Origin of the sequence: Aurantimonas sp. 22II-16-19i (genome assembly GCF_002088275.1) — a bacterium.
Lineage (GTDB): Bacteria > Pseudomonadota > Alphaproteobacteria > Rhizobiales > Rhizobiaceae > Jiella.
In genome coordinates this window covers 112,046-168,855 of sequence record NZ_AQQS01000004.1, presented here as the reverse complement: position 1 = coordinate 168,855, position 56,810 = coordinate 112,046, and the positions used below count along the sequence as shown (strand labels likewise).

Sequence of the window (56,810 nt, the reverse complement as noted above, 5' to 3'; positions counted from 1 at the left end):
CGCCTATTTTGTGGGCGCAGTGCCAACATCGCATGCGATCCTGCCACATGAGGATCGGCGCGGCCTGCGCCTGCAACCCGCTGCAGCCCGCCGCCGCAACCCAACGGGGGATCTACCCGCGGATGAGACGGGGGTCGCGATCATCATAGAGGGCGGCCACCAGCTCCGGCCGGTTGGCGAGAACGGCCCGCTGGTTGAGCGACCCCTTGTCGGTGATCTCGCCGCGGTCGATCGAAACGGGCGTGTCGATGAGGACGAGGCGGTCGACGCGGGTCGCAGACCCGGTGGCGCGAGCAGCAAAGGCAGCCAGCAGCGCCGCCAGATGGTCGCGCAGGCCCGGATGGCGGAGCAGGTCCTCGTCGCCGAGCCCGCTCGCCCCGTCCCCGAGGAGGCGGCGGCATTCGGCGATGTCGGCCAGCCCGAGGGCGCCGATCTCGTCCTGCCCCTCGCCGGCGATCACCGCGTCGCGGATCGCCGCGCCGAAATGATCGACGAGGGCGGCCCGCAGGGGGCCGACGGCCACCCAGGTTCCGGTGCCGAGCTTGAAGTTCTCGGCCACCCGGCCGTCGAAGAGGAATCCCTTCTCGGCGCTTCCCGCCTCGGCAAAGCGCAGCGCGTCGCCGAGCCGGTAGAAGCCCTCCTCGTCGAAGGCCTCGGCGGTGAGTTCCGGCCTGCGCCAATAGCCCGGCGTGATGCTCGGGCTCTTCAGCCGCGCCTCGAGCCGGCCGCCGCTCGGCACCAGCTTCAGCGTCACTTCCCTCGCAGGAATCCCGATGTTACCGGCCTGCGGCTGCGGATCGGTGCCGGCGAGGGCGAAGGGGCCGGTCTCGGTGGAGCCGAGCCCGGAGACGAGGCGGACCTGGTGTCCGAGGGTCTCGAACGCATGCGCCTCCAGCGCGTCCCAGGTGTGCTGGGCCATGCCGGCGCCGGCATACATCATCATCTTCAGGTCGCGGAAGAACGAGCGGCGCAGCGCGTCGTCCGCTTCGAAGCGGCGGCAGAGTTCCTCGTAGCCCTTGGGCACGTTGAAATACCAGGTCGGCGAGACCTCCTTCAGATTGCGGCAGGTCTCCTCCATGCCGCCGGGCGTCGGCTTGCCCTCATCGATATAGTAGCTGCCGCCGTGCCAGAAGGTGAGGTTGAAAACCTTGTTGCCGGCCGCCGTGTGGTTCCAGGGCGCCCAGTCGACCAGGACGGGCGGCCCGTCCTCGAGGAAGCGATAGCAGTCGGCGACCATCGCCTGGTTGGCGGCCAGCATGCCGTGGGTCTGGATCACCCCCTTGGGGCTGCCGGTGGAGCCGGAGGTGAACAGGATCTTGGCGGCCGTCTCGGCCCCGACCGCCGCATGCGCTTCCTCGACCGCGGCGGTCGCAGCCGTCTCGAGCAGCGAGCCGAACAAGACCGCGGCCGTCCCTTCGACCTCGCCGGAGCCGAGAACGAGCAGCGCATCCTCGGGAAGGATCGCCGCGATCGCCGCGCCGAATGCCTTGCCGTCGCCGGCATAGACGACGCCGGGCGTCAGGTCCGCGGCGATCCCCTGCAGCTTGGCGAAATCCCGCGAGACCAGGGAATAGGCCGGCGAGATCGGCGCATAGGGGATGCCGACATGCATCGCCGCGAGAGCAAGGGTGGCGTGATCGAGGGAATTGCCCGAGAGGATCATCACCGGCCGGTCGGGCGATGCCGGGCTGTCGAGGAGCGCCTGGCCGACGGCGGCGATGCGGCTTGCCATCTCGCCGTAGCTGATGGTGTCCCAGCCCTTCGCACCGGGCGCGGGCCGCTGGGCGAAGAGGATGCGATCCGGCGCCCGCTCCGCCCAATGCAGCAGCCTCTCGGTCAGCCGCTTCGGATAGTCCGGCAGGGCGCCGTCCTGGGTGACGAGGAGGCTGCCGTCCGGCCGCGTCTTAGTCCGCACCACCGGCTCCCAGACCCGCGAAGGCCGCAGCGGCGGGGCCGCATCACCCTCATCCGCCGCGCTCGATGCCGTCCCCTGTCCGTCGACCATGTGATCCTCCCGTCGCATCGCTCCCGAACCCTTCGATGCCGGTGGAAGGTGACCCAGGCCGGCGATTTTGTCCACTCGAAAACAATCCACGAAGAAACAAAATTGACTTCTCCCGGCAGCCGGTGTTGTGATGGCGGCGAAGCAGAGGACAGCGCGGCGGGAACGGCAGGATGGACCAGGCGACGAGTGAATTCGTGACCATCGAGGAGGATGGCCCCATCGCGCTTCTCGGGCTCAACCGCCCGGCCAAGCGCAACGCCATCTCCGACCGCTTCGTCGAGGCGATCGCCGATGCCGTCGCCAGCATCGAGAAGACCGCCAAGGCCGCCGTCATCTTCGGCCACGGCCCGCATTTCTGCGCTGGGCTGGATCTCGCCGAACACTCCGAGAAGTCGCCGATCGAGGGAATCTACGGCTCGCGTCGCTGGCATCAGGTGTTTGCGACCATCGAGCGCGGCCGCATCCCGTGGGTCTCGGCGCTGCATGGCGCGGTCGTCGGCGGCGGGCTGGAACTCGCCGCATCGACCCATATCCGCGTCGCCGACGCCTCCGCCTTCTTCGCCCTGCCCGAGGGCCAGCGCGGCATCTTCGTCGGCGGCGGCGGTGCGGTGCGCGTCGCAAGGCTGATGGGCGCCGCCCGGATGAGCGATCTCATGCTCTCCGGCCGGGTGATCGATGCTGCGACCGCCGAGCGCTGGAACGTCGTGCAATATGTCGTCGGCGAGGGCGAGGCGCTGGACAAGGCCAAAACCATTGCGAAAGCCGCCGCCGGCAACGCGCCGCTGTCGAACTACGCGGTCATCCACGCTCTGCCCCGCATCCAGGACATGAGCTCGGAGGACGGCCTCTTCGTCGAGAGCCTGATGGCCTCCTTCACCCAGACCAGCCCCGAGGCCAAGGAGCGGCTGCAAGCCTTCCTGGAAAAGCGCGCCGGCAAGGTGGCGCTGGAGAAGCGGGACGGCGACAGGTGAGCGCCATTTCCCGCCACGCGGCCGCGACGAGCGTCCCGGACGATGCGGGGAGCGATGCCGGGGACGACGGGCGCCTCTCCGCCATCCCGCAGATCGCCCTCGGGCCGCTGGCGACGAGCCTCGGCTTCCATCTCCGGCTCGCCCAGATCCGCGCCTTCGACGCCTTCTTCGCGGCCTTCGCCGAGGAGGGTCTGCAGCCCGGCGGCTTCTCGGTGCTGATCACGATCGGCGAGAATCCCGGCATCCGCCAGGGCGTTCTCGCCGCGGCGCTGATGATCAAGCGCTCGCACATGGCGAAGATCGTCCAGGGCTTCGGCGAGGCCGGCCTGATCGAGCGGCGGGTGCCGCCGGACGATCGGCGCGCGGTGGAGCTGACGCTGACCGGGGACGGCCACCGCCTGGTCGAGGCCAAGAGGGCGAAGTTCCGGCAGCACGAGCAGGCGAGCGCGGCCTGTCTCACCCCGGACGAGCGGCAGACGCTGTTCGCGCTGCTGCGCAAGTTGAACGGGCTTTGAGCCGCACGGGTCTCGGCCGGCCATCGCGCGGCGAGACCGAAACAGGGAGGACACCCCGATGAATGTCGACGACCTGATCGCCATCGACATCCACACCCATGCCGAGGAGCCTTGCGGCTGCCATCCGGACGACGGCTACGACGACTTCCAGGCGGCGATGGCGACCTATTTCAAGGCGCCCTACGAGCACCCGCCGACGATGGTGGAAACGGCCGCCTACTATCGTGAAAAGAAGATCGGCTGCGTCATCTTCCCGGTCGACGCCGAGCGCGAGACCGGCTTTCGCCGCTATGCCAACGAGGAGGTGGCTCAGATCGCGGCGGAAAACTCCGACATCATGATCCCCTTCGCCTCGATCGATCCCGCCAAGGGCAAGGCGGGCGCGCGGGAGGCCCGCCGGCTGATCGCGGAATTCGGCATCAAGGGCTTCAAGTTCCATCCGACGATGCAAGGCTTCTATCCCAACGACCGTTCGGCCTACGTGCTTTACGAGGCCATCGCGGAGGCCGGCGCCATCGCCCTCTTCCACACCGGCCAGACCGGCGTCGGTTCGGGCATGCGCGGGGGCATGGGCATGCGGATGAAATATTCCAATCCCATCCATCTCGACGACGTCGCGGTCGACTTCCCCGACATGCCGATCATCATGGCCCACCCCTCCTTCCCCTGGCAGGAAGAGGCGCTGGCCATCGCCCAGCACAAGCCGAACGTCTATATCGACATGTCCGGCTGGTCGCCGAAATACTTCCCGCCGATCCTCGTCAAATACGCCAATTCCATCCTCCGGCACAAAATGCTGTTCGGCTCCGACTGGCCGGTGATCAAGCCCGACCGCTGGCTCGCCGATTTCGAGAAGCTGGAGATGAAGGACGAGGTGCGGCCGCTGATATTGAAGGAAAATGCGCGGCGGCTGTTGAAGATCTGAGGGGGCGGAGGCGCACCGAAGCGCGTGCAAAAAGCGGGCGCTCGGCTTATCTTCGCTCCGAGGACAAAGAGGAGCATGCCATGGCAGTCGCAGAAAAGCTCAGCGTCGAGTTGCCGGCAGACATGCTGCGGACCATCCGCGAACGTGTCGAGGCGGGAGAGTTCGGCTCGGAGAGCGAGGCGCTGCAGGAGGCCGTGCGGGCCTGGCAGCGGGAGCGAGAGGATCACGAGAAGCAACTCGAAGAAATACGAGCGAAGATCGATCGATCGCTGAACGATCCGCGACCGAGCCTGACGAGTGAAGAAATGCGAGCACGCATGGAGCGTTTCATGAGCGAAAGGCGGGCCGGACAGGGTGATGCGACGCGTTGAAGTCACCTACCGCGACGAAGCCAGGCTCGATCTCGAACAGATTTACGACGCCATTTTTGATATAAGCCAGAGCCACGACGTGGCCGAAGGCTTCGTGGAACGCATCAGGGCAAGATGTGAAAAGATCGGCGACGCCCCCTTGGGCGGCCGGCGACGCGACGATTTGAGGCCCGGCCTCAGATCTGTTCCGTTCGAGAAAAGTGCCCTGATCCTCTACCGGGTCGCCGAGGTAGTCGAAATCGTCAACATCTTCCCACGCGGCAGAGACTACGAAGCGCTGTTTCACGATCCGGGTTATCCTGCTTCCAGATAGGCCCTATGTCCAGCGACAGACCATGACCCTTGCACCTGCCACGTGATGCCTGCAGAACGGTTCTGGAGCATAGAAGCAGGATCGGCTGAAGCGGCATCATGAGCGAAACCGAGGGCACCGACAAAGCCACGACAGCAGCGGCCGACAAACCCGAGCCCTACCGCGTCCTCGCGCGAAAATATCGGCCGCGCTCCTTCGACGATCTCATCGGCCAGGAGCCGATGGTGCGCACCCTCACCAACGCCTTCGAGACCGGCCGCATCGCCCAGGCCTGGATGCTGACGGGAGTGCGCGGTGTCGGCAAGACGACGACGGCGCGCATCCTCGCCCGGGCGCTGAACTACGAGACCGACGCGATCCACGAGCCGACGATCCACATGACCGGCCCCGGCGTCCATTGCCAGGCGATCATGGAGGGCCGGCATGTCGACGTCGTCGAGATGGACGCCGCCTCCCACACCGGCATCGACGACGTGCGCGAGATCATCGCCCAGGTGCGCTACCGGCCGGTCTCGGCGCGCTACAAGGTCTACATCATCGACGAAGTCCACATGCTGTCGAACCAGGCCTTCAACGGCCTTTTGAAGACGCTGGAGGAGCCGCCGGAGCATGTGAAGTTCGTCTTCGCGACGACCGAGATCCGCAAGGTGCCGATCACCGTCCTGTCGCGCTGCCAGCGCTTCGACCTGCGCCGGGTCGAATCGGCGACGCTGATCGCCCATCTGAAGAAGATCGCCGAGGCCGAGAAGGTCGGCGTCGAGGACGACGCGCTGCGCCTCATCGCGAGGGCCGCCGAGGGCTCGGTGCGCGATTCCCTGTCGATCACCGACCAGGCGATCGCCCACGGCGCCGGCACCGTCACCGCGCTGGCCGTCCGGGACATGCTGGGGCTCGCCGACCGGGTGCGGATCATCGACCTGTTCGAGACGCTGATGGCGGGCAATGCCGCCGCCGCGCTGAAAGAGCTGCGCGAGCAATATGCCGCCGGCGCCGACCCGGCGGTGGTGATCTCCGAACTCGCCGACTTCACCCATCTCGTCACCACCCTGCGCTACGTGCCGGAATCGACCGAGGACGCGGCGATCTCGCCGATGGAGGCCGAGCGCGGGCTGGAACTGTCGAAGAAGCTGTCGATCCGCACCCTCGGCCAGGTCTGGCAGATGCTCCTGAAGGCCGGCGAGGAGCTGCGCACCACCACGACGCCGCGCCAGGCCGCCGAGATGGCGCTGATCCGCATCGCCCACGCGGCGGACCTGCCCTCGCCCGACGATCTCTTGCGCCTCATCCGCGAGGGCGGCGACGCGGCGCTGCCGGCCGGCGCAGCGCTCCCCGCCTCGCCGGGTGGCGGCGGAAACGGCCAAGGCGGCGGAAACGGCTCGGCGTCGATCGCCGCCTCCCCGAACGCGGCCGGCGCCGGCTCGCCCGACCCCTCTGCCGGCGCCGATCTGCCGCAACCGCGCCTCGTCGCATCGTCGGGTTCCGGCGCCGCCCGGATGGACGCCCGGCCGCGCCTCCAGACGAGCCCCGCCCCCGAACCGGACATGCCGGCGATCGGCAGCATCGAGGCGCTGGCAAGGCTCGCCGAGGAACGTCGCGATTCGCTGATGCGGGTGTCGATCCGGCGCTACCTGCGCCCGGTGCGCTTCCAGCCGGGGCGGATCGAGGTGGCGCTGACCGACGAAGCGCCGCAGACGCTGATCGGCGACCTGATGAAGCGGCTGCATCTGTGGACCGGGCAGCGCTGGGTCGTCACCGTCACCTCCGGCGGCGAGCCGACCCTCGACGAGCGCGACGCGCAACGCCGCGCCTCGCTGATCGACGACGCCGCCAGCGACCCGGAAGTCGCGGCGGTGCTTGCCGCCTTCCCCGGCGCGAAGATCACCAACGTCACCGTCCGCTCCGCCACCGACGAGGACGAGGTTGCGGCGCCGGCGATCGAGGCCGGCGACGACGACTTCCTCGGCGATCCGGACGAGTTTCTCGACGACGACTGACGGGGGCCGGCCGCCCTTTGCGACCTTCGTCGGGCAAAGAGCGGTGGAAAGCCGCCTTGCGAGGCCTCAAAGCGCACCGGGAGAGCCCCTATATCGAGCGGATACGCACCGCCCGGCAGATCCGCCAATGTCCGATCCCGAACGAGGAGCCCCGCGATGAAAGACCTGATGAACATGATGAAGCAGGCGAAAGCCATGCAGGAGAAGATGGCCGAGCTGCAGGAGGACGTGAAGGCCGTCGAGGTCTCCGGCCAGTCCGGCGGCGGCCTCGTCACGGTCACCCTGCGCGGCACCGGCGAGATGGCCGGCCTCGTCGTCGATCCCTCGCTGATGAAGGAGGACGAGAAGGACATCCTGGAAGACCTGATCGTCGCCGCCCATGCCGATGCCCACGCCAAGCTGCAGCTCGCGATTCAGGAGAAGACCCAGCAGATGACCTCCGGGCTGAACCTGCCGGCGGGGATGAAGTTTCCGTTCTGACGCGGCGGGCGGGAGGCTGAGACGGGCTGGCGGGTCGATCGTTGGCCTGCGCCAGGATGATCCGCCTCAGACGTCGCGCCCTTCACCGCTTAACCCGGATACCGCCTGACCTGGATGCCGCACCGTTTAGATCCGAAAGCGGGGCCACCACGCGCACCCAACTTGCGATTGACACCGACATGGCAAAATCCGTCGCCGGCCCGGAAATCGAGAAGCTGATCCAGCTGCTCGCCAAACTCCCGGGGCTCGGCCCCCGCTCCGCCCGCCGTGCGGCGTTGCACCTCGTCAAGCGCCGCGAGCAGCTTTTGTCGCCGCTGACCGCCGCCATGGCGGAGGCGCGCGACAAGATCGGCGTCTGCTCGACCTGCGGCAACATCGATTCGCGCGATCCCTGCACGATCTGCACCGACCATTCCCGCGACCAGGCGACGGTCATCGTCGTCGAGGACGTCGCCGATCTCTGGGCGCTGGAGCGGGCGAAGGCGCTGAACGCCGCCTATCACGTCCTCGGCGGCGTGCTCTCGCCGCTGGAGGGCGTCGGGCCGGAGGATCTGACCATCCGCCAGCTGATCGATCGCGTCGAGGCGGGCGGCGTCAAGGAACTGGTCATCGCCGTCAACGCCACGGTCGAGGGCCAGACCACCGCTCACTACATCATGGACCGGCTCGAGGGCCTCGAAGTGAAGGTGACCCGCCTCGCCCACGGCGTGCCGGTCGGCGGCGAACTCGACTATCTGGACGAGGGCACGCTCGCCGCCGCCATGCGCTCGCGCACGGCGCTCTGAGGCCTGCGGCAGGCCCGCCGACGCGGCGGAGCGGCGAGCCGGATCGCGACAGGCCTTGCCCGTGACGTGGACGGGCCCCACCAGGAGGCGAACTTCGGATCGGGCTGATCGCCCGTCGGATCGAAGGCAACCGAACCCGGATCGGAACGGCTTCGCCACCACCACGCACATCTGGACAAAGTCCTGCCGGCACGGGCGTCGAGGGGTGAGGGTGCAGGGCCTTGCTCGCTTCAAGACCGGACGACCCGTTTCCCGCTCACTCGCCCGCCAGCAGGAGCGGCGCCACGCCCTTCCCGGCTTCCGCCAGCACCTCCCGGACGATGTCGCTCGAGCGCATCGCCCCCCCGGAGGGGGCACAGGCGAGGAACAGGAAGAAGCCGTCGTGCTCCAGCATCAGGCGATCCTCCACCAGCCGGGCGAGGAGTTCGTCGAGGCCGTCGTCGCCGATGGCATGGCCGGCCTGCCGGACCGCCGCCGCGATCTGGTGGCGCTTCATGACACCGTCGCAGGCGAGGCAGATCGCCCGCTCGACGGGGCCGAGGCGGTGGATCCGCCGGATCGCCGCCGGGCGGGTGTCGCCGACGACGAGGCCGTCCGGGGTTTCGGCATGGACGAGGAGCGAGGTCTTCGACTGCGTCGCCGACATCCAGCGAAGGACTTCGGCGCGCAGCGGCTCGATGTAGCGCGATTGATCCTCTGGCGGATCCCAGTCGAAATTGTAGGCCAGCTCGGCGACGATCGCCGGGTCGACGGCGTGGATCAGCGCGTAGACCGGCCGCGGCCGCAGGTTCTTCACGCCGAAATGCTCGGCCTGGGTGAAGAGCGGGCTGTAGCGCTGGATGCGCACGTCGGTCAGCCCGCGCGGCGCCGGCAGATGGGTGAGGCTCGGCAGCCAGGCCTGCATGCGCTCGTAATACTCGGCCTTGTCGAAGGGAAAGCCATAGAGGATCGACCAGCTGACCCTGATGTCGAATTCCTGCGACCATTTCAGGAGCTGGAGATTGCGCAGGCCGGTGACGCCCTTGCGCATCAGCGTCAGCACCTCGTCGGCAAGGCTCTCCACCCCCGGCTGGATGGCGTTGACGCCGGCCCCGGCCAGCGCGGCGACCTGGTCCTTCCTGAGGTTCGACTTCACCGAGTAGTAGAGCTTCGGGCGCACCGGCAGGGCGGCGAGCCGGTCGGTGATGGTGCCGATCACCCGCTGGTCCAGAATGTCGTCGACGGCGAAGAGCTGGCGGCCCGGATAGCGCTCGCTGAGGTGGACGATCTCGCGGCAGAGCCGCTCCGGCGTCTTGGCCCGGTAGGTGATCGAATGGTTGAGCGAGCAGAAGACGCAGTGCTGCTTCTGCCCCCACCAGCAGCCGCGCGATCCCTCAAAGGGGATCATCGGCGGCTGCGCGGCGTTGGGCGGCCAGAACGCGAAGAAATCGTCGTAATGGGCGTAGGGAAGGTCGTCCATCTTCGGCTCGGGCGCGACGCCCGGATCCTGCGGCGGGGTTGTCGCCGTCTTCCGCCAGTAGAGGCCGGGAATGGCGATGTCCGCCTCGCCGCCGAGGACGGCACGCACGAGGCGCGGGAACGACACCTCGCCCGGGCCGACGAGGACGCCGTCGAGCACCGGATAGCCCTTGAACATGGCCTCCCCCATCGGCGCGCTGCAATTGGCGCCGCCGAGGACGATCGTGACGTCCGGCATCAGCTCGCGCAGGCGCTTGGCGAGCGCGATCGACGACATCTGCTGCTGGAAGGACGAACTGAGGCCGACGATGCGCGGCGCGAGGCGGGCGATGCGCCGGGCCGTCTCCTCGACGAGGCGGGCGGCGATCGGCAGGGTCTTTTCCACCAGCCGGGCAAGCTCGACGGCCTGCTGCGGACGGATGCTCTTCTCGCAAAGCGCCAGGAAATCCTCCACCGAGCCGACCGGATCGACGAGGCGGGAGAACAGCCATTCGCCGAGGGACAGCTTGCCGAAGGCATAGACGATCAGCTCGAAATCGCGCTCGCCCATCGCCTCGACGAAGCCGACCAGCGGGTAGTCCACGCGAACGGATATGTTCGCGTCGCGCAGCACCTCGGCCAGCATGGACAGGCCCAGCGACGGCATCCGATGCGGCCCGAACGGCATCATCACGAGGACGACGTCGGTCGCGGCCTCGCCGTCCGTGCGGCCGTGGAGCAACTGAGAGGGATGGATCGTCATGATGCTCCGTCCTCGCCGGGAAGCGAACCGAAAGATCCCGCAGGTCTGCACGCATCGACGGAACATCGGCGCCGCCTCGCCCCGGTGATGTCCAGGCTGCGAGATCGGGCACCGGTGCCGGCGAGGCTTCATCGACGAGGAGAATGTCCGCTTCCGCAACCATGCGCAATTTCGATGATCCCCAGGCGACGCGCAAGCGCTTCGCTGATTCGAGAATCGAGCTTCGGAGCGTCGAGCGGTCCGCCTCGCGACGAGCCTCGCCGAATCGCCAGCAGCCGCGCGGTCGGACATCCGCCCGGAAGCGCCGCGGCGCGCGCTGCCTCGGACGCCTTGCCAGCCGTCATCAAAGCGTCAAACGCCGCTTTGCGGGGCGAAACCGCGCGTCGCCACGCCGCCTCGGCAAGAGCTTCGGGCCAAGCCGCGAAAACCGCTTGATCTTCGATCCGCTCTCTAATAAGTACCCGCCACACGCCACGGATCACCCAGGTCCGTCGCAGCCGCCAGCCGGCAAAGTGGGGCCATAGCTCAGCTGGGAGAGCGCTACAATGGCATTGTAGAGGTCAGCGGTTCGATCCCGCTTGGCTCCACCAACTCCCCCGCAAGGCCATGAGATCTCTCACAGGCCGTGCAAATCAGCACCGTTTCAGAGCTCAGTGGCACACACCCGTGGTACACAGGGAGCATGAAAGCGGCGCCCGAGATTCATCGCCTGCAGAAGCGGAAAGCTGACCGGTCCTATACGCCTCGCGTGCCGCAGCACCGCGTCGGAGCGGCGTCTGTCTCGGCGGGACAGGATGCCCCCCGATCTTGATCCCCTTCGCTGCACTGTCAAAGCCTTGTCAGCGTGAGCCATGCCGATCGGCGTCGGGACCCCGTGCCGATTCGCATCCGCAGCCTGTCATACCGCCGGCCCCGGTCTTTGACCGGCGCCAAGGGGTTTACGCTCGATCGCCGCGCGGGCTTCATGCCGACAGCCCGGGAGAACTTCTCCCGGGCTGTCGGTGTTAGACGAGGACGGCCGGCAGGCTGATCGTCAGATCATGGTCGGCATCGTCGATCGGGACGTAAAGCCCCGTGTCTCCGGCGGCCAGATCCCTGCCGTCGAGCATGGCACGGATGACCTTCGATCCGGTCTTGTCCCGATTGTCGACCGTCACGCGATAACAGGTGCTGCCGATCCGGATCGTCGCGGTGAAGCCCGGCCATGTCTCCGGAATGCTGGGGGCGATGGCGAGGAAGTCTCCCTCCTTGCGGATGCCGAGAATGCCTTCCACGCCGGCGCGATACATCCAGCCGGCGGCGCCGGTGTACCAGGTCCAGCCGCCGCGGCCCTCATGCGGCGGCACCGAATAGATGTCGGCGGCCACCGCATAGGGTTCGACCTTGTAGCGCCCGGCGGCATCGCGGCTCGCCGCATGGTTGATCGGGTTCAGCATGGCGAAGAGTTCGCACGCCCTGTCCGTGGCCCCGATCTTGGCAAAGGCGAGGATCGCCCACATTGCCGCATGGCTGTACTGGCCGCCATTCTCGCGCAGCCCGGGGGGATAGCCCTTGATGTAGCCGGGCTCCGTGGGGCCCTGGTCGAAGGGCGGCACGAACAGCAGCGCCAGACCCGCCTCGCGGCGGATGAGGTGCCTGTCGAGCGAGGCCATCGCCGTGGCCGCCCGCTCCCCGTCGGCGCGGCCCGAAAGGACCGCCCAGGTCTGGGCGATGGAATCGATCTGGCAGGCCTCGTTGCCGCGCGCGCCGAGCCAGCTGCCGTCGTCGAAGGTGGCGCGCCGGTACCATTCGCCGTCCCACGCGGTAGCCTCGATCGCCGCGAGAACGCGGGATCCATGGGCCCGCCAGCGGGCGGCCCGTTCTGGGTCCCGGGTGTCGGCGAGCGGGGCGAACAGGTCGATGGTGCGCACGAGCAGCCAGCCGAGCCAGACGCTTTCGCCGCGGCCGGCCTCGCCGACCCGGTTCATGCCGTCGTTCCAGTCGCCGGTTCCCATCAGCGGCAGGCCGTTCGCGCCGGTCAGTTCCAGGCACTGGTCGAGGCCGCGGGCGCAGTGCTCGAACAGCGAGGCGGAGGTTGCCGCGACGTTAGGCAGATAGAAGGCGTCGTGCTCGCCCTCGCGCAGCTCCGGCCCCTCCAGGAACGGGACGTCCTCGTCGAGAACCCCAAGGTCGCCGGACGTGGTGACATAGGTCGCCGCGGCGAAGGCGAGCCAGACCCGGTCGTCGGAAATCCGCGTGCGCACGCCCTGGCCGGAATGCGGCAGCCACCAATGCTGGACGTCGCCGGCCTCGAACTGCCGTCCGGCGGCCCGCAGAAGATGCCGCCGCGTCTCGTCCGGCTGGACGAAGGTCAGCGCCATCCCATCCTGCAGCTGGTCGCGGAAGCCATAGGCGCCGCTCGCCTGATAGAAGGCCGAGCGGGCGGTGATCCGGCAGGCGATCGTCTGGTAGAGCAGCCAGCCGTTCAGCATGATGTCCATGGACCGGTCTGGCGTTGCCACCTCGACCGCACCGAGCATCCTGCGCCAATGGCCGTGGACCTCGTCGAGCACCGCGTCGAGATCGGCCTCGCGGTACCGCGACACCAGCGAGCGGACGGCCTCGACGGTGTCGCATTGCCCGAGGAACCAGACGACCTCCACCGTTTCGCCGGGTGCGATCGTCAGCGACCGTTGCAGCGCGGCGCAGGGATCGAGGCCCGAGCCGCTGGCGCGCGACAGGCTCGCCCCCGGCATCAGGGCCGCCGGCGCGGCCGGTGTTCCGCCGTCGCCGAGGAAGGCGCGGCGATCCGCCGTCCATGCGGTCTGCCGCCCGGCGAGATCGGCGAAGGCGACGCGGCCGGGAAAGGCCATGTTCCAGGGGTTGCGGACCAGCAGAACCCCCTTCGCCGCGTCGAGTTCGCTCGACAGGAAGGGGCCCGAGGCGCCCCGCGCCGTGCCGAGCACCCATTCGGCATAGGCGGTCACCGTCAGCCGGCGCGAAACACCCGAGCGATTGCGCAGCGTCAGGCGGGAGATCTTCACCGGGTCGGCCAGCGGCACGAACTGGGTGAGTTCGCTGGCGATGCCCTGCGCCTCGTGGGTGAAGCGGCTGTAGCCGAAGCCGTGGCGGGCGACATAGACGCCGTCGTCGCGGATCGGCTGTGCGGTGGGGCTCCACAGGGCCCCGCTCGCGTCGTCGCGGATGTAGAGCGCCTCGCCCGAGGGATCGACGACCGGATCGTTCGACCATTGGGTCAGCTGGTTCTCGCGGCTGTTCCCGCACCACGTATAGCCGCTGCCCTTGGCCGAGACCTGAAAGCCGAAGCCGGCATTGGCGATCACGTTGATCCAGGGAGCGGGGGTGGCGTCCCCGGCCTTCAGGATCGTCACATATTCGCGGCCGTTCGCGGCAAAGCCGCCCAGGCCGTTGAAGAATTCGAGATCCTCGCCCGGCTCGTCGGCGGCAGGGACGTCGACGTCGCTGCGCGTCGGCCGTGCCGGTGATGGATGGACGGCTTCTCCGATCGGCATCGGTTCGAGCAGTCGTGCGAGCTGCTGGTCGATCGCGCCCTGGCGGGCCGTCAGCATCACCCGGGCGCAGGATCGGATGAGGGCCCGGCTCTGCGGGGTCATCCTGTCGGAGCGCAGCGAGAAGACCGAGCCCCTGGCCGGCGAGCCGCCCAGCCTCGGGCGGGACTGGCTGCTCCTGACCGCCGTTTCGATCGCGACCTGGAGATCGTCCTGATAGGAGGAGGCATGGTCGTTGAGGATGACCAGATCGACGGCGAGCTGCTTGGACCGCCAGTATTCATGGGCCCTGAGCAGTTGGCGGATCTGGGCGATGTCCTCGACGTCGTCGATCGAGACGACGACGAGCGGCAGGTCGCCGGAGATGCCGAGCGGCCAGAGGTCCGACTGCGGGCCGGCGCCGACCGTGATCGCCTCCGACGGCGGACGGAACCGGTTGTCGGCATAAAGGATCGGGCCGGCCAGGCGCTGGAAATCGGCGGCTTCGTTCGCGCCGACGCCGAGATGGCGAAGCTGCACCTGCGCCTGTGTCCAGGCCAGCGTCTTGGCGCGCTCGAAGGCGCTGCGCTCGTGATGGGTGTCGACGAGATCCATCAATTCGTCGCGGCTCGATGCCACGACGGTCCAGAACGCCACCCGGACGGTCTTGCCCGCCAGGACGGCCACCCGCTGGCGCAGCGAGAAGATCGGGTCGAGGACGGTCCCCACGCTGTTCGACAAGGGCTGACCCTCGGCGATCGCCGCCGCGGCCGCGAGCGTCGTCGCCGATCCGAAAAAGCGCGCCCGGTCGGTCTCGAACTGGGGCTCGGCGACGATCTCCCCCTCGACGACGGCGAAATGCGCCGCAAAGACACGGGGCTCGTCCGTCGACCGGGGCCGGCGCGTGGCCAGCACGGCGCCGAATTCCGGCAGGTGCTCGGTCTCGACGAACATCTTGGCGAAGGCCGGATGCGCGGCGTCGGTCGCCGCCGTGGTCAGGACCAGCTCGGCATAGCTCGTAAGCTCGATCTCGCGGGCCCGCCTGCCGGTGTTGACCAGCGAGACGCGGCGGACTTCACCCTCATGCTCGCCGGAGACCAGCACGTCCATCAAGGTGGACAGCGTCTCGTTGCGATGGTGGAACTCGGCATGATCCTCGCCGAAGGTCACGCTGGACGTCGCCGAGCCCTTGCGGCCGGGGTGCTGCGCGGCCGTCCAGGTCAGGCCGCTCTGCGTGTCCCGCAGAAAGATCCTGGCGCCCCCGTCGTCGCGGGTCGCGTCTTCCTTCCAGCGGGTCACGGCGATCTCGCCCCAGCGACTGTAGCCACCGCCGGTCGCCGTCAGCATTACCGAATACTGGCCGTTGGACAGCAGGTGGGTCACCGGTGGCCCGGCCGGGGTGGCGACGAGGCGCCGGACGGCGGGAGCGCCCTCGTCCGAGATGGAGGCCGGCGAGCGCACCTCTTCGGCCCGCACGCGCAGCACCGCGACATCGCGCGGGATGCGCTCCTGCAGCAGGAGTTCGCTGGCCTTGATCATCGGCTCGCGGTGGAAGCGGTTCCGCATCAGGCCGTTCTTGAGGGTGTTGACGATCGCGACGATCGTCATGCCCTGATGGTGGGCCATGACGTTGCGGACGATGGCGAAGGTCTCGCCCTTGGCGAGGCGCGAGCGGGTGAAGTCCAGCGCCTCGAAGTAGCCGAAGCGTCCGAGCGCGCCCATGGCGGCGAGGCGGCCGTAATTTTCCAGCGCCGCGACCGGGTCGATCATCGCCGCGAGGCCGGTGGCATAGGGGGCGATGACGGTATTGTCGGCAAGGCCGCGCTTCAGGCCGAGGCCGGGAACGCCGAAATTCGAATACTGATAGGTGAACTCGAAATCCCGGGCGTTGAAGGCGGATTCCGAGATGCCCCACGGGATGCCGAGTCCGCGGCCGTAGGACCGCTGACGCCGGACGGCGAGGCGGCAGGTCTGTTCCAGCAGGCTGCCGGTCGGCGCCCGCATCACCAGCGGCGGCATCAGATACTCGAACATCGATCCCGACCAGGAGACCAGAGCCGAGCCGTTGCCGACCGGCGTCGCGGCGCGGCCGAGCCTGAACCAGTGGCGCGTCTCGACGTCGCCCTTGGCGATCGCAAAGAGGCTGGCAAGCCGGGCCTCCGAGGCGAGGAGATCGTAGCAGCTGCGGTCGAGCGCATTGTCGTTCACGGCGTAGCCGATCGACAGGAGGCTGCGTTCGCGGTCGACGAGGAAGGTGAAATCCATCGCCATGGCGAAGGTCCGAGCCTCGTCGGCGATCGCCCGGAGTCGGTCGGAAAGAGATGCCGCGCCGACGCTCGGCGTCTGCCTGTCGCGCGCATCCTCGGCCGCGAGCCGGGCGATAGCGGTGGTCCAGAAGACGATGTCCGGCGGCAGCTGACCCGGATCGGCGCGCGCGAGCAGTCTCGCCGCGTCGGCGGCCTTGCCGGCCAGGCGCGCGATGACCGGCAGGACGGCCTCGATCGCGACGGGGTCGTCCAGCCTCGCCCTGATCTCCTCCAGCGTGACCGCGATCTGCCGCTTGGCGGGGCCGCCACCGGCGGCGGTCTCGAGGGCCTCGCATGCCAGGGACAGGGCATCCGTCATGCCGTCACGCGCGCCCTGCCCGACGGGAGCCGCGCTCCATTCCTCGCAGGCGTTGGCAAGGGCGACGAGATGGCCGGCGAGGTTGCCGCTGTCGACCGAGGAGACATAGGCCGGTTCGAGCACGGCAAGACTGGTGGTCTCGTACCAGTTGAGGAAATGCCCGTTGACACGACGCATGCGCCGCATCGACGCGAAGGTCGCCTCGATGCGGTCCGCCGTCTCGCTCGCACCGGCCCAGCCGAAATCGCGGGCGCTGGCCGCAGCCAGGAGATAGAGCCCGATATTGGTCGGCGACGTCCGGTGGGCGACGGCCGGGTGCGGATCTTCCTGGAAGTTGTCCGGCGGCAGCATGTTTTCCTGCGCCGTCACGAAGGTCTCGAAGTACCGCCAGGTCCGGCGGGCGACCAGCCGCAGGGCGACGGCAACCTCGGAACCGGGCGCTGTCGCGACATCTTCCTTGGGGGCCTGGCTGGCCCGCCAGGCGATCAACGGAGCGGCAAGCCAGAGGAGGGCGAAGGACAGCGCCAGCGGCCAGGAAGCCGGAGCGAGGACGACGGCGCTCGCCGTGACCAGGGCGGCGAGCATGGTTCCGCCCGCCATGCTCCGGGCAAAGCCGCGAAGGCCGGATCGCGCCGCCGCCGACGAGCGCTCGGACGTCGTCCATTCCAACAAAAGCCGGCGCGTCACCACGAGACGGTGGAGCGTGCGGGCGATCGCGTCGCCCATGAGCCAGGCATGATCGGGCAGGAAGGCGACCAGCAGCGCGGCCTGCAGGACCGCCATCCTGATCTCGCCGGCGATGCGCACGAGATGGCCGCGCAGCATGACGCCGGAGCGGTGCGGGACGATCGACAGGGCGATCGGCAGCAGCGTCGGCGTGCCGATCGCCGCCAGCACGGCGAGCGTGCCGATCAGGGCCGCGGTCGGCGGCATCAGCCAGCACAGCCAAAGTGCCGCCAGCGCCAGCGGCGAGATCAGCGACCGCCTCAGATTGTCGATCATCTTCCAGCGACCGACGGCCGGCAGATGCTCCGGGCCTCGGCCAAGGCTCAGGATCCAGGGCAGAAGCTGCCAGTCGCCGCGCACCCAGCGGTGCTGGCGCCGCGTCGAGACGTCGTAGCGGGACGGAAACTCCTCGACGACCTCGATGTCGGAGACGAGGCCGGATCGTGCCAGCGCGCCCTCGAACAGGTCGTGGCTGAGCATGGTGTTGTCGGGGACGCGCCCGGCGAGCGCCGCCTCGAAGGCGTCGACGTCGTAGATGCCCTTGCCGGTGAACGAGCCTTCGTCGAAGAGATCCTGGTAGACGTCCGACGCGGCGGCGGAATAGGCGTCGATCCCGCCGGGAGCCGAGAAGACCCGCTGATAGAGCGAGCCTTCCGTCCCGATCGGCAGCGACGCGGTGACGCGCGGCTGCAGGATCGCGTGGCCGCCGACGACGCGCCGTGCCGATGGCGACCACCGCGGCCGGTTCAGGGGATGTGCCATCTTGGCGATCAGGCGGTTGGCGGTGTCGCGTGGCAGCCTGGTATCGGCATCGAGCGTGATCACGTAGCGCACGCCGGCGGGCACGCTCGGCACGGAGCCGTCGGCGCCCGCATAGGACGTGTCGGTGGCGCCCCGCAGCAGACGGTTCAACTCGTGCAGCTTGCCGCGCTTGCGCTCCCATCCCATCCAGACGCCTTCCGAGGCGTTGAAGAGGCGGCGCCGGTGAAGAAACAGGAACCTTGGACCGGACGGGCCAGCGCCATGGCGCGCATTGAGGCGCTTGATCTCGGCGGCGGCGATGCCGATAAGGCCGGCGTCTCCGTCCACGATCTCGGATGCCGCGTCGACGCCGTCGGCCAGAAGCGCGAAGGCGATGTCCCCGCCGGTGCCGGACAGGAAATGCACCTCGAGCCGCTCGATCTGCTCGCGCAGATCGTCGGCGCCGGTCAGAAGCGTCGGGACGACCACGAGTGTGCGCAGGGACGACGGCACACCTTCCTTGAGATCGAGGGACGGGAGAGCATTGGCGCCGAAACCGAAGGTCAGCGCCCGGTTGACGACGACGGTTGCGACTTCGCTGGCCGGAACGATCGCGGTGAGGGCGAAGAGCGCGACGAGGACGATGCCGCCCCCCGCGCTCGCCATTGCGAAGGCGGCCAGGAGCGAGAGCAACGTGGCGAGGAGAAGGATCGCGCCGACATAGCCGGCAATGCCGAGACGCATGCCGAAGCGGCTCCAGGAGAGCCGCATGGGCGGGCGAAAGTCGATCGCCCGTTCGAGCGCTGGGCGCCCCCCGGCGATCAGATGATAGCCGGGGTCGGCGACCCGCTCGCCGTCGGCATCGTCCGTCGTCGCGGCATTTTCGGCCGCATCGAGGGCCCGCTCGGCGATTTCCAGCTCGCTCGCGCCGGAGCCGCGCGACAATTGCTCGATCGCGCTGCGGTAGAGGTTGCGGGTGGCGAAGTCCATGCGGGCAAAGCCGCTCCTGGCCCGAAGCCGCGCGTCGACGAGGCTGACGCTTTCGAACAGATCGGCCCACTCGATATCGGAGGCCAGCCGCATGCTGGTGACGATGTTGCGGACCGTGACGTTCGAGGCGCCCTGGCGCAGCTGGACATGGTGCACGACCTCTTCGCTCGAGGTCGACTGCTGGCGCAGCCGCTCCTCCAGCCAGGCGAGCGCCGGGGTGGTCGAGGGGTCGAGATCCCGCAGCCGCTTGGCGAGTTGCGCGGCGAAGCGTTCCGACAGCGGCTCGCTGGAAAGGGTCGAGACCAGCGCGCCGAGTTCGCTCGGGGGTCCGCCGACGGCGCGCAGCCGGTCGGCCCAACGGTCGGCCTCCTGCCGCGCCAGCCGCCCGGCCGTGATCTGGTCCGCCAGGCGGCGCAGGTTTTCGACGAGCACGATGCGCAGCGTGATCGGGACGGCCCACAGTTCCCCGATCGTCAGCGGCTGGACCCGCTGATAGGCCGCCACGAACCGACGCAGCGACTCCGCTTCCATGTTGCTGTCGGTGTGGGCGACATAGGCCCAGGCGAGGCCGAGGATGCGCGGATAGCCGGCGAAGGGGCCGGCGGCGAGCTTGGGCAGCTTGCGATAGTAGCCGCTGGGCAGATCGTCCCTGATGTCGCGGATCTGCGCCTCGGCGATGTGATAGTTGTCGAGCAGCCATTCGGCGGCGGGAACGATGCTCCGGCCTTGCTCGAGTTCCGCCGCGCTTTCCCGGTAGGCGGCGAGCAGCACGGCCGCGTTCCGCCCGAGCCTGACATGCAGCGACAGGACGGCGCGCGGATGGTCGGTGACGGTCTGGGCCCGCGCGAGGCTTTCGGCATGCTGTTCGAGGCGTTCGACGCCGAACAGCTCCTGGCGAACCGGCGCCTTGTCGGACCAGAGGGTGGAACTCTCGGCGCGGTTCAGCAACTGGCCGAGCCAGTGCCGGGAGGAACGCTCCCGCGTCTCGACGGGATCTGCTTCTGCATAGGCCTCGGGGATCATCAGGGCCGGTCCTTCCTACGATGCGTGGAGGCCGGAGTTCGGTCGAAGGCGCCTTGCGGTTCGTTGCGGACGAACGAAGACAAAAACGGGGCGGCCGCCGGCGTGCACGGCTGCCCGAACGATTCCCTCATGCGAGAGCGATCAGGCGCCCTGCTTGGTGCGCCGGCTCTTGCCGGGCTTGACCGGCGCGACGACAATGGTCGCGTCCCGCGCCAGGCGGAGCTCTTTGAGTTTTGCGGACTTGGCTTGGACGAGAAGCCGGCTGGCCTCGATCGTGCGCACCGCCGAGACCTTGTCGCTGCGCTCGCTCTTCGGCTGGAAGCTGATTTCGGCGCGCTCGCGCGTCATTCGGGAGTTGATCATGGGGTTGCCTCTCGCATCGCTGAACGGTTTCAGGGGGTCGATGTCGACGGCCGGCGTCGGCGCGGTCGTGGGGGCCTGGCCGGCTGACGGCGAAGCCCGGGGCTGCGTGGCGCCCGGCCGCCGTCTCAGAGACTTGTCGAGACCGGATCGGGGTTCGTCGGCGAGGTGCCGGTCGATCCCGTCGTTCGATGTCGAAGTCTGCGGTCCAGATCGCGCGAACGAAGCCCGGACCCGGTCGCTGCGCTAAGCCTTCTTCTTCTTCATCGGCTTGAGCGGCTCGGGGGAGCCCTTGCTCAAGCCCGCGAACGTCGCTTCGGCGGCGGCAGCTTTGGGCTTTTCGGCCTTCGGCTTGCGGACTTCGCGATTGCCTTGTCGCTTGGACATGTTCGTCTCCGTGCGCCGGCCCGGCGCCATGTCGGTCACGGCGCGGCGCGGGCATCTGCTTACGACAAAGGTGCGACATGGCGAGCGGGTTCGACGCGCTGCGTCCGTCGGATCGAGAGTGAGATTTGCCGGGACATCCGTCTCCGACCCCTTCCCGCTCCATCTTATTGTTGCTGCATGATCTTTCCCGAAAACCGGTTCCCACTTTTCGGGATCATGCTCCAGAGGGAACTCGCGGCGCTGGCGCGCCGCGAGAAAGATCGTCAGGCGATGGTGGTGAGGTTCTCGGCCGACATCTTGCCGCTCTTGCGATCGGCAACGAGTTCGTAGGAGACCTTCTGGCCATCCTGCAGGCTGCTCAGCCCCGAGCGCTCGACGGCGCTGATGTGGACGAAGGCATCGCCGCCGCCATTGTCAGGCGCGATGAAGCCGAAGCCCTTGTCGGAGCTAAACCATTTGACGGTTCCCGTGGTCATGGGACACCCTTTCGTTAGAAAAAGTCGCAGTAAGCCTAGAAGTATTTCTTGGCGGGGATGATCGATTTTCAGCAGGAAACGCCGGAATTGAATTTCGAGACTGCTCTCGAATCAATTCGTTTATCGGCCTACTTTCAGTAAATTGGGGATTTTATTTCGACTTACAAGTGCCGCCGAAATCAACGGGCGCGCCGACAGGGCGCCGGATTCGGTACCATCGCCGCTGGCGAGGGGGCGGACGTCGGATCAGGCAAAATCCTTGTCGGTGAGAACGTACATCTTCTTGCGGCTGCGGGCATAGGCTTTTGCGGCGACCCTCAGAACGATGTCGCGCGCCGCGTCGAACGCCTTGAGCAAGCCGGTTTCCGAGCCGGTCTGCGTCGTTCCGCTGGAAGAAAGCGCGGTCTCCTCGACGAAGAAGGGCACCTCCATCATCCCGTCATAACCGACGAAGCGGACCCGGTGGCCCTGCGCGTCGTAACTGCGCGATCGATTGGGGAAGGTGAGTGCCATGATGATGAACTTCTCGTATTGGAGGAGAGCCGTGCGGTGGAAAATCCAAGGGCGAGGATGCGGAGCATGGACCGGGAACCGGTCCGACTACCACCCCGACCGCGCGGCCGGGAGCCTCGCCGAAAGAAAAACGCCCACTCATACATGGCTTGTTTCTGGTCGCGTTCAATCAAGCCGACCAATCGAAAATAAAACGCGCCGGCTTTAAAGTTCTGGCACTCCTATCAATCGAGTGCCAGTCGGCCTATGTAGCCTCTGCGGCCTGCTCTCAACGCCCGCCGCAGAAAGAACGCTCCGATGAAATTCCGACCGCTCCACGATCGCGTCGTCCTGCGCCGCATCGACGCCGAGGCCAAATCCTCGGGCGGGATCATCATTCCCGACACCGCCCAGAAGAAGCCCCAACAGGGCGAAGTCCTGGCGGTGGGGCCGGGCGCGCGCAACGAGGCCGGCGCGCTGGTTCCGGTCGACGCCAAGGCCGGCGACATCGTGCTTTTCGGCCAATGGTCGGGCACGGAGGTCAAGATCGAGGGCGAGGACCTGATCATCATGAAGGAATCCGACCTCATGGGGATCGTCGACAAGCCCGCAGCCGCCGCCCGCGCCTGACGGCCGAACGCCGTCCCTCGATCGACCTCCTCCCATCCGCACTGGAACATCCGATGTCCGCCAAGGAAATCCGCTTCAATGCCCATGCCCGCGACAGTCTTCTGCGCGGCGTGGAACTGCTCAACAATGCCGTCAAGGTGACGTTGGGTCCCAAGGGCCGCAACGTCGTCATCGACAGGTCCTTCGGCTCGCCGCGCATCACCAAGGACGGCGTCACCGTCGCCAAGGAGATGGAGCTCGAGGACAAGTTCGAGAACATGGGCGCCCAGATGGTGCGCGAAGTGGCCTCGAAGACCAACGACAAGGCCGGTGACGGCACCACCACCGCGACCGTCCTCGCTTCCTCCATCCTGCGCGAGGGGATCAAGCTCGTCGCCGCCGGCATGAATCCGATGGATCTGAAGCGCGGCATCGACTTGGCCGTCGCCGCCGTCGTCAAGGATATCGGCGAGCGCGCCGCGAAGGTGAATTCCTCCGCCGAGATCGCCCAGGTCGGCACCATCGCCGCCAATGGCGACGCTTCCATCGGCGAGATGATCGCCAAGGCGATGGACAAGGTCGGCAAGGAGGGTGTCATCACCGTCGAGGAAGCCAAGTCCGCCGAGACAGAGCTCGAAGTCGTCGAAGGCATGCAGTTCGACCGCGGCTATCTCAGCCCGTATTTCGTCACCAATGCCGAGAAGATGCGCGCCGAGCTGGAAGAGCCCTACATTCTCCTGCACGAGAAGAAGCTCTCCAACCTCCAGGCGCTGCTGCCGATCCTGGAGGCCGTCGTCCAGTCCGGACGGCCGCTCCTGATCGTGTCGGAAGACGTCGAGGGCGAGGCGCTCGCAACGCTCGTCGTCAACAAGCTGCGCGGCGGCCTGAAGGTCGCTGCCGTCAAGGCACCGGGCTTCGGCGATCGCCGCAAGGCGATGCTCGAGGATCTTGCGATCCTCACCGGCGGCACGGTCATTTCCGAAGATGTCGGCATCAAGCTCGAGAACGTCACGATCGAGATGCTGGGTCGCACCAAGCGTGTCATCATCGACAAGGATACCACCACCGTCGTCGATGGCGCCGGCGACGCCGAGGCGATCAAGGGGCGTATCGCCCAGCTGAAGGCGCAGGTCGAGGAGACCACCTCGGACTACGACAAGGAGAAGCTGCAGGAGCGGCTTGCCAAGCTGGCCGGCGGCGTCGCGGTGATCCGCGTCGGCGGCATGACGGAGACGGAGGTCAAGGAGCGCAAGGACCGGATCGATGACGCGCTCAACGCCACCCGCGCGGCCGTCGAGGAAGGCATCGTGCCCGGCGGCGGCATGGCCCTGCTGCGCGCCAGGGCGTCGCTGAAGGGCCTTGCCGGCGCCAATGCGGACATCGTGGCCGGCATCTCGGTCGTGGCCAGAGCCCTCGAGGCGCCGATCCGGCAGATCGCCGAGAATGCCGGCGTCGAAGGGTCGATCGTGATCGGCAAGCTGGAGGACGCCGCCGCCAGTTTCGGCTTCGACGCCCAGAGCGAGACCTATGTCGACATGATCGCGGCCGGCATCGTCGACCCGGCGAAGGTGGTGCGCACCGCGCTGCAGGACGCCGGCTCCATCGCCGCGATGCTGATCACCGCCGAGGCGATGATCGCCAACGTTCCCGAGGGCCGTGCGCCGGCGACGAGCGGTGCGGGCGGCATGGGCTACTGAGACTTCAAGAGGAAACGCCCGCCGGAACGGCCCGCGGTCGTTTCGGGCGGCTCCCGATGGTCGCGCGCCGGCTCGGCGCGCGACTGGAGCGGGATGCGATCAGCTTCGATCGACATCGAAGCTCCATCTTGTCGTTGCCGCGCGATGTTTCCCGAAACCGATGACGGCGTCGACGATCAGCATGTCGGCGGGTTCGTCGAATGTCGTCGTTGCCACGGCGGCCGGTGTCGACGCTCCGGCGCAAGGACCGGCGACTGGCGGCCGGCGGGCGCCTTGCCTCAGCCGGCCTCGCCCGCTCGCATGTTGGCGATGAGCCGGTCGAGGACGTGCAGCGTCGTCTCGATTTCCCGGGGCGACAGGCCGGCCGTCAGCGCCGCGTCGTGGCGCCGGCTCTCCCGCAGAAGCTCGGCGACGACCCGCTCGCCCTCGGCCGTGAGCCAGATGCCGTTGCTGCGCCGGTCCTGACGCGAGGAGCGCCGCTCGATCAGCCCCTCTTCCGCCAGGATGTCGAGGATCGTCACCAGGCTGGAGCGGCGCAGCGCCACCGCTTCGGCGAGCCGGCTCTGGGGCTGGCCCGGGTGGCTGCGGATGATCGCCAGGAGGCCGAGATAGCGCGGCGCCCGGCCGTGCTCGGCGAGCTTTTCCTCGAAGGCGCGAAACGCCAGGATCTGGGCGAGCCGCAGCTTGTAGGCGATCGTCGCCTCCGCCTCGCCCGCATCGAGATGGCGGCCCGCCTCGTCGTCGCCCTGCCCTTCCGGTCCGGTCATTCTCTCCCGCTCCTCCGCTCGCCTTTGCCTCGTCATCCCTTCGTCGACCTCAAGCGCCCGCCCGTCCCCCTGCACCGACACAGCAGCGAAGCCGGCGGCTTGACGGCCCCGCCGAAAATCGTATTGTTCGACATCGAACAGTTCAAGGGCGTCACTGCAATCTTGGACTGTCCTGTCGGCCGCGTCCAGCAAGCTGGAGCGGGGCGAAGACGATGCGAACGGCTTTGGGAGGAGCGGGCGCGTGGGAGTTGCGGGAAACCTGTCCCATTGGCTGCCGGAAGGCGGAAGCGCCCCGCTGCGCGAGATCACCCTCGGCGATTTGCTGCGGGAACGCGCCCTTCTCCATGGCGAGCGGCCGGCGCTTGTCTTCGACGAGCCGCAGGCAAGCTGCCGATACACATATGGCGAGCTGGACGAAGGCGTCGACCGGTTGGCGCGGGGCCTGATCGCCATCGGCGTCGCCCCGCGGGACCGGGTCGCGGTGATGGCTGCGAACTCTCCCGAATGGGTGCTGCTGGAATATGCGCTGGCCCGCATCGGCGCCGTCCTCGTCACCGTCAATCCGGCGTTCCGACAGGGCGAACTCGCCTATCTCCTCACCCAGAGCGGCGCCTCAGTGCTGTGCTGCGCCGGCGCGTTCCGCGGCTTCTCGCTGGCCGCCATGCTGGCCGAGATGATCCCCGGCCTGGATGCCCTTGCCGGCGGCGAGCGGCCAAGTGGCGGCCCCTTCCCAGCCCTCAGACGGGTCGTAGCGATCGGCGATGCGCCGATCCCCGGCGCGCTCAGCTTCGACGATCTCCTCCGCCGTGCCGATGAGGTGCCCGAGCCGGCGCTCGCCGCGCGTGCGGCCGGCGTCTCGCCCGCCGACATCGTGCAGATCCAGTACACCTCGGGGACGACCGGCAAGCCGAAGGGGGCGATGCTCACCCATCGCGGCACCGTCAACAACGCGCTCCTCGCCGGCATGCGCGCCGGATACGGCGACAGCGACGTCATGGTCTCGGCGATGCCGTTCTTCCACACCGCCGGCTGCGTCTGCAACGTCATCGGCATGGCCGCTGCCGGCGGCTGCCTGGTCGCCATGGAGAGCTTCGAGGCGGGCCGGATGCTGGACCTGATCGAGCGCCATCGCGGCACCATCGTCAACGCCGTGCCGACCATGTATGTGCGGATCCTTCAGGACGAGAGGCTCGCCGCCGGCGGCCGCGATCTGTCGGCCTGGCGAATCGCTTATGTCGGCGGCACCTCGATCCCGCCGAGCCTGATGCTGGAGCTGAAGGCGACGATCGGCTGCGATCCGGCGATCATCATGGGCATGACCGAGTGCTCGCCGATCATCACCCAGACCCTGCCGGACGAACCGCTCGAGGACAAGGTCCGCACCGCCGGCGTGCCGCTGCCGCATGTGGAGATCCGCATCGTCGACCCGGCGACGGGCGCGGTCCTTCCCATCGGCGCGGAGGGGGAGCTGCAGGTGCGCGGCTTCCTCGTCACCGCCGGTTATTTCGACATGCCGGAGGCGAGCGCCGCGGCGATCGATGCCGAGGGATGGCTGAAGAGCGGCGACCTCGCCGTCATGGACGCCGCAGGCCATCTCCGGATTGTCGGCCGCATCAAGGACATGCTGATCCGTGGCGGCGAAAACGTCTATCCGGTCGAGATCGAGGACCGGCTGCTCGACCATCCGGACATCGCCGAGGCGCAGGTGGTGGGCGTTCCCGATGCCGAGTTCGGCGAGGAGATCTTCGCCTTCGTCGTGGCGAGAAGCGGGCGGACGATCGACCCGGACGAGCTGAAGGCCTGGTGCAAGGCGACCATGGCCCGCCACAAGATGCCGCGCCATGTCGCGGTGATCGAGGCAACGCCGAAAACGGCCAACGGCAAGGTGCGCAAGGTGGAGTTACGGGATCTGGCGAAGGCGATGATCGCGGAGAAGCGGGCGTGACAGCAGACCGAAACGAGCCGCATCTTCTGGAAGAGGTCCGTGGCGACATCCTTCTCCTCACCCTCAACCGGCCAGAGGCGCGCAATGCCATCAGCCCGCAGATGGCCTGCCGGCTGTCCGATGCCTATGCCCGCTATGCCGAGGACGACCGGCTGCGCGTCCTCGTCCTCACCGGCGCCGGCGACAGGGCATTCTGTTCCGGCGGCGACCTCGCCCTGACGATGCCGCTCCTCACCGGCGCCCGCGAACCCCAGGACGACTGGGACCTGCGGGTGCTCGAGGATCCGGCGATGATGGACCGCTCGGCGCTCCGCCACACGGCGATCGACAAGCCGATCGTCGCGGCGATCAACGGCGCCTGCGTCGCCGGCGGCATGGAGACGATGCTGGCGACCGACATCCGCATCGCCGCCGAGACCGCCCGCTTCGGCCTGCCGGAGGCGAGGCGCGGGCTCATCCCCTTCGCCGGGTCGCTCGCCCGGCTGCCGCGCCAGATCCCCCACGCTTTGGCCATGGAGATGCTGCTCACCGGCGACCTGATCGACGCGGAACGAGCTCTTTCGATCGGTCTCGTCAACAGGGTCGTGCCGCAGGCGGAGGTCTTGGCCCGCGCCCTGTGCGTCGCCGAGACCATCGCCGACAACGGTCCGCTGGCGATCCGGCAGATCAAACGCACCGTAAGGCTTGCAACCGGCGTCCCGCTCGAACAAGGTTTCGCCCTGGAGGACGAGGCGAAGCGGGTCGTCATGGCGTCGGAGGATGCGCGGGAAGGGCCGCGCGCCTTCATGGAAAAACGCCCGGCGCGTTTTACCGGGCGCTGAAGGGGCGGGGGAGGACAATCGGGATGAGCGGACAGGCAGGGATGAGCGAAGACGCCATCAGGCTCGACGGCCGCGCGGTCGTGATCACCGGCGCCGGTCAGGGAATCGGCCGCTGCGCCGCCCTTGCCTTGGCGAAGGCGGGCGGATCGGTGGTCGTCAACGACATCGATGCCGCGGCCGCCGAAGCCGTCGTCGCCGAGATCGCGGCGTCCGGCGGGCGGGCGGTGGCGGCCGTCGCCGCGATCGGCACCGCCGAGGCTGCCGATCTCTGCGTCAGGACCGCCCTCGACGCCTTCGGCCGGCTCGACGTGATGGCCTGCAACGCCGGCATCCTGCGCGACCGGGTGCTGTGGAACACCACCGACGAGGATTTCGACGCCGTCGTCGCCACCCATCTGCGCGGCACCTTCACCTGCGCGCGGGCCGCCGCCCGGCATTTCCGCGAACAGGGCGAAGGCGGCCGGCTGATCCTCGTCTCGTCCATGGCCGGGCAGCGCGGCAATTTCGGCCAGACCGCCTATGCCGCCGCCAAGGCCGGCATCGCCGCCTTCGCCCGCACCTGGTCGATGGAGCTGGCGCGGGCGAACGTCACCGTCAACGCCATCGTCCCCAACGCCATGACCGCGATGACCGCGACCGTGCCGATGCTTGCGCCCTTTGCGGAGATGATGGAGCGCGGCGAGACGCTGCCGGACAAGGTGCGCCGGGACTTCGGCCTCGGCGGGCCGGAGGACGTCGCGGCGCTGTTCGTCTATCTCGCTTCCGCGAACTCGGCCGGCGTCACCGGCCAGGCGATCGGCCTCGGCGGCGACCGGCTGTCGGTCTGGGCGCATCCGGTCGAGGCGGCGCATGCCTTCAGGCCGGGCGGCTGGAGCCCGGAGGCGATCGCCGCGGCCATCGAGACCGAACTTGCCGGCGCCAGGCAGGGCGTCGGCATCGATTTCATGTGATACCAGCGGCAGGGGAGATCTGCTCCCGGGCCGCTGGTACGAAGGCCGCGCGGCGCGTGCCCGCAAATCCCCTGACGCCGGTCGAAGACCGGGCCGGCGGTATCGATCGACAGAGACACCGCCCTTCGGGAGGAAGGGCGACAACGGGAGGAACCACCATGAAGAGACTGCTCGTCCTCGCTGCGGCGCTCGCCGCCACGACCTGCGCGGCCAGCGCCCAGACGACGCTCAGGCTGTCGCACTGGCTGCCGGCCACCCATCCGGTCCACATCACCGGCATCGTGCCCTGGGCCGAATCGATCGAAGCGGCGTCGGGCGGGGAGCTGACGATCGAGATCTACCCGGCCCAGCAGCTGGGCGCCGCGCCCGACCACTACGACATGACGCGGGACGGCATCGTCGACATCGGCTACGTCAATCCCGGCTACACGGCGGGGCGGTTTCCGATCTACGAGCTGACCGGCGTTCCCTTCGAGGCCAATGACGGTCCGAAGGCGGCCAAGGCGATCCACGAATTCTACAAGGGCGACGGCTACGCGGACAAGGAGATGGCGGACGTCTATTTCTGCCTCGTCAATCCGCACAATCCCGGCCGCTTCCACGCCAACGCGCCGATCAAGGTGCCGGCCGACGTCAAGGGCAAGACCGTCCGCCCCGCCCATTCCACCATGGCGCGCTACATCAACTCCCTCGGCGGCACCTCGGTGCAGGTGCCGGCGCCGGAAGCCCGCGACGCCATCTCCAAGGGTACGGCCGATGCCGTCACCTTCCCCTATGAGGCGATGAAGAGCTTCAAGATGGCCGACGTGGTGAAGTTCCACAACGACCTGCCGCTGTATCTCTCCTCCCAGGTCATGCTGTTCAACAAGGCCAGCTATGACGGCCTCGCCGCAGATCTGAGGAAGGTCGTCGACGACCACTGCACGCCGGAATGGTCGCAGAAGATCTCCGTCGGCTGGTCGGACTACGACAACGAGGTGCGCCAGTCGATCCTCGACGACGCGTCCCACGAGGTCTACACGCCGAACGCCGACGAGGTGGCGCTGTGGCGCGAATCCGTCGGGCCGGTCATGGACGCCTGGAAGGCCGACGCCGAGAAGGCCGGCTACGAGCCGGACAAGGTCCTCGCCGACTACGACAAGGCGCTCGAGGCGAACGACGCGAAATACTGATCGCGCGCCGGGGGTGCTGCGCACGCCTCGGCTTCTCCATCTTGCGGGGCGAAGACGATCCTTCCGCCTTCGCCTCGTCAACGTCCCCCTGCCCTGCGGTCATCCACGCCAAAATGCCAGCCATCGTGCCCCTGTACCCCCCTCTGTCCTGCCGGACATCTCCCCCACAAGGGGGGAGATCGGCAGCTTCGGCCATCGCGGCCCATCTCTTGAGCGTGGGTGCAGGGCGCGTGCGCAGGGGAGTGGGTGCAAGCACCGATGCGACCTCGATCTCCCCCCTTGTGGGGGAGATGTCCCGCAGGACAGAGGGGGGTGGCCGCAAGGGCGCGGCCGTTCAGAAGCCCAGGGCCGGTGCGGATGACCACCGCGAGGCACGCCCATGATCTCCTCCCGCCTTACCGAGCGCGTCGTCACCGCCATCGAGCGGATCGCCGCGGTCATGCTCGGCCTCGTCACGATCCTGGTCTTCGTCTCGGCGCTCGGGCGCTATCTCTTCGCCGCGCCGGTACCCGACGCCTTCGACGTGTCGCGGCTGACGCTGGCCATCGCCATCATGTGGGGCTTTGCCTCGCTGGGCTTTCGCGGCAGCCACATCAAGGTCGACATCCTCGCCCAGGCACTCGGGCCAACGGCGCGGCGGGTGCTCGATCTCCTGGCCTGGCTCGGCCTCCTCCTCTTCACCCTCCTCCTGACGTGGAAGCTCGGCGGCCGCGTCCTGTCGCAGATGCCGGGCGGCGAGACGACGATGGATCTGCGGCTGCCGCAATGGCCGTTCCTCGCCTTCGTCGTCGCCGGCCTCGGCATGGCCGTCGTCACGACGCTGATCCGCCTGTGGCTGGTGCTGCGCCATGGCGAGAGTCTCGAGCCCCACGAGACGCTGAAGGACGACGAAGCCCACGGAGCCGGCCATGAGTGAACGCGAACTCGTTGCCGCCGGCGGTTTCGTCGTGCTCTTCGCGCTGATGCTGATCCGCGTGCCGATCGGCGTCGCCATGGGCCTCGTCGGCATCGGCGGCTTCGGCCTCACCGTCGGCTGGAGCCCGGCGCTGAACCTCCTCGCCACCTCGCCGCTCAGGACCGTCACCGACTTCAACCTCACCCTCATCCCGTTCTTCATCCTGATGGGGGTGCTGGCGACGCGCTCGGGCATGAGCCGCGAATTGTTCCGGGCGGCGAATGCGACCCTGGGCTCCCTGCGCGGCGGGCTGGGCCTCGCCACGGTCGGCGCCTGCGCCGGCTTCGCGGCCATCTGCGGCTCGTCCGTCGCCACCGCCGCAACGATGACCAACATCGCCCATCCGGAAATGAAGAAGGCCGGCTATCCCGACGACGTCTCGACCGGGGTGATCGCCGCGGGCGGCACGCTCGGCATCCTCATTCCGCCCTCGGTGGTGCTGGCGGTCTATGCCTACATCACCGAGCAGGACGTCGGGAAACTCTTCATCGCCGGCATCGTGCCGGGGATCCTCGCGATCCTGATGTACATGGCGACGGTGCGGCTGTGGTACGGGCGCAAGCTTCCGGCCGGCACCCCCTTCAGCCTTCCCGAGGCACTGCGGGCGATGTCCGGCGTCTGGGCGGTGACCCTGCTCTTCGCGGCGGTGATCCTGGCGATCTATTTCGGCGTCGCCACGGCCACCGAGGCCTCCGCCGTCGGCGCCGTCCTCACCGCGCTGATCGGCATCGCCAGGGGCCGGCTCGGCGTCCGCAGCCTGCTCGACAGCCTGGTCGAGGCGCTGCGCACATCGGTCGCCATCTACACCATCCTGATCGGCGCGATCCTGTTCGGCTATTTCCTCGCGGTGACCCAGGTTCCGCAGAACCTGACCGCCTTCCTGATCGGCCTCGACCTCGGCAGCTACGGCACGCTGGCGCTGATCATGCTGCTGTTCCTCGTCATGGGCTGCTTCCTCGACGCCATGGCGATGATCATCCTGATGGTGCCGATCGTCTTCCCGGTGATCCTCGAGATGGGCTTCGACCCGATCTGGTTCGGCGTCATCGTCGTCATGACGGTGGAACTCGGCCTGATCACGCCGCCGGTCGGAATGAACGTCTTCGTCATCAACACGATCGCCAAGGACGTCAGCCTCGTGACGATCTTCCGGGGCGTCCTGCCCTTCGTCGTCACCGACGTCATCCGGCTGATCATCCTGATCGCGCTGCCGTGGATCGTGCTGTTCCTGCCGCAGACGATGGGGTGAGGGGTACCGAACGAGGCGCCCTCTCTCCCCTTGCGGGAGAGAAAGTCATTCCAAGGAATTGGGCCTCGGCTCGCCGAGGTCCAAACCTTGAGAATGACAAGAGAGGGGTTTCACCGCTTCAACCCGCCGCCGTCGTTACAGACTGAACCGCTCCAACCCCTCTCTTGCGATTTCTATCACTTGGCTTCGCCAAGATGATGAAATCGCTTTCTCTCCCGCAAGGGGAGAGAGGGCGCCTGTCCGTGATACGCTTCCGCGAGCCCTACCCCCGCCCTCTCGCCACCAGCCCCAGCACGATGTCCGCCGCCGCCTCGCCGGGCGCCCGGTCGACCGCCATCAGCCGGCGGATCTCGTCGAAGCCGGCGAGCTGGGCATGGCGCTCGGGGGTGTCTGTCATCAGCCGGACGAGGCGCCGGGCCAGCATCTCCGGGCGGACGAATTCGTGGAAATGCTCCGGCACCAGCGGGTGGCCGACGATGAAGTTCGGCATCGCCGCCGTCCAGGCCGAGATCAGGTGGCGGATCTGGTAGGCGACCGGATCGAGCTTGTAGGCGAGCGCCATCGGGATCCCCGACAGCGCCAGTTCCAGCGACACCGTGCCGGAGGCGGCGAGCGCCGCGTCAGCCCCGGCAAAGGCCTGCCACTTCGCCGCATTGCCGGTGACGATCTCCGGCTTCACCGCCCACTTCGCCACCTCGGCCTCGATGCGTGTCCGATGCCGCGGCAGCGTCGGCAGAACCGCCGTCACGCCGGGCAGGAGCTCGCAAAGCCGCGTCAGCGTCGCGCCGAAGTCGCCCGCCAGCCGGTCGATCTCGCCGCGCCGGGAGCCCGGCAGGATGACGAGCCGCGGCGGTGATTTGGCTGCCTTCCCGACGAGCGACGCATCGTCCGCCAGGATCGCCGCCAGACCCGGCTCCTTCATCAGCGGATGGCCGACATAGGTGGAGGGCGGCCCGCCGAGCCGCTGCATCGTCTCCGGCTCGAAAGGCAGCGCGCAGATCGCGTGGTCGACATAGGGGCGCATCTTCGCCGCCCGGCCCTCGCGCCAGGCCCAGACCGTCGGCGGGATGTAGTTGACGATCGGCATCGCCGGGAGCCGCGCCCGGACGCGCTTCGCCACCCGGTGAGAAAAGGTCGGGCTGTCGATGACGACGAGCACATCCGGCCGCGCCGCGACGATCGCATCCGCCGTCTGGCCGATCCGCCGCACCAATTGGGGCAATCGCGCGAGGATCGCCGAGACCCCCATGATCGAGAGTTCGTCGATGTCGAAGAGGGTTTGAAGGCCCTCCGCCTGCATCGCCTCGCCGGCAAGGCCGACGAGTTCGAGATCGCCGGAGAGCCGGGCCTTCAGCGCCCGGATGAGATCGGCGCCGATGGCGTCGCCGGAGGGTTCGCCGACGACGAAGGCGATCTTCATGGCACACTCTCCGTCGTGGCTGGCGCCGCCTCGGCCCTCGCAGGCCCCGCATCACCAGGCACCAGCCCGACGACCGCGATATTCGCCTGCGTCGCCGCCGCGACCAGCGCCTCGTAGTCGATGAGGAGGCTCTTCTCGGCGGTCACGCCGATGGCCCCGATCCCGGCCTCTTCGGCTTCGACGATCGTCGACGCGCCGATGCTCGGCAGGTCGTAGCGCTCGTCCTGGCCGGGCTTCACCGCCTTGACCAGCACCAGCCGCTCGCCCCGCCCGATGCGTCCGCGCGACTTCAGTTCGGCGACCCGGTGCAGCATCTCGCGCGTACCTTCGGCCGCCTCCAGCGCGATCACCCGCTCCTGCGAGGCGACGACGGCCTGGCCGACATCCAGCTTGCCGAGGGCTTCGGCCGCCCGCAGGCCGAGGCCGAGCGCCGCGCGCTCGGCCGCATCCGCCCGCCGCCCGGCGATCGCGCCCGGCGGTGCCAGGAGCCGCGGCTCGACATCCTGCACCGCCACCGGCTCCAGCCCTTCAGCCTTGAGAAACGCCGCGACGTTGCGCAGCAGCCGGTCGTCGCCGCCGCGCACGATGCGGAAGGCCGTCGGCAGCATGATCAGGGTGCGCAGGCTCGGCAGGATCGAGCGGAAATCCGGCCGCCGGCTGACGGTTCCGCAGGCGGCGACGCGGGTGACGCCGCTGGCCTTCATGAAGCGCACGGCGTCGCCCGTCCGGCCCCAGGAGAAGTAGCCGCCACAAAAGCCGGTCCAGTCGTCGCCTTCCGCGTCGGCGATGCGCACGACGATCGGGGTGAAGCCGCGGGCTCGCGCCGCCTCGGCGACGATCCGCGGCAACCGTCCGCCCCCGGCGATCAGACCGAGCGGCTCGCCGGGAAAGCGCGGCTCCATCGGCTCAGGAATGCTGCGAGTGGCGCGGGAAGCACAGCGCGCGGTCGCCGCCGGAGCGGATGAAGCCCATCAGGTCCTGCACCAGCGGATCGTCGGGAAACTCGCTCTGCACCTCGTCCATGTTCTCCTTGAACGTCAGATCGTCGGAGAACAGCATGCGATAGGCCTTGCGCACGTTGCGGATCGCATGGCGATCGAAGCCGGCGCGCTTCATGCCGATGACGTTGAGGCCGGAGAGATAGGCCCGGTTGCCGAGCACCATGCCGAAGGGGATGACGTCGCCCTCGACGGCGGCGAGGCCGCCGACATAGGCGTGGTGGCCGATCCGGGTGAACTGGTGGATGCCCGAGCCGCCGGCGATCGTCGCATACTGGCCGATGGTGCAATGGCCGGCCAGCATGACGTTGTTGATCAGCGTGACGTTGCGCTCGATGTCGCAGTCATGGGCGACATGGGCTCCGGTGAAGAAGGCGCAGTTGTCGCCGATCGTCGTCTCCGAGCGTCCCTGCACCGTGCCGGGATTCATCGTCACGTGTTCGCGGATCAGGCAGTTGTCGCCGATGACGAGGCGGGTGTCCTCGCCGCGGTATTTCAGGTGCTGCGGGGCGTGGCCGAGGGAGGCGAAGGGCCAGATCTGGGCGCCGGCGCCGATCTGGGTGTTGCCCCAGATGGCGACATGGGAGCGCAGCCGGCTGCCGGCGCCGAGCCGCACCTGCGGGCCGATGTGGCAGAACGGGCCGATCTCGCAGCCCGCGCCGATCTCGGCGCCGGCCTCGATCACCGCCGAGGGATGAACGGTCGTGTCGGTCATCGTCTACTTTGCGTCGTCGCGCGGCAGCAGCATGGCGCTCACCGAGGCCTCCGCCACCTTCTGGTCGTCGACCTTGGCGACGCAGTCGAACTTCCAGATGTTGCCGCGCTTCTTGGTCTGCCTGACGTGGTATTCGAGCCGGTCTCCCGGCACCACCGGCTTGCGGAACTTGGCGTTGTCGATGGTCATGAAATAGACCAGCGCCGGCGCGTCGCCGCCCCTCGCCAGCGTGCAGATCGCCCCGGCGGTCTGGGCCATGCCCTCGATGATCAGGACGCCCGGCATGACCGGCGCGGAAGGGAAATGGCCGAGGAAATGCGGCTCGTTGGCGGTGACGTTCTTGATCCCGACGGCGCTCATGTCCCGGTCGATGTCGACGATCCGGTCGACCATCAGGAACGGATAGCGATGGGGCAGAAGCTCCATGACCCTGGTGATGTCGGCGCTTTCCAGCGTCGTGGGGGCGTCAGTCATCGCGCTCATGTCTCGGTGTTCGTCCCTTTGCGGCAAGTTCAGACAGGAATCTCGCTTCGCGAAGCCATTGGCGCATCGGCCGCGCCGGAATGCCGCCCCAGCGCGCGCCTTTGGGCACATCGCCGGCCACGCCGGAAACTGCGGCGATCTGCGCCCCGTCGCCGATGGTGACATGGCCGTTGATGCCGACCTGTCCACCGATCATGACGCCGTCGCCGATGGTGGTCGAGCCGGAAATGCCGACCTGGGCAACGATCGCGCTGTGTCGCCCGATGGCGACGTTGTGCCCGACCTGGACCTGATTATCGATCTTGGTCCCCTCGCCGATGACCGTGTCGCGGATCGCGCCGCGGTCGATGGTCGCGTTTGCGCCGATCTCGACGTCGTCCTGGATGATCACCCGGCCGACCTGCACCACCTTGTCGAGGCCAGCCCGGCCGGCCACGTAGCCGAACCCGTCCTGGCCGATCTTCACGCCCGGATGCAGCACCACGCGGTTGCCGAGCAACGCGTTCGACAGGCAGACCTGCGGACCGATCCGGCAGTCGCGGCCGATGGCGCAGCCCGGCGAGATCACCGCGCCCGGGGAGACGATCGTGCCGCGGCCGATCCTCACGCCGGCCCCGATCACGGCGAAGGCCTCGATGGTCACGCCATCCTCGATCTCGGCGGAGGGGTCGACGTCGGCGCTCTGGGAAATGCCCTCGGCCCGGGTGACGCTGGCCGGCACCAGGGCGGCGGGAAATAGCCTGCGACCAGCGGCGGCGAAGGCGTGATGGACGCTGTCGGCGACGAGATGGGCGAGCCCCGCCGGCAGGAACGCCAGGTGCTTGGGGGCAACGACGATGCATCCCGCCCGCGTCACGGCCAGTTGCTCGGCATAGCGCGGGCTGTCGAAGAAGGACAGATCGTCGGCGCGCGCCCGATCCAGCGGCGCCAGTCCCGAAAGGACGATCGCAGGATCTGTCCCCTCTCCTGGCCGGGCGCCGCTGATCGCGGCGATCTCGCCCACGGTCAGACCGGGCCCCCGGGGAAAGAAGGACGTATCGGGCATGTGGTAACGGCAGGGAGGCAAACCTCCCCGCCCCCTTTTCTCGGGCCTCAGAAGCGTGACGAGAAACCGAAGGAGAATTCCTGGGTGTCGTCGAAGTCTTCCTTCATCAGCGGGTGGGCGTAGTTGACGCGCAGCGGGCCGAAGGGCGAGGCCCAGATCAGGCCGACGCCTGCCGATGCACGCAGCGCGAAGTCGGTGCCCTTCACGCCGGGCTGGTCGTCGAACTCGCTGCCCCAGAGCGAACCGGCATCGGCGAAGACCGCGCCGCGGAAGCCCAGATCCCGGCTGATGCCCGGCAGCGGGAAGGTCGCCTCGGCCGAGACGTTGCCGTAGTTCTCGCCACCGATGGCGACGCCGTACTGGCGCGGGCCGATGCCCCGCGTGTCGAAGCCGCGGACGATGTCCTGTCCCTTGAAGAAGTTGTCGAAGACGCGCAGGTCGTCGCCGAGCTTGGTGACGTTGCCGGCGCCGCCGGACAGCTGGCCGACCACGTCGAACTCCTCGCTGAGGAGGTTGAAGTAGGAGGCCTTGCCGGTGGTCTTGAGGAACCTGGCGTCGCCGCCGAGACCGGCGAACTCCTGGCCGACCGAGCCGATGAACCCGTTGCGCGGATCCTTGTTGTTGTCGAGGGTGTTGTAGGTGAACTGGTAGGAGACCGACGAGGTGAGGTAGTCGCCCTGGCAGATCGCCGCGTTGATGATCGGCGAGTCGGTGAAGGACGGAGCGGTCAGCGGGTTGCCGCCTTCGTCGACGAGGTTGCCGAGTGGGTTAGGCGCTCCGCAACTGCTGTCGATGAATTCCTCCGATCCGGGTATCAGCGGATCGTAGTCCGGATTCTCGACCGTCTGGCCGGTGTTGTCGCCGTAGCTCTCGCTCTTGATGTTGTAGGCGAGCGTCGCCGTCAGATGGTCGGTGATCGGAGCCGAGAGCCGGACGTCGCCGCCTGTGCGGGTGACGTCGTAGTCGTCCGTCGAGGTCTCGGAGTGATAGACGTCGAAGCCCGCGGCAAGGCGCTGCCCGAGGAAATACGGCTCGGTGAAGGAGAGGTTGTAGCTGCGGCTGTTGGTGCCGAGGCCCGCCGAGACCTTGATGAACTGGCCGCGGCCGAGGAAGTTGCGCTCCTGGATGCCGACTTCGGCGACGGGACCCGAAGAGTCGCCGCTGGTGGTGTAGCCGCCGCCGACCGAGATCTGGCCGGTGGCCTTCTCCGACACGTCGACGATGACGATAACCCGGTCGGGCTCGGAGCCCGGAGCCGTCGAGATCTTCACCGTGTTGAAATATTGCAGGTCCTCCAGGCGCTGCTTGGCGCGCTGCACCAGCACCTGGTTGAAGGCGTCGCCCTCGGAGATGTCGAACTCGCGGCGGATGACGTAGTCGCGGGTCTTGGTGTTGCCGCGGATCTCGATGCGCTCGACATAGGCGCGGGGCCCCTGGTCGATCACATAGTCGATGGCGATGGTGTGGTTGGTGAAGTCGCGGTCGCCGCGCGGCGTCACCTGGGCGAAGGCGAAGCCCTTGTTGGCCAGCGCGTTGGTCACGTTGACGAGGGAGTTCTCGACCTCCTTGGCGCTGTAGACGTCGCCGGGCGCCGTATCGAGCTCGTCATAGAGGACCTGGGTGTCGACGCCTTCGATGGTCGAGTCGATCCGCACGTCGCCGAAGGTGTAGCGCTCGCCCTCGTCCACCGTGAAGGTGATGAAATAGGAGTTCTGGCTGGGATCGAGCTCGGCGACGGCCGACAGGATCCGGAAGTCGGCATAGCCGTGGTTGTAGTAGAAGCGGCGCATCGTCTCTTCGTCGGACTGCAGCTTGTCCGGATCGTAGACGTCGTCGCGCTGGATGAAGCTCAGAATGCCGGTCTCGCGCAGCGAGATCACCTGCTTCAGCCGGCCGTCGGAAAAGGCGTTGTTGCCGACGATGCTGATCGAGGCGATCTTCGTGCGGTCGCCTTCCTGGATGTTGTAGATGACGTTGACGCGGCCCTGGCCGATCGGCTGGGTCTGCGCGGTCACGATGGCGTCGCTGCGGCCGATGGAGACATAGGCGGCCTTGATCGCCTCGACGTCGGCATCGACCGTGACCTGCGAATAGGGTCCGCGCGGCGAGGTCTGGACGGTGGCGGTGAGCTGCTCGTCCTTGATCTTCGAATTGCCCTGGAACAGCACCTGGTTGACGATCTGGTTCTCGTCGACCTGCACGGTCAGGGTGCTGCCGGACTGGCTGATCCGCACGTTTGAGAACAGCCCCGTCGAATAGAGACGACGGACCGCCGCATCCTGGTCGGCGTCGGTGACGTTCTGCCCCGGCCTGATCTGCATGAAGCCGCGGATCGTCTCGCTATCGACGCGGCTGTTGCCGCTGACCGCGATGCGATTGACCACTGCGGCGTTGGCCGCCGACGTCGCGGCGACCTGCACGGTCAGCGTGGTGGCGGCGAGGACGGTCGAAGAGAGCGCGATAGCGGCCACCGCGCGCAGGGTTTTCGTTCCAGCCTTCATATTTCCAACCACCTTGTCGTCTTCTTGCCGTTGAGCAGGACGTGCATTTCCAGAGTCTGCCTTGTACCGGCTTTGGTAGGGCGTTCAAGCAAACTCGTCTCAGTGGATTGAGGAATCGGAAACGCCGTTGCAAGGCGGTCACGAACCATGCCGTCATGGTTAACCAATTCTGTCCCCCCGGAGCCGGCCAGACGCCCCTACACCTGGCCGGAAATGTCGTTCCAGAATGCAAATATCATGAGCATCGTGACGAGAGCGAGACCGATCTTGAAGCCGAGTTCCTGGACCCGCTCGCTCAGCGGCCGCCCGCGCACCGCCTCGAAGGCGTAGAACAGGAGGTGCCCGCCGTCGAGCATCGGAATCGGCAACAGGTTGAGGATTCCGATCGAGATCGACAAGAGCGCCGCCAGGTTGAGCAGGGCGCCGAGGCCGATCGTCGAGACCTGGCTCGACACCTGGGCGATGCGGATCGGCCCGCCGATCTGGTCGGCGCTCTGGCGGCCCGTGACGACCTGGCCGATGAAGACGACCGTCTGGCTGGCGACGAACCAGGTCTGGGACACGCCGTATTGCAGCGACTCGACCGGGCCGAGTTCCTCCACCCGGAAGCCGCCATTGGCATTGTCCGCCCGCAAGCCCACCACCGGCATGGTGAAGCTGTTGCCGAATTCGTCCTCGCGCGCCTCGATCCGTGGCGTCACCGTCAGCTCGACCGTCCGGCCGCCGCGCTCCACCTCGAAGGTGATCGGGTTGGCGCCCACCGCGGCGACGTGGCGCTGCAGGTCGGAGAAGTAGCCGATCGCCTCGCCGTCGGCGGACAGCACCCGGTCGCCGGCCTCGAAGCCGGCCGCCATGGCGGGCGAATCCGGCTCGACGCCGGAGACCACCGGATCGCCGACGACCCGGCCGCTGACGAAGACCACGGCGGCGAAGATGACGATGGAGAGGATGAAGTTGGCGATGGGGCCTGCCGCGACCGTCGCGGCGCGGCGCCCGACGCTCGCCGCCGGAAAGGCATGCCGCCGCTCGGCCTCGCTCATCGCCGAAACGCCCTCGCGATCGGGCACCGATGCCGCGTTCTCGTCGCCGAGGAACTTGACGTAGCCGCCGAGCGGGATCGCGGCGAGCTTCCAGCGCGTCCCCTGGCGATCGGTGAAGCCGATCAGCTCGGGGCCGAAGCCGACCGAGAAGGTCAGCGCCTTGATGCCGCACAGGCGGCCGATCAGGAAGTGGCCGAGTTCGTGGAAGAAGACGATGATCGTCAGGACGAACAGGAACGGCACGATGTAGATCAGGCCATGGCTCCAAAGGCCGGAGGTGATCGCTCCGATGTCCATGTCTCGTCTCTCCTTGGTGGCGGCAGGGCTGCCTGCCGGATTCTATAGCAGTGGCGGGCGGTGCCGCAAATGCCCGCGCCGGCGCCTCGTGCGACCTGCGGTCGATCCCCTTCGGGATACCCGGCTTCCACCCGGCCCGATGGCCGCACCGATTCGAGACCAGATCCTGTCCGATCGATCGGACCGGGTCTCAGATCGGAAACAGTCCGGCCGCAGGACTGGCGAAACCGGCGACGAACATCCCGACCAGCCAGGCGACGGTGGTCGCCACGATCAGGGCGTCGATCCGGTCCATCAGCCCCCCGTGGCCGGGAATGAGGCGGCCGGAATCCTTCACTCCGAAGCGGCGCTTGATCCAGGATTCGTAGAGATCGCCCGCCTGGCCCGCAACCGACAGGACGGCCGCCAGGACGACGATCAGCGGACCGGCGACGTTCCCCGCACCATAGGCGAAGAGCGAGCCCAAGGCGATGGCCGCGACGAGCCCGCCCAGCGCGCCCGACATGGTCTTCTTCGGCGAGACCATCGGCAACAGTTTCGGCCCGCCCAGGGAGCGGCCGGTGAAGTAGGCGAAGATGTCGGTCGACCAGACGACGGTGACGAGGAAGCCGATGGTCAGGAGCCCCGGCAGGTCGTCGCCGCGCAGGAGAGCGGGCGGAAAGGTCGCCGCCCCCGCATAGAAAAGGCCGCCGACGAGCCAGTCGGCCTTGCGCTCGCTCCGGTCGATGAAGGCGAGGAACCCCGTGCCGGCGAAGAAGACCGCCAGGGCGGCGAGATCGAAGCCGCAGGCGAAGAGGATGAGCGAGAGGTAGAAGACGCGCCGCCCGAAGGTGAAGTGCGGCCGCAGCCGCCTCGCCCGGGTGATCCTCGTCCATTCGTCGAAGACGATGAAACCGGTCGCGCAGCACAGGATCCGGAACCACCAGCCGCCGGCGAACACCAGCAGCAGGACCAGAACCCCGAGCACCACGGCCGAGATCAACCGTGAACGCAGATCGCTCCAGCTACCCTCGGTGAAGAATCGTCTGACCCCGAGCCCCATCTCGTCAGGATGCAATTTCCCGCGACAGTCCCCCGTAGCGGCGATCGCGGCTGGCATATTCGGCGATGGCGTCCTCGAACGCCTTGCGGTCGAAGTCCGGCCACAGGCACGGCAGGAAGACGAATTCGGAATAGGCCGCCTGCCACAAAAGGAAGTTCGACAGCCTGAGTTCGCCGCTGGTGCGGATGATGAGGTCCGGGTCGGGGATGCCGGCGGTGTCCATGTGCTCCCCGAGATAGTCGGCGGTCAGCGCGTCGAGGGTGACCTCGCCGGCGGCGAACTTCTCGGCGATCCGCCGCACCGCCCTCGCCACCTCGTCGCGGGCGCCGTAGTTGAAGGCGATGACGAGGGTCTGGCGGCCGTTGTCCTTGGTGAGGTTCTCGGCCTCCTCGAGCAGCGAGCGGATGTCGGCCGACAGGTCGTCCCGCGCGCCGATCACCCGAACCCTGACGCCCTCCTTGTGGAGATCGGCGAGATCGCGGCGGATGAAGTGCCGGAGCAGCCCGAGCAGTTCCTCGACCTCGTCCTTCGGACGCCGCCAGTTCTCCGAGGAAAACGCGAACAGGGTCAGGTACTCGATGCCGAGCTCGCCGGCGGCGCGCACGGCCGCACGCACCGCCTCCACCCCGCGGCGATGGCCCATGCTGCGTGGCAGGCCGCGCGCCCGCGCCCAGCGTCCGTTGCCATCCATGATGATGGCGACATGTCGGGGATGCCGCACTGTCCTCGCCCTTCCCTGCGATTGGCCTGCCGGCGCGACGCGCCGACGATCACACGTCCTTACACCTGCATGATTTCGCCTTCCTTGCCGGAAAGCAATTTGTCGATTTCCGCAATCGTGTCGTCGGTCATCTTCTGGACCTTGTCCGACTGCTGGCGGCTCTCGTCCTGGCCGATGTCGCCGGCCTTCTCGGCCTTCTTCAGCGTGTCCATGCCGTCGCGGCGAACGTGGCGGACGGCGACCTTGGCGCTCTCGGCGTACTGGTGGGCGACCTTGACGAGTTCCCGGCGGCGCTCCTCGTTCAGCTCCGGCAGCGGGATGCGCAGGGTCGTGCCGTCGGTGATCGGGTTGAGGCCGAGGCTGCTCTCGCGGATCGCCCGCTCCACCTTGCCGACCATCTGCTTGTCCCACACCGTCACCGCCACCATGCGCGGCTCCGGCACGGTGACGTTCGCCACCTGGTTGAGCGGCATCTGGGAGCCATAGGCCTCGACGGTGATCGGATCGAGGAGATTGGCCGAGGCGCGGCCGGTGCGAAGACCCGCCAGATCGCTCTTCAGGCTGTTCACGGCGCCTTCCATGCGGCGCTTCAGTTCATTGAGATCGAATTCGGCCATGGTGCGGGTCCTTCTCTGAAATCCTTGCGGGTATGGGGGAACGCTTCAATCCGATACGATCGTCGCGCGGCCGGCGCCAGCCAGGATCCGGGCGAATTCGCCCTTCTGGTGGATCGAGAAGACGACGATCGGAATGTGGTTCTCGCGGGCGAGCGCGACGGCCGCGACATCCATGACGGCGAGGCCGCGTCCCAGCACCTCGGCATGGGTCAGCCGGTCGAATCGCTCGGCATCGGGCACGAATTTCGGATCGGCGGAATAGATGCCGTCGACCTGGGTGCCCTTGAACAGGGCCGCGGCGCCCATTTCGGCGGCCCTGAGGGCGCCGGCGGAATCGGTGGTGAAGAACGGATTGCCGGTGCCGCCGGCGAAGATCACGACCCGGCCGGCCGCCTGGTGGGCGAGCGCGGCGCGCTGGGTGAAGTTCTCGCAGATCTCCGGCATGGCGATGGCCGAGAGGACGATCGCGTCGATGCCCATCTTGGTGAGCGAGGTCCGCAGCGCCAGCGCGTTGATGACGGTGCCGAGCATGCCCATGTGGTCGCCGGTCACCCGGTCGCCGCCCTTGGAGGCGACCGCGACGCCGCGAAAGATGTTGCCGCCGCCGATCACGATGGAGATCTCGACGCCCAGCGCCCGCGCCTCGGCGATGTCGGAGGCGATCCGGTCGACCACCGCGACGTCGATGCCGAAGCCCTGCTCCCCCATGAGCGCTTCGCCCGACACCTTCAGCAGGACGCGGCGGTAGCGGATTTCCGAGGTCATCTGATATCCTGTCTCATACCTTCGGCCCGGTCTTCGACCGGTGCCAAGGGGTTCACGCTCAATCGCCCCGCGGGCTCGATACCTGTGACCCGGGATCGGTCTCCCGGGTCACAGGTATCGGTCCGGGCACCGCGCGCCGTCTTCGCCCGCCGGCCGGCCGATTTCCTTCGCCGCCGGCACGAGGACAACCTCCCCGCGCCTGCGGGTCCTCACCCGCGAAGCGCCTCGCGCCTCGCCGCTTGCGCCAGCCGATACAATAAGGGCGCCCGCTTGTGAAGCGAGCGCCCGATCAAGTGGATCGCCAAAGCGACCGAACCGCCGGCCGAGCGTTTGCGAAGACGCCCGGCGCGGACAGGATCACTTCTTGCCGGCGGCCGCGGCGACCTCGGCGGCGAAATCGCTCTCTTCGCGCTCGATGCCCTCGCCGAGGGCAAAGCGGACGAAGGCGGTGATCTTCGCCGGGGCGCCGATCTCGGCCTCGGCCTCGGCCAGGGCCTTCTCGACGGTGAGGTCCGGGTTGATCACGAAGTTCTGCTTGAGGAGGACGACCTCCTCGTAGAACTTGCGCAGCCGGCCCTCGACCATCTTCTCGATGATGGCCTCGGGCTTGCCCGACGCCCGCGCCTGCTCGGAGAAGATCGCCTTCTCGCGCTCGACGACCGTCGGATCGATCTCCTCGGCATTCAGGGCCAGCGGATTGGTGGCGGCGACATGCATCGCCACCTGACGGCCGAAGGCCGCGAGCTTGGCCTTGTCGCCCGTCGATTCGATCGCGACGAGGACGCCCAGCTTGCCGAGGCCGTCGGCGACCTGGTTGTGGATATAGGTCGCGACGACGCCGTCGGAGACCTGCAGCATCGCGGCGCGGCGCAGGCTCATGTTCTCGCCGATCGTGGCGATCGCATCGCGGATCGTGTCGGCGACGGGCTTGCCGGAGGCCGGATAGGTGGCCGTCGAAACCGCTTCGACGCTGCCGTCGGTGGCGAGCGCGACGGTCGCGATGCCGCGCACGAGGGTCTGGAAGGCCTCGTTGCGGGCGACGAAGTCGGTCTCGGAATTGACCTCGACGACGACGGCCTTGGTGCCCTCGGCGGCCGCACCGATCAGGCCCTCGGCGGCGGTGCGCCCGGACTTCTTGTCGGCCTTTGCGATGCCCTTGGTGCGCAGCCAGTCGATCGCCGCCTCCATGTCGCCGTTGGTCTCCGCAAGAGCGGTCTTGCAGTCCATCATGCCCGCGCCGGTCTTCTCGCGCAGGTCCTTCACCATCGAAGCGGAAATTGCCATCTTCAGCCTTCCTCGGAAATGATTTGGCGCACCGGCTCTGTGGGAACGGGTGCGCCGCAAATGTGACGCGATGATTACACGCTCGATCGGGGTCGGAGCGAGGCCAGACCGGCCGCCCTCGCTCCGCAATCCCCGGAAGGCGGGCTCAGCCGGCCGCCTGGCCCGTCGCGCTGTCGGCCAGTTCGGCCGCCTCGCCGGCCGACGCACCGCCGACCGCCGCATCTTCCGGCAGCTCTTCGACGGGGGCGTCTTCCATCTCGCCGATGTCGATGCCCATGTCGCCCTGCTGGCGGGCGAGGCCGTCGACGGCGGCGCGGGCGATCAGGTCGCAGTAGAGCGAGATCGCGCGGGCGGCGTCGTCATTGCCCGGGATCGGGTAGTCGATCGGCACCGGATCGCAGTTCGAATCGACCACCGCGACGATCGGGATGTGCAGGCGCTTGGCCTCCTCGATCGCGATCGACTCCTTGTTGGTGTCGATGACGAAGATCATGTCCGGCACGCCGCCCATGTCGCGAATGCCGCCGAGGGCCCGGTCGAGCTTGTCGCGCTCGCGGGTGAGCGTCAGGCGCTCCTTCTTGGTGAAGGCCTGGGCCTCGCCGCCGGCGAGCATCTCGTCGAGCTTGCGCAGACGCTGGATCGACGCCGAAATCGTCTTCCAGTTGGTCAGCATGCCGCCGAGCCAGCGGGAATTGACGTAGTACTGGGCCGAGCGCTGGGCGGCGTCGGCGACGAGATCGGACGCCTGGCGCTTGGTGCCGACGAACAGGACGCGGCCGCCGCGGGCGACCGTGTCGGAGACGGCGAGCAGCGCACGGTGCAGGAGCGGCACCGTCTGGGCGAGATCGAGAATGTGGATGTTGTTGCGCGCACCGAAGATGTACGGCGCCATCTTCGGGTTCCAGCGGTGGGTCTGGTGACCGAAGTGGACGCCCGCTTCGAGGAGCTGGCGCATCGAGTAGTCTGGCAGAGCCATATCGTGATCGTCCTTTGACCGGTTATGCCTCCACGGAAAGAAGCGACAGGATGTCGCCACCGGTGGGCGGGAACGGACCGGAGCTGCAGGCGCCAGTCGATCCAACCCGGTTTCCGTGTGTGGAATGGGGGGCGCCATACCGCAATCTCGCGGAGTTGGCAACCAAAGCGGCGTCCGAAAGCCGGGAACGGTCCGCCGCACCGCTGAGATGCGATCCGCCGCGGCGGGTTTCAAGCCCGGCGGGGCGCCCGCCGGCAGACGGTGATCGGACGCCTCAGCGGCCGCCCGGACGGCCCCTCAATCGGCTTCGGGAGCCGGGCACGCCGCCGCCGCCTGCATGTCGAGGCTGACGAGCCGGGTCTTCAGCGCATAGCCATCGAATTTCAGGATCTGATTGCCGGTCACGCCGTTCTCGAAGAGCGTGTAGATCGTCTCGAAGACCGGCAGGCCGTTCTCGTTGCTGTCGGAGTTGTAGAAGGATTCGCTGATCCGCCAGGCCGCGAGGCCCGCGAGCCGGGCCGCGATGGCCTCCGGCGCGGACGCGGCCGGATCCTGCGATTCTGCGATCTTCGCGTCGTCCGCGCGCTTGCCCTCGGAGCCGTCGTCGGCCCGTCCGCCGGCCCGGTCCTGCGGTGCGGCCGCGGCCGCGTCCCCGTCGGGCGCGTCCGAAGCGGGCGCATCCGCTTCGCGCTCGCCTGCCTCGGGCGTCACCGCCTCGGAGCCATCGGACTCGGGGCCATCGGAGCCCGTGGGCAGCGCTTCGTCCGCCGCCTGTCCCGGCCGCGCGCCATAGCCGGCGATCTCTTGCGCCAGTGCGTCCTTGCCCAGCGGCATGACGATGACGGTGCTCGTCGTATGCTTCTCGGCATCCGCGTCGCCCTGGAAGACCGGGCTCTCGATGATCGGCACGCCGGCCTTCGCCGCCGCGATGATCTCGCGGGTGTGCTGGACCGGGAAGGTCGAGCGCGGCAGCGTGACCTCGCGCGCCTCCGGCTCGTCATAGGCGACGACGGTCGCGTCCTCGGATATGGTCGCCGTCCCCTTGGTGGTGGTGTCCGGCTGGGAATCGATGAAGCTCTCGGCGTCGAAACCGAAGCTCCGGGCGTCGCGGCTCTCGCTCAGGCGCACCTGCTGGTCGGTGACGACGATCTCCTGATCCTTGATGAACCGCGCGACGAAGCGGTAGTCGATGCCGTAGCCGGCGCAGTCGCCGGTCTCATTGAGGGCGACCGCGATCTTGCCGTCGACGCCGAGAAGCTGCTCGCTCGCCTGGTCGAGGCCGACGTCATAGGCGGCCCGGTGCGGCGCGAGCCGGACCGGCTCCGCCGCGCCGGCGGAACCGGGCGCGAGGCCTGCCGCGGCGGCGAGGAGCCCGGAGGCGAGGACGGGCAGGAAAACGGCTCGTGGCGTCATGAAGTTCGATCTTTCACTCATGGCGAGGATGGGCTACCGAACGCTGAAAGCCGTTCTGCGCCGAAGGTCGCGATCTGCCGCACTGCAGAACACCCGATCTTCGGTCCTATTCGCGTCAGAAGAGGAAGACAACATCATGGCCGACACGATCGAAGCGCGCCTTTCCGCCGCCGGCGTCACCCTGCCCGAAGCCGCCGCCCCCGCCGCGAACTACATTCCGACCGTCACCTATGGCGCGATCCTGCAGACCTCCGGCCAGCTGCCGATGGAGAACGGCGCCCTCGCCGTCACCGGCAAGCACGGCACCGAGGTCGACGTCGAGACCGGCCAGAAGGCGGCGAGGCTCTGCGCCATCAACGTGCTCGCCCAGGCGAAATCGGCGCTCGGCGGCGACCTGTCGAAGATCGGCCGGCTGTTGAAGATCACCGTCTTCGTCGCCAGCGACCCGTCCTTCGCCGAACAGCACAAGGTCGCCAACGGCGCCTCGGACTTCTTCGTCGAGATCCTCGGCGACAAGGGCCGCCACGCCCGCTCCGCCGTCGGCGTCCCGGCCCTGCCGATGAACGCCGCCGTCGAGGTCGAAGCCACCTTCGAGATCGCCTGACGTGACGACGCGCTATGACGGACCGTTCCGCTGGCTGGTGGAACGGCCGATCGCCCATCGTGGCCTCCACGACGGCAACCGTGACATCCCGGAAAATTCGGTCCCGGCCGCCCTCGCCGCGATCGCCGCCGGCTATGCCATCGAATGCGACGTGCAGATGTCGGCCGACGGCACGCCGCACGTCTTTCACGACGCCACGGCCAACCGGATGACCGGCCGCCACGCCGCCGTCGCAGCCCTGTCCGACAGCGATCTCGCCGGCCTCACCCTCGGCCGCACGACGTCCGGCATCCCGACGCTGGAGAAGTTCCTCGCCCTCGTCCACGGCCAGGTGCCGCTGGTGGTGGAGCTGAAGGGCGCCGAGAAGACCCGCGACCCGGATTACTTCAGCCGCGTCAAGCCGCTGATCGACGCCTATCCCGGCCATCTGGCGCTGATGTCCTTCGACGAGTGGCTGATCGACCAGATGCTCGCCGACCGCCCGGCCGAGCGCCCGATCGGGCTGACGGCCGACGGCAAGCGCGCCGGCGTCCTGTCCGCCCACCGCGAGATCTTTTCGCGGGGCTGCGACTTCGTGTCCTACGACGTCCACGACCTGCCCAATGCCTTCGTCGACTTCGTGCGGGGCGAAAGGCAGGCGCCGGCGATCTCCTGGACGGTCCGCAACGAGGCGGAACACGCGGTCAGCCGGCTCCATGCCGACCAGATCACCTTCGAGGACTTTGCGCCGCAACAGTGATCCCTTGCGCTGCGGCGGGGAAGGGTTACTTCTGCCGGTATGAGGCAACAGCCAGACCCCGCCGAAGCGGCCATCACGATCAGGGTCGCCGACAGGATCGCCGCGGTCGACGCGGCGACCTGGGACCGGCTGGCGACGACGCGCCTCGCGGGCGCCGAAGCCCCGCAGGCAGATCCGCAAGCAGATCAGCAGGCAGATGACGTCGCCGTCCCGATCGCGGCGACGCCGGACGCTGCCGATGCAGCCCCCTCGCCCGGCAACCCGTTCCTCTCACACGCCTTCCTGACATCGCTGGAGGATGCCGGCTGCGTCGGCGAGCGGGCCGGCTGGCTGCCCCAGCATCTCGTTCTGGAGGATGCCGGCGGCGCCATCGTCGGCGTCGCGCCGGCCTATCTCAAGTCCCACAGCCAGGGCGAATACGTCTTCGACCACGGCTGGGCCGACGCCTTCGAGCGGGCCGGCGGGGACTATTATCCGAAGCTGCAGATGTCGGTGCCGTTCACGCCGGTCACCGGGCCGCGGCTCCTCGTCGGCTCCGGCCCGGAGGCAGACGCGCGCCGCGTCGCGCTGGCGGCCGGCGCACGGGCCTATCTGTCGCAGACCGGCATCTCCTCCGTCCACGCGACGTTCCTGGAACCTGCCGACGTCGCCGCCCTGTCACAGGCCGACTGGCTGCACCGGATCGACCAGCAGTTCCACTTCTTCAACCACGGCTATGACAGCTACGACCGGTTCCTCGAGACCCTCGCCTCGAGAAAGCGCAAGGCGCTGAAGAAGGAACGCCGCGAGGCGCTGGCGAACGACGTCACGGTCGAATGGCTGACCGGCAGCGACCTCACCGAGGCCGCCTGGGACGCCTTCTTCGCCTTCTACATGGACACCAGCAGCCGCAAATGGGGCCGGCCCTATCTCAACCGCCGCTTCTTCTCGCTGATCGGTGAGCGGATGGCGGGTCGCATCCTCCTGGTCATGGCGAAGCGCGAGGGCCGCTACATCGCCGGCGCGCTCAACTTCATCGGCACCGAGGCGCTCTACGGCCGCAACTGGGGCTGCATCGAGGACCATCCGTTCCTGCATTTCGAGCTCTGCTACCACCAGGCGATCGACTTCGCGATCGAGAGGAAGCTCGCCGTCGTCGAGGCCGGCGCCCAGGGCCAGCACAAGATCGCGCGGGGCTATGAGCCGGTGACCACCCACTCGGCACACTACATCGCCCATCCCGGCCTTCGCCGCGCCATCCGCGACTATCTGGAGGCCGAGCGCGACGAGGTGGAGCGGGTGGTCGAGGTGCTGGGCGAGCACACGCCGTTCAGGCGGGGATAGCGTCGAGATCCGAGCCGTGCCGAACGCACGGATCGAATCGAGATTTTCAAATCGAGGCTGCCTGGCTCGGCAAGAGATGACAGACGCCGAACATCGCGAAGTCGCGCGCATTTTCGGTGATGACGGTCAACCCGTTGACATGCGCCGTTCCCGCAATGAGGGCATCTCCTATTCCAGGGTTCCCGCCACGAGCGATGGCACGAGCTTCCAGCTTGCCGGACAGTGCCGCCGTCGGAAGATCGACTGGCAGGAACGCGCCGCCAAACTCCACGAGCACCGTCTCGAGCCACTTGCGAAGCTCGCCAGCCTTGGCTGTTGCGCCCCTGAGATCGAGACGCTCGATCCCTCTTTCGAGCTCATGGAGCGTAACGACCGACATGAACACGAGTCCGTCCCGATCTGTCTGCCTGAGCCAATGTGCGAAGCTCGGTGAAAAAGTCTTCTTCCTCGGCGCCAATGTCGAGATGACGTTGGTGTCGATCAAATAGCCTTTCACAGATCGACGTCTCGCGAGGGAGAGCGATTGCGTTCCAGATCCGCGTCGTCTCCTGGAAACGCCATAAGATGGTCGACCAGCCCCGGCTTTCGCCTCGCCGCCGCGTCGCGTGCGGCATCCGCGGCTTCGATTGGAACGATCGCTGCAACGGCGATGCCGTCGCGCGTGATCCTCACGATTTCCCCATGCGCCGCACGGTCGACCACGTTCGAGAGGTCGGCCTTGGCATCCTGCAAAGTGACGTTCGACATGTGCTGTCCATCGGGTGGCTTTTACCGAAATTAATGTCGAACGCTTTGTCTGCAATTGCAAGACGAGGCGTGCCGACGCCATCGACAAGATCGCCCCTGCGACTACCATCCGGCTCGACGAATCACAGCTTCCGGAGCCCCCATGACCACCGCCCTCCCCCCCTATGAAGACGGCAACCTCTTCGCCAAGATCCTCAAGGGCGAGATCCCCAGCGAAAAACTCTTCGAGACCGACGTCGCCCTCGCGATCATGGACGTGATGCCGCAGTCGAAGGGGCACTGCCTGGTGATCCCCAAGGCGCCCGCGCGCAACCTTCTCGACGCCTCCGACGAGACGCTGCAGGCGGTGATGCCGCAGGTGGCGAAGCTCGCCCGCGCGGCGAAGGCGGCGTTCTCGGCGGACGGGGTGCGGATCGCGCAGTTCAACGAGGAGGCGGCCGGGCAGACGGTGTTCCACCTGCACTTCCACGTCATCCCGATGTATCAGGGTGTCGAGCTGACGCGCCACGCCTTCGGCGACGTGCCGATGGCGACCCTCAAGGACCACGCCGAGGCGATCCGGGCGGAGCTGGCGAAGGGATAGGTGCCCCGACGATAGGTGCCCAGCCAATTCTTCGTCTTGCGCTGGTTGGCGAGGGCGCTCCGCTCTTGCCACTCTCGTTCACGACCTGCGGTACCCGCCCCTCTAGCTGCCAGCACCTTGTTGTCGCGGCGTTGCGCCGGGACGGGTTCGACAAGGTTGCAGCGTCACACGTGGCGCGGCGCCCCCTCGCCCTTCGAGGCTCCGCCTCGCTGCGCTCGTCGTCGCGCCTCAGGATGAGGCGGCAGGAGAGGCTGCGGCATCGTTCGCGACGATGCTCGCCGCGGCGGTCTCCCCATCCCTCATGCTGAGGTGCGAGCAAGGCGAGCCTCGAAGGACGGGGGATTGGCCGCACACCTCTGAAATGCGGTGTCGCTCGCGCCGCTTCCACACCAGAGCCCCTGGAGGGCGAAGCAACCCGCGGGATGATGTCCGCCAGGCCGAGAATAGCCCCGGCGCCGCGGTCGAAGGCCCGCTCGCCAGAAGGCGTCCCTCACCCCGACGCCGCCACCAGCGCCCATCCTCCGATCACCAGCTCGGCCGCCAGGATCCCCAGGAGGATCCGCCGCCGCGACAGTTCGAAGGCGGCGAAGCCCGCGGCCAGCGACGTGACGCGCACCCAGGTCGGGATGTCGGCGAGCGCGCCGGACGGATAGAACACCAGCTGGGCGATGACGGCGGCCACCAGCGCGGTCGCGATGGTGCGGGCGATGGCCGCCGCCTCGCCGGTCTCGTCGATGCGATTGGCCGAAAGGACGCCGAGATAGCGCCACATGTCGGTTGGCAGCCAGCCACCGAGGAGGATGAAGGCGTAGGGCCACCAGGGCACGACGTTGGAATAGGCCCACTCCGACATCAGGCCGCCTCCCGCCGCGCCTTGAGAAGGCGCCCGCCGACATAGGCGACGATCCCGCCGCCGATGCCGGCGACCAGAAGCTCGTAGCCGGGCGACAACAGATGCGCAGGCGGCAGCGCCGCCATGCCGCAGAACAGCGCCAGTCGGCCGGAGACATCCCGCGCCGAGCCATAGAGCGAGGTGAAGAAATACACCGGCGTCAGGAAGGCCAGCGCCCCCGTCGCCAGCGCCGGAAGCTGGCCCATCAGGTTGAAGACGACGGCGACCAGAACCGTGTTGATCGCCGTCAGCGTCACCGCGAAGCCGCCGAAATAGGCCGCCCGCTTGTCCCGGGGGACGTTCTCCATGCGCTCCATGGCGAACACCCAGGCGGTGATCGCGACGAAATGCGACAGGAACAGGAGCGTCGCGGTGCGCGTCTTCGCGCCGCGCAGCTCCGGCATCAGCGCCACCACCATCGGCGTCATGCGCAGCGACGACAGGGCGACGGCGAAGGCGGCGGCGGGCAGCGATGTGCCGGCGGTGATGGCGCCGATCAGGATGATCTTGGCCGGCAGCGCCCAGACCACGGCGGTCATGAAGGCCGCCTCCTGCCAGGAGATGCCGGCCTCGCGGCAGAGCCCGGCAAAGCCGAAGAAGGCCGTCGTCAGGATCAGCGCCGGCGGGCTGAGGATCCCCTTCATGCCGAGGAGAATCCAGTGGGCCGTCGAGCGCTCGGGCAATTCGGGATCGGGGGCTGTCATGAGCCGGACCGGCTCCAAGGGCGGGTGTTCAACGAAAGACGGCCCGGCCAGCGCAACACGCCGGCCGGGCCGCTGTCGTCATAGGGACCGACGGCCATGGCCGTCAATCGGTGGACAGACGGCCATGGCCGTCAATCGGATCGTCGAGCGCAGGCGCCGCGTTAGGACCGCGCCTGCCGCCATCAGTTCGAGCGCCGCGGCACCTTCGGCACCGAGCTCGCGCGGCGGCTCTTCGGCGCCGGCGCCTCGGCGGCGGGCGCAGCGCCGTCCTCGTCGTCCTCCGGCGCGTCGTCGATATCCGAGCCGTCGGCCGCCACCGCGACCGGCTTCTTCTTGGCGCCGTCGGCGCGCTTCTGCTCGGACGAGCGCTTGGCGCGCGGCGGGGGCACCTCGTCGGCGATCGCCTCGAGGGCGATCTTCGTGCCGCCCGCGCCGTCGTCGACGACCAGCACCTTGACGGTGCCGCCATGCTTCAGCTTGCCGAACAGGACCTCGTCGGCGAGCGGCTTCTTGATGTGCTCCTGGATGACGCGCGACAGCGGCCGCGCCCCCATGTTCTCGTCATAGCCCTTGTCGGCGAGCCACTTGACGGCTTCCGGCGAGAGCTCGAAGACGACGCCCCGCTCGGAGAGCTGGGCCTCGAGCTGCATGACGAACTTCTCGACCACCTGGTGGATCACCGGCGTCGGCAGGGCGCCGAACGGGATGATCGCGTCGAGGCGGTTGCGGAACTCCGGCGTGAACAGGCGGTTGATCGCCTCCTCGTCGGCGCCGGTGCGCCGCGAATGCCCGAAGCCGATGTTGGCCTTGGCCATCTCGGCCGCGCCCGCATTGGTCGTCATGATCAGGATGACGTTCCTGAAGTTGATCTGCTTGCCGTTGTGATCCGTCAGGCGGCCATGATCCATGACCTGCAACAGGATGTTGAACAGGTCCGGATGCGCCTTCTCGATCTCGTCGAGGAGCAGGACGCAGTGCGGATGCTGGTCGACGCCGTCGGTCAGAAGACCGCCCTGGTCGAAGCCGACATAGCCCGGAGGCGCGCCGATCAGCCGCGAGACGGTGTGCCGCTCCATGTATTCTGACATGTCGAAGCGCAGGAGTTCCACCCCGAGGGACGACGCCAGCTGACGCGCCACCTCGGTCTTGCCGACGCCGGTCGGGCCGGAGAAGAGATACGAGCCGATCGGCTTGTCCGGCTCGCGCAGGCCCGCCCGCGACAGCTTGATCGCCGAGGCGAGATTGGCGATCGCCTCGTCCTGACCGTAGACGACGCGCTTCAGCTGCTCGTCGAGATGGGCCAGCACCTCCTCGTCGTCCTTCGACACCGCCTTCGCCGGGATCCGCGCCATGGTGGCGATCGTCGCCTCGATCTCCTTGACGCCGATCTGCTTCTTGCGCCGGGATTCCGGCAGCAGCATCTGCGACGCCCCGGTCTCGTCGATCACGTCGATCGCCTTGTCCGGCAGCTTGCGGTCGGTGATGTAGCGGGCCGACAGCTCGACCGCGGACTTGATCGCGTCATTGGTGAACTTCACCCGGTGGAAGTCCTCGAAATAGGGCTTCAGCCCCTTCATGATCGCGATCGCGTCGTCGACGGACGGCTCCTTCACGTCGATCTTCTGGAAGCGCCGGACGAGGGCCCGGTCCTTCTCGAAGAACTGCCGATACTCCTTGTAGGTGGTCGAGCCGATGCAGCGGATCGCCCCGGAGGACAGCGCCGGCTTCAGAAGATTGGACGCGTCCATCGCCCCGCCCGACGTCGCGCCGGCGCCGATCACCGTGTGGATCTCGTCGATGAACAGCACGGCGCCCGGATACTCCTCGAGCTCCTTGACGACCTGCTTCAGCCGCTCCTCGAAGTCGCCGCGATAGCGCGTGCCGGCGAGCAGCGTTCCCATGTCGAGGGAGAAGATCGTCGCGTCGGCGAGGACGTCCGGCACGTCGCCCTCGACGACCCGCTTGGCGAGGCCTTCCGCGATCGCCGTCTTGCCGACGCCGGGATCACCCACATAGAGCGGGTTGTTCTTGGAGCGGCGGCACAGCACCTGGATCGTCCGGTTGATCTCCTCGGCGCGGCCGATGAGCGGGTCGATCTTGCCGCCCCGGGCCTTGTCGTTCAGGTTGACGCAATAGGCCGTCAGCGCGTCGGGCGCCGCCTTGCGCTTGCCCTCGTCCTCCTGGCCGATGGTCGAGGCCTCGTCCTCGGCGCCGCGCAGGGGCCGGCTCTCCGAGGCGCCGGGGCGCTTGGAAATCCCGTGGGAGATGAAGTTGACCGCGTCGTAGCGGGTCATCTCCTGCTCCTGCAGGAAGTAGGCGGCATGGCTCTCGCGCTCGGCGAAGATCGCGACGAGCACGTTGGCGCCGGTCACTTCCTCGCGGCCGGAACTCTGGACGTGGATCACCGCCCGCTGGATCACCCGGTGGAAACCGGCGGTCGGCTTGGAGTCCTCTTCGTGCCCGGTGACGAGGTTGGCGAGCTCGGTGTCGATGTAGGAGGTCAGGTTCTTGCGCAGGAGGTCGAGATCGACGCTGCAGCCCCGCATCACGGCAGCAGCGTCCTTGTCCTCGAGAAGGGCCAAAAGCAGGTGCTCGAGCGTCGCGAATTCCTGATGTCGTTCGTTGGCAAGAGTGAGCGCCTGATGAAGTGCCTTCTCAAGGCTTTGCGAAAATGTCGGCAAGCTTCACCTCAATTCTTTTCCATCACGCATTGGAGCGGATGCTGGTGCTGACGGGCGAAATCCATGACCTGGGTGACCTTCGTCTCCGCCACTTCGAAGGTGTAGATGCCGCATTCGCCGACACCGTGATTGTGCACGTGCAGCATGATCCTCGTCGCGGCCTCGTGGTCCTTCTGAAAGAAGCGCTCCAGAACATGGATGACGAACTCCATCGGAGTGTAATCGTCGTTCAGAAGCAGGACCCTGTAAAGGCTGGGACGTTTGGTTTTCGGTTTGGTCCGGGTGATGACCGACGTGCCGCGATCGGTGCCGCCGCCGCCGTCCTTGTCATTGTCCTGGAGCCTCGCCGGCCTCGCGCCCAGCATCTCGTCCATTCCCGCTTCCGTCCGTTCAGCCAGCATCGCCATGGGTCGTATGTATGCACGTGTCATGAGAATTTAAGGAGCCTTTGCGACGCATCCCCCGCGGGGTCGTCGCCGCGCGTCGTCCGGTGAGAGACTAACGCAAAAAGGCCCGGCTGGAACCGGGCCTCTCGATCAATTTCGTCAGTCGGCGGCGCGCGGTCCGCCGCCAGCCACCCGCAGCGCAGACCTGCGTCCCGGCGCAGGTCAGTTGGCGGCCGCAACCGCCTTCTTCTCGGCGGTGACGGCGGTTTCCTTGGTGGCGGCCGCGGTCTTGTCGGCGACCTTGGTCATGGTGTCGGAGCTTGCCGCCACCGTCTGCTCGAACGGCTTGTAGGTCTGCTTGGCGATGTCGGCATAGATGTCGCCGATCTTGGTCATCTGCGCGACCCAGGTCTCGTAGGTCGTCTTGGCATATTCGCTCTGCAGCTCAATGGTCTTGTCGAGGGTCTTCGCCTGGAAGATCTTCTCCATCATCGCGGTCTGGGTCTCGTAGGACCGCTTGATGAAATCAGCCGTCTCGGTGCTGATCTGCTGGAAGCCCTTGCTCATCGCGGCGAACGACTTGAGCGCGTTGTCCATCGCCTCTTTGGTCATCTTGCCGGCGTCTTCATACATGTTCATGGGTCTCGTCCTTTCCGGTCCATACCGTCTCCGCGAAGGTCGCGTACGCTCTTCCGGCGCTCACGTGGTCCCCGCTGTTAATGACGAGCCCAATATATTGCATCGCACAAATCGACACAAGCAGAATTGCTGCAGCGCACCATCGGAGCGCGCCAGGCACGGC

At 67.8% G+C, this 56,810-nt stretch carries 49 protein-coding genes and 1 tRNA gene; 21 read left to right on the top strand and 29 right to left on the bottom strand.

From position 1 onward, the window contains the following. Positions 1-112: 112 nt before the first annotated feature. Positions 113-2,005 (bottom strand): feruloyl-CoA synthase, encoded by a 1,893-nt coding sequence (locus ATO4_RS06070; protein WP_083590533.1) that lies wholly within the window; start codon positions 2,003-2,005, stop codon positions 113-115. 170 nt (positions 2,006-2,175) lie between these two features. On the opposite strand from ATO4_RS06070, the gene ATO4_RS06065 reads away from it, so the two are divergent. The 8 genes from ATO4_RS06065 (at position 2,176) to recR (ending at position 8,359) form a co-directional block, all read left to right on the top strand. Further along, a complete protein-coding gene (locus ATO4_RS06065) occupies positions 2,176-2,976 on the top strand; it encodes a crotonase/enoyl-CoA hydratase family protein (RefSeq protein ID WP_083590532.1) in 801 nt (266 codons plus the stop codon). Continuing rightward, positions 2,973-3,491: a MarR family winged helix-turn-helix transcriptional regulator gene (locus tag ATO4_RS06060; protein WP_210191028.1), complete on the top strand. Its 519-nt coding sequence runs from the start codon at positions 2,973-2,975 to the stop codon at positions 3,489-3,491. The genes ATO4_RS06065 and ATO4_RS06060 overlap by 4 nt, the downstream gene beginning before the upstream one ends. A 58-nt stretch (positions 3,492-3,549) precedes the next feature. Next, positions 3,550-4,416, top strand: a complete 867-nt coding sequence (locus ATO4_RS06055; protein ID WP_083590531.1) for an amidohydrolase family protein — start codon at positions 3,550-3,552, stop codon at positions 4,414-4,416. 80 nt (positions 4,417-4,496) lie between these two features. Continuing rightward, positions 4,497-4,787, top strand: coding sequence for a CopG family transcriptional regulator (locus ATO4_RS06050; protein ID WP_083590530.1), 291 nt, complete (start codon positions 4,497-4,499; stop codon positions 4,785-4,787). Beyond that, on the top strand, positions 4,774-5,100 hold the full coding sequence (locus tag ATO4_RS06045; protein WP_083590529.1) for a type II toxin-antitoxin system RelE/ParE family toxin: 327 nt from the start codon (positions 4,774-4,776) through the stop codon (positions 5,098-5,100). The genes ATO4_RS06050 and ATO4_RS06045 overlap by 14 nt, the downstream gene beginning before the upstream one ends. A gap of 98 nt (positions 5,101-5,198) precedes the next feature. After that, a complete protein-coding gene (locus tag ATO4_RS06040; RefSeq protein WP_083590528.1) occupies positions 5,199-7,094 on the top strand; it encodes a DNA polymerase III subunit gamma/tau in 1,896 nt (631 codons plus the stop codon). Positions 7,095-7,250: 156 nt separating this feature from the next. Next, positions 7,251-7,574 carry a YbaB/EbfC family nucleoid-associated protein gene (locus ATO4_RS06035; protein WP_083590527.1) on the top strand — a complete coding sequence of 108 codons (324 nt, stop codon included), beginning with the start codon at positions 7,251-7,253 and terminating at the stop codon, positions 7,572-7,574. 179 nt (positions 7,575-7,753) lie between these two features. Further along, a complete protein-coding gene (gene recR, locus ATO4_RS06030; protein WP_083590526.1) occupies positions 7,754-8,359 on the top strand; it encodes a recombination mediator RecR in 606 nt (201 codons plus the stop codon). Positions 8,360-8,615: 256 nt separating this feature from the next. Here recR and ATO4_RS06025 read toward each other — a convergent pair whose 3' ends face one another. Next, entirely contained in the window at positions 8,616-10,559 is a 1,944-nt protein-coding gene (locus tag ATO4_RS06025; protein WP_176222876.1) for a RiPP maturation radical SAM C-methyltransferase, read from the bottom strand. A gap of 514 nt (positions 10,560-11,073) precedes the next feature. Here ATO4_RS06025 and ATO4_RS06020 point away from each other — a divergent pair. Continuing rightward, positions 11,074-11,149, top strand: a tRNA-Ala gene (locus ATO4_RS06020). Between the two features lie 414 nt (positions 11,150-11,563). Here the strand turns inward: ATO4_RS06020 and ATO4_RS06015 are convergent. From ATO4_RS06015 to ATO4_RS06000, 5 genes are all read right to left on the bottom strand, one after another. After that, positions 11,564-20,152: a glucoamylase family protein gene (locus tag ATO4_RS06015; RefSeq protein ID WP_083590524.1), complete on the bottom strand. Its 8,589-nt coding sequence runs from the start codon at positions 20,150-20,152 to the stop codon at positions 11,564-11,566. Between the two features lie 141 nt (positions 20,153-20,293). Continuing rightward, positions 20,294-20,500 carry a hypothetical protein gene (locus ATO4_RS06010; RefSeq protein ID WP_139802279.1) on the bottom strand — a complete coding sequence of 69 codons (207 nt, stop codon included), beginning with the start codon at positions 20,498-20,500 and terminating at the stop codon, positions 20,294-20,296. A gap of 258 nt (positions 20,501-20,758) precedes the next feature. Then, complete coding sequence (locus tag ATO4_RS26925) at positions 20,759-20,938, bottom strand: hypothetical protein (RefSeq protein WP_139802278.1); 180 nt, start codon at positions 20,936-20,938, stop codon at positions 20,759-20,761. Between the two features lie 224 nt (positions 20,939-21,162). After that, positions 21,163-21,375 carry a cold-shock protein gene (locus ATO4_RS06005; RefSeq protein ID WP_083590522.1) on the bottom strand — a complete coding sequence of 71 codons (213 nt, stop codon included), beginning with the start codon at positions 21,373-21,375 and terminating at the stop codon, positions 21,163-21,165. A gap of 246 nt (positions 21,376-21,621) precedes the next feature. Then, positions 21,622-21,888, bottom strand: a complete 267-nt coding sequence (locus ATO4_RS06000) for a DUF1488 domain-containing protein (protein ID WP_083590521.1) — start codon at positions 21,886-21,888, stop codon at positions 21,622-21,624. Positions 21,889-22,185: 297 nt separating this feature from the next. On the opposite strand from ATO4_RS06000, the gene ATO4_RS05995 reads away from it, so the two are divergent. Further along, the gene (locus ATO4_RS05995) at positions 22,186-22,497 is read left to right on the top strand and encodes a co-chaperone GroES (RefSeq protein ID WP_083590520.1); all 312 of its coding nucleotides are present in this window, start codon (positions 22,186-22,188) and stop codon (positions 22,495-22,497) included. Between the two features lie 53 nt (positions 22,498-22,550). Then, positions 22,551-24,173, top strand: coding sequence for a chaperonin GroEL (gene groL, locus ATO4_RS05990; RefSeq protein ID WP_083590519.1), 1,623 nt, complete (start codon positions 22,551-22,553; stop codon positions 24,171-24,173). A 278-nt stretch (positions 24,174-24,451) separates the two neighbouring features. Here groL and ATO4_RS05985 read toward each other — a convergent pair whose 3' ends face one another. Then, positions 24,452-24,940, bottom strand: coding sequence for a MarR family winged helix-turn-helix transcriptional regulator (locus tag ATO4_RS05985; protein WP_176222875.1), 489 nt, complete (start codon positions 24,938-24,940; stop codon positions 24,452-24,454). 241 nt (positions 24,941-25,181) lie between these two features. Here ATO4_RS05985 and ATO4_RS05980 point away from each other — a divergent pair, with 241 nt between their 5' ends. From ATO4_RS05980 to ATO4_RS05950, 6 genes are all read left to right on the top strand, one after another. Continuing rightward, the gene (locus tag ATO4_RS05980; protein ID WP_083590517.1) at positions 25,182-26,885 is read left to right on the top strand and encodes an AMP-binding protein; all 1,704 of its coding nucleotides are present in this window, start codon (positions 25,182-25,184) and stop codon (positions 26,883-26,885) included. After that, positions 26,882-27,706: an enoyl-CoA hydratase-related protein gene (locus tag ATO4_RS05975; RefSeq protein ID WP_083590516.1), complete on the top strand. Its 825-nt coding sequence runs from the start codon at positions 26,882-26,884 to the stop codon at positions 27,704-27,706. The genes ATO4_RS05980 and ATO4_RS05975 overlap by 4 nt, the downstream gene beginning before the upstream one ends. A 23-nt stretch (positions 27,707-27,729) precedes the next feature. Then, on the top strand, positions 27,730-28,656 hold the full coding sequence (locus ATO4_RS05970) for an SDR family NAD(P)-dependent oxidoreductase (RefSeq protein WP_210191027.1): 927 nt from the start codon (positions 27,730-27,732) through the stop codon (positions 28,654-28,656). 158 nt (positions 28,657-28,814) lie between these two features. Then, positions 28,815-29,828, top strand: coding sequence for a TRAP transporter substrate-binding protein (locus tag ATO4_RS05965; RefSeq protein WP_083590514.1), 1,014 nt, complete (start codon positions 28,815-28,817; stop codon positions 29,826-29,828). A 379-nt stretch (positions 29,829-30,207) separates the two neighbouring features. Next, the gene (locus tag ATO4_RS05955; protein ID WP_083590513.1) at positions 30,208-30,744 is read left to right on the top strand and encodes a TRAP transporter small permease; all 537 of its coding nucleotides are present in this window, start codon (positions 30,208-30,210) and stop codon (positions 30,742-30,744) included. Then, positions 30,737-32,032, top strand: coding sequence for a TRAP transporter large permease (locus tag ATO4_RS05950; RefSeq protein WP_083590512.1), 1,296 nt, complete (start codon positions 30,737-30,739; stop codon positions 32,030-32,032). The genes ATO4_RS05955 and ATO4_RS05950 overlap by 8 nt, the downstream gene beginning before the upstream one ends. A gap of 262 nt (positions 32,033-32,294) precedes the next feature. Here the strand turns inward: ATO4_RS05950 and lpxB are convergent, their stop codons facing one another. The 14 genes from lpxB to ATO4_RS05880 form a co-directional block, all read right to left on the bottom strand. Continuing rightward, entirely contained in the window at positions 32,295-33,452 is a 1,158-nt protein-coding gene (gene lpxB / locus ATO4_RS05945; RefSeq protein ID WP_083590511.1) for a lipid-A-disaccharide synthase, read from the bottom strand. Beyond that, entirely contained in the window at positions 33,449-34,354 is a 906-nt protein-coding gene (lpxI, locus tag ATO4_RS05940; RefSeq protein WP_083590510.1) for a UDP-2,3-diacylglucosamine diphosphatase LpxI, read from the bottom strand. The genes lpxB and lpxI overlap by 4 nt, the downstream gene beginning before the upstream one ends. A gap of 4 nt (positions 34,355-34,358) precedes the next feature. After that, positions 34,359-35,165 carry an acyl-ACP--UDP-N-acetylglucosamine O-acyltransferase gene (gene lpxA / locus ATO4_RS05935; RefSeq protein WP_083590509.1) on the bottom strand — a complete coding sequence of 269 codons (807 nt, stop codon included), beginning with the start codon at positions 35,163-35,165 and terminating at the stop codon, positions 34,359-34,361. A gap of 3 nt (positions 35,166-35,168) precedes the next feature. Then, positions 35,169-35,639, bottom strand: a complete 471-nt coding sequence (gene fabZ, locus ATO4_RS05930; protein ID WP_083590573.1) for a 3-hydroxyacyl-ACP dehydratase FabZ — start codon at positions 35,637-35,639, stop codon at positions 35,169-35,171. After that, complete coding sequence (lpxD, locus tag ATO4_RS05925; RefSeq protein WP_083590508.1) at positions 35,632-36,693, bottom strand: UDP-3-O-(3-hydroxymyristoyl)glucosamine N-acyltransferase; 1,062 nt, start codon at positions 36,691-36,693, stop codon at positions 35,632-35,634. Before lpxD ends, fabZ begins: the two co-directional genes overlap by 8 nt. Before the next feature lie 47 nt (positions 36,694-36,740). Continuing rightward, on the bottom strand, positions 36,741-39,194 hold the full coding sequence (gene bamA, locus ATO4_RS05920; RefSeq protein ID WP_083590507.1) for an outer membrane protein assembly factor BamA: 2,454 nt from the start codon (positions 39,192-39,194) through the stop codon (positions 36,741-36,743). Positions 39,195-39,391: 197 nt separating this feature from the next. Further along, positions 39,392-40,531 (bottom strand): RIP metalloprotease RseP, encoded by a 1,140-nt coding sequence (gene rseP, locus ATO4_RS05915; protein WP_083590506.1) that lies wholly within the window; start codon positions 40,529-40,531, stop codon positions 39,392-39,394. Positions 40,532-40,721: 190 nt separating this feature from the next. Beyond that, positions 40,722-41,588: a phosphatidate cytidylyltransferase gene (locus tag ATO4_RS05910; protein ID WP_245308591.1), complete on the bottom strand. Its 867-nt coding sequence runs from the start codon at positions 41,586-41,588 to the stop codon at positions 40,722-40,724. Next, the gene (locus ATO4_RS05905) at positions 41,578-42,393 is read right to left on the bottom strand and encodes an isoprenyl transferase (RefSeq protein WP_083590572.1); all 816 of its coding nucleotides are present in this window, start codon (positions 42,391-42,393) and stop codon (positions 41,578-41,580) included. The genes ATO4_RS05910 and ATO4_RS05905 overlap by 11 nt, the downstream gene beginning before the upstream one ends. Beyond that, positions 42,354-42,911, bottom strand: coding sequence for a ribosome recycling factor (gene frr, locus ATO4_RS05900; protein ID WP_083590504.1), 558 nt, complete (start codon positions 42,909-42,911; stop codon positions 42,354-42,356). The genes ATO4_RS05905 and frr overlap by 40 nt, the downstream gene beginning before the upstream one ends. 45 nt (positions 42,912-42,956) lie before the next feature. After that, a complete protein-coding gene (pyrH, locus tag ATO4_RS05895; RefSeq protein WP_083590503.1) occupies positions 42,957-43,676 on the bottom strand; it encodes a UMP kinase in 720 nt (239 codons plus the stop codon). A 357-nt stretch (positions 43,677-44,033) separates the two neighbouring features. Then, positions 44,034-44,960 (bottom strand): translation elongation factor Ts, encoded by a 927-nt coding sequence (tsf, locus tag ATO4_RS05890; protein ID WP_083590502.1) that lies wholly within the window; start codon positions 44,958-44,960, stop codon positions 44,034-44,036. Between the two features lie 145 nt (positions 44,961-45,105). Beyond that, complete coding sequence (gene rpsB, locus ATO4_RS05885; protein WP_083590501.1) at positions 45,106-45,936, bottom strand: 30S ribosomal protein S2; 831 nt, start codon at positions 45,934-45,936, stop codon at positions 45,106-45,108. A 297-nt stretch (positions 45,937-46,233) separates the two neighbouring features. After that, a complete protein-coding gene (locus ATO4_RS05880) occupies positions 46,234-47,349 on the bottom strand; it encodes a DUF1849 family protein (protein WP_176222874.1) in 1,116 nt (371 codons plus the stop codon). 136 nt (positions 47,350-47,485) lie between these two features. Between ATO4_RS05880 and ATO4_RS05875 the strand changes: the two genes are divergently transcribed. From ATO4_RS05875 to ATO4_RS05865, 3 genes are read left to right on the top strand one after another with little or no spacing between them, the layout of a single operon-like run. Next, a complete protein-coding gene (locus ATO4_RS05875) occupies positions 47,486-47,953 on the top strand; it encodes a RidA family protein (RefSeq protein WP_083590499.1) in 468 nt (155 codons plus the stop codon). A 1-nt stretch (position 47,954) separates the two neighbouring features. Beyond that, a complete protein-coding gene (locus tag ATO4_RS05870; RefSeq protein WP_083590498.1) occupies positions 47,955-48,692 on the top strand; it encodes a glycerophosphodiester phosphodiesterase family protein in 738 nt (245 codons plus the stop codon). Positions 48,693-48,731: 39 nt separating this feature from the next. After that, positions 48,732-50,015, top strand: a complete 1,284-nt coding sequence (locus ATO4_RS05865; protein ID WP_083590497.1) for a GNAT family N-acetyltransferase — start codon at positions 48,732-48,734, stop codon at positions 50,013-50,015. Positions 50,016-50,061: 46 nt separating this feature from the next. Here ATO4_RS05865 and ATO4_RS05860 read toward each other — a convergent pair whose 3' ends face one another. After that, positions 50,062-50,499, bottom strand: coding sequence for a type II toxin-antitoxin system VapC family toxin (locus tag ATO4_RS05860; protein ID WP_176222873.1), 438 nt, complete (start codon positions 50,497-50,499; stop codon positions 50,062-50,064). Between the two features lie 8 nt (positions 50,500-50,507). After that, a complete protein-coding gene (locus tag ATO4_RS05855; RefSeq protein WP_083590495.1) occupies positions 50,508-50,762 on the bottom strand; it encodes a type II toxin-antitoxin system prevent-host-death family antitoxin in 255 nt (84 codons plus the stop codon). Positions 50,763-50,904: 142 nt separating this feature from the next. Between ATO4_RS05855 and ATO4_RS05850 the strand changes: the two genes are divergently transcribed. After that, positions 50,905-51,345: an HIT domain-containing protein gene (locus ATO4_RS05850; RefSeq protein ID WP_083590494.1), complete on the top strand. Its 441-nt coding sequence runs from the start codon at positions 50,905-50,907 to the stop codon at positions 51,343-51,345. Between the two features lie 490 nt (positions 51,346-51,835). On the opposite strand, the gene ATO4_RS05845 is transcribed toward ATO4_RS05850, so the two are convergent. The 5 genes from ATO4_RS05845 to ATO4_RS05825 form a co-directional block, all read right to left on the bottom strand. Then, positions 51,836-52,198, bottom strand: coding sequence for an AzlD domain-containing protein (locus tag ATO4_RS05845; protein WP_083590493.1), 363 nt, complete (start codon positions 52,196-52,198; stop codon positions 51,836-51,838). After that, positions 52,198-52,941 carry an AzlC family ABC transporter permease gene (locus ATO4_RS05840; RefSeq protein ID WP_083590571.1) on the bottom strand — a complete coding sequence of 248 codons (744 nt, stop codon included), beginning with the start codon at positions 52,939-52,941 and terminating at the stop codon, positions 52,198-52,200. The genes ATO4_RS05845 and ATO4_RS05840 overlap by 1 nt, the downstream gene beginning before the upstream one ends. A 182-nt stretch (positions 52,942-53,123) precedes the next feature. Next, entirely contained in the window at positions 53,124-55,622 is a 2,499-nt protein-coding gene (gene clpA, locus ATO4_RS05835; RefSeq protein ID WP_083590492.1) for an ATP-dependent Clp protease ATP-binding subunit ClpA, read from the bottom strand. A gap of 8 nt (positions 55,623-55,630) precedes the next feature. Then, complete coding sequence (gene clpS / locus ATO4_RS05830) at positions 55,631-55,987, bottom strand: ATP-dependent Clp protease adapter ClpS (protein ID WP_139802284.1); 357 nt, start codon at positions 55,985-55,987, stop codon at positions 55,631-55,633. A 243-nt stretch (positions 55,988-56,230) separates the two neighbouring features. Then, complete coding sequence (locus ATO4_RS05825; RefSeq protein ID WP_083590491.1) at positions 56,231-56,647, bottom strand: phasin family protein; 417 nt, start codon at positions 56,645-56,647, stop codon at positions 56,231-56,233. Positions 56,648-56,810 lie beyond the last annotated feature (163 nt).

Excerpts from the sequence above, each read along its gene's own strand:
- ATO4_RS06035 (WP_083590527.1), top strand. The coding sequence starts at position 7,251 with ATGAAAGACCTGATGAACATGATGAAGCAGGCGAAAGCCATGCAGGAG.
- ATO4_RS05955 (WP_083590513.1), top strand. The coding sequence starts at position 30,208 with ATGATCTCCTCCCGCCTTACCGAGCGCGTCGTCACCGCCATCGAGCGG.
- bamA (WP_083590507.1), bottom strand. The coding sequence starts at position 39,194 with ATGAAGGCTGGAACGAAAACCCTGCGCGCGGTGGCCGCTATCGCGCTC.
- ATO4_RS05855 (WP_083590495.1), bottom strand. The coding sequence starts at position 50,762 with ATGTCGAACGTCACTTTGCAGGATGCCAAGGCCGACCTCTCGAACGTG.
- fabZ (WP_083590573.1), bottom strand. The coding sequence starts at position 35,639 with ATGACTGACGCCCCCACGACGCTGGAAAGCGCCGACATCACCAGGGTC.
- ATO4_RS06040 (WP_083590528.1), top strand. The coding sequence starts at position 5,199 with ATGAGCGAAACCGAGGGCACCGACAAAGCCACGACAGCAGCGGCCGAC.
- lpxA (WP_083590509.1), bottom strand. The coding sequence starts at position 35,165 with ATGACCGACACGACCGTTCATCCCTCGGCGGTGATCGAGGCCGGCGCC.
- ATO4_RS05875 (WP_083590499.1), top strand. The coding sequence starts at position 47,486 with ATGGCCGACACGATCGAAGCGCGCCTTTCCGCCGCCGGCGTCACCCTG.
- ATO4_RS06000 (WP_083590521.1), bottom strand. The coding sequence starts at position 21,888 with ATGGCACTCACCTTCCCCAATCGATCGCGCAGTTACGACGCGCAGGGC.
- rseP (WP_083590506.1), bottom strand. The coding sequence starts at position 40,531 with ATGGACATCGGAGCGATCACCTCCGGCCTTTGGAGCCATGGCCTGATC.
- lpxB (WP_083590511.1), bottom strand. The coding sequence starts at position 33,452 with ATGAAGATCGCCTTCGTCGTCGGCGAACCCTCCGGCGACGCCATCGGC.
- tsf (WP_083590502.1), bottom strand. The coding sequence starts at position 44,960 with ATGGCAATTTCCGCTTCGATGGTGAAGGACCTGCGCGAGAAGACCGGC.
- ATO4_RS06070 (WP_083590533.1), bottom strand. The coding sequence starts at position 2,005 with ATGGTCGACGGACAGGGGACGGCATCGAGCGCGGCGGATGAGGGTGAT.
- frr (WP_083590504.1), bottom strand. The coding sequence starts at position 42,911 with ATGGCCGAATTCGATCTCAATGAACTGAAGCGCCGCATGGAAGGCGCC.
- ATO4_RS06005 (WP_083590522.1), bottom strand. The coding sequence starts at position 21,375 with ATGACCACGGGAACCGTCAAATGGTTTAGCTCCGACAAGGGCTTCGGC.
- groL (WP_083590519.1), top strand. The coding sequence starts at position 22,551 with ATGTCCGCCAAGGAAATCCGCTTCAATGCCCATGCCCGCGACAGTCTT.
- ATO4_RS05950 (WP_083590512.1), top strand. The coding sequence starts at position 30,737 with ATGAGTGAACGCGAACTCGTTGCCGCCGGCGGTTTCGTCGTGCTCTTC.
- ATO4_RS06010 (WP_139802279.1), bottom strand. The coding sequence starts at position 20,500 with ATGACGCGCGAGCGCGCCGAAATCAGCTTCCAGCCGAAGAGCGAGCGC.
- ATO4_RS05995 (WP_083590520.1), top strand. The coding sequence starts at position 22,186 with ATGAAATTCCGACCGCTCCACGATCGCGTCGTCCTGCGCCGCATCGAC.
- clpS (WP_139802284.1), bottom strand. The coding sequence starts at position 55,987 with ATGCTGGGCGCGAGGCCGGCGAGGCTCCAGGACAATGACAAGGACGGC.
- rpsB (WP_083590501.1), bottom strand. The coding sequence starts at position 45,936 with ATGGCTCTGCCAGACTACTCGATGCGCCAGCTCCTCGAAGCGGGCGTC.
- ATO4_RS06050 (WP_083590530.1), top strand. The coding sequence starts at position 4,497 with ATGGCAGTCGCAGAAAAGCTCAGCGTCGAGTTGCCGGCAGACATGCTG.
- ATO4_RS05965 (WP_083590514.1), top strand. The coding sequence starts at position 28,815 with ATGAAGAGACTGCTCGTCCTCGCTGCGGCGCTCGCCGCCACGACCTGC.
- ATO4_RS06045 (WP_083590529.1), top strand. The coding sequence starts at position 4,774 with ATGCGACGCGTTGAAGTCACCTACCGCGACGAAGCCAGGCTCGATCTC.
- recR (WP_083590526.1), top strand. The coding sequence starts at position 7,754 with ATGGCAAAATCCGTCGCCGGCCCGGAAATCGAGAAGCTGATCCAGCTG.
- ATO4_RS05845 (WP_083590493.1), bottom strand. The coding sequence starts at position 52,198 with ATGTCGGAGTGGGCCTATTCCAACGTCGTGCCCTGGTGGCCCTACGCC.
- ATO4_RS05970 (WP_210191027.1), top strand. The coding sequence starts at position 27,730 with ATGAGCGGACAGGCAGGGATGAGCGAAGACGCCATCAGGCTCGACGGC.
- ATO4_RS05850 (WP_083590494.1), top strand. The coding sequence starts at position 50,905 with ATGACCACCGCCCTCCCCCCCTATGAAGACGGCAACCTCTTCGCCAAG.
- ATO4_RS05865 (WP_083590497.1), top strand. The coding sequence starts at position 48,732 with ATGAGGCAACAGCCAGACCCCGCCGAAGCGGCCATCACGATCAGGGTC.
- ATO4_RS05985 (WP_176222875.1), bottom strand. The coding sequence starts at position 24,940 with ATGACCGGACCGGAAGGGCAGGGCGACGACGAGGCGGGCCGCCATCTC.
- ATO4_RS06025 (WP_176222876.1), bottom strand. The coding sequence starts at position 10,559 with ATGACGATCCATCCCTCTCAGTTGCTCCACGGCCGCACGGACGGCGAG.
- ATO4_RS06015 (WP_083590524.1), bottom strand. The coding sequence starts at position 20,152 with ATGATCCCCGAGGCCTATGCAGAAGCAGATCCCGTCGAGACGCGGGAG.
- pyrH (WP_083590503.1), bottom strand. The coding sequence starts at position 43,676 with ATGACCTCGGAAATCCGCTACCGCCGCGTCCTGCTGAAGGTGTCGGGC.
- lpxD (WP_083590508.1), bottom strand. The coding sequence starts at position 36,693 with ATGCCCGATACGTCCTTCTTTCCCCGGGGGCCCGGTCTGACCGTGGGC.
- ATO4_RS05825 (WP_083590491.1), bottom strand. The coding sequence starts at position 56,647 with ATGAACATGTATGAAGACGCCGGCAAGATGACCAAAGAGGCGATGGAC.
- lpxI (WP_083590510.1), bottom strand. The coding sequence starts at position 34,354 with ATGGAGCCGCGCTTTCCCGGCGAGCCGCTCGGTCTGATCGCCGGGGGC.
- ATO4_RS06055 (WP_083590531.1), top strand. The coding sequence starts at position 3,550 with ATGAATGTCGACGACCTGATCGCCATCGACATCCACACCCATGCCGAG.
- ATO4_RS06065 (WP_083590532.1), top strand. The coding sequence starts at position 2,176 with ATGGACCAGGCGACGAGTGAATTCGTGACCATCGAGGAGGATGGCCCC.
- ATO4_RS05840 (WP_083590571.1), bottom strand. The coding sequence starts at position 52,941 with ATGACAGCCCCCGATCCCGAATTGCCCGAGCGCTCGACGGCCCACTGG.
- ATO4_RS05880 (WP_176222874.1), bottom strand. The coding sequence starts at position 47,349 with ATGACGCCACGAGCCGTTTTCCTGCCCGTCCTCGCCTCCGGGCTCCTC.